Annotated in this window: 50 protein-coding genes and 2 pseudogenes (2 of these 52 running past the window's edge); 10 read left to right on the top strand and 42 right to left on the bottom strand. The window is 28.5% G+C overall.

What is annotated here, in order from left to right:
- The 3 genes and pseudogenes from HF850_RS01755 to yyaC all read right to left on the bottom strand — a co-directional run.
- Positions 1 to 367: the 5' portion of a 3'-5' exonuclease gene (locus HF850_RS01755; protein WP_347564374.1), read on the bottom strand. Its footprint begins 68 nt before the window's first position; the window shows 367 of its 435 coding nt (coding positions 1–367); the start codon lies at positions 365 to 367; its stop codon lies off the left edge, out of view.
- A 211-nt stretch (positions 368 to 578) separates the two neighbouring features.
- Positions 579 to 827 (bottom strand): annotated as a pseudogene (locus HF850_RS01750) (YebC/PmpR family DNA-binding transcriptional regulator); the annotation flags it as partial.
- Between the two features lie 34 nt (positions 828 to 861).
- A complete protein-coding gene (gene yyaC / locus HF850_RS01745; RefSeq protein ID WP_169103764.1) occupies positions 862 to 1,440 on the bottom strand; it encodes a spore protease YyaC in 579 nt (192 codons plus the stop codon).
- A gap of 834 nt (positions 1,441 to 2,274) precedes the next feature.
- On the opposite strand from yyaC, the gene HF850_RS01740 reads away from it, so the two are divergent.
- A complete protein-coding gene (locus HF850_RS01740) occupies positions 2,275 to 3,492 on the top strand; it encodes an IS701 family transposase (protein WP_169103763.1) in 1,218 nt (405 codons plus the stop codon).
- A 63-nt stretch (positions 3,493 to 3,555) separates the two neighbouring features.
- Here the strand turns inward: HF850_RS01740 and HF850_RS01735 are convergent, their stop codons facing one another.
- The 14 genes from HF850_RS01735 to HF850_RS01675 form a co-directional block, all read right to left on the bottom strand.
- On the bottom strand, positions 3,556 to 5,274 hold the full coding sequence (locus HF850_RS01735; RefSeq protein ID WP_169103762.1) for a zinc-ribbon domain-containing protein: 1,719 nt from the start codon (positions 5,272 to 5,274) through the stop codon (positions 3,556 to 3,558).
- 337 nt (positions 5,275 to 5,611) lie between these two features.
- Positions 5,612 to 6,556, bottom strand: a complete 945-nt coding sequence (locus tag HF850_RS01730) for a ribonuclease H family protein (RefSeq protein ID WP_169103761.1) — start codon at positions 6,554 to 6,556, stop codon at positions 5,612 to 5,614.
- A gap of 391 nt (positions 6,557 to 6,947) precedes the next feature.
- On the bottom strand, positions 6,948 to 7,526 hold the full coding sequence (locus HF850_RS01725) for a recombinase family protein (protein WP_169103760.1): 579 nt from the start codon (positions 7,524 to 7,526) through the stop codon (positions 6,948 to 6,950).
- A gap of 202 nt (positions 7,527 to 7,728) precedes the next feature.
- Positions 7,729 to 10,905, bottom strand: coding sequence for a hypothetical protein (locus tag HF850_RS01720; RefSeq protein WP_169103759.1), 3,177 nt, complete (start codon positions 10,903 to 10,905; stop codon positions 7,729 to 7,731).
- 334 nt (positions 10,906 to 11,239) lie between these two features.
- The gene (locus HF850_RS15550; protein WP_243159363.1) at positions 11,240 to 12,727 is read right to left on the bottom strand and encodes a type I restriction enzyme endonuclease domain-containing protein; all 1,488 of its coding nucleotides are present in this window, start codon (positions 12,725 to 12,727) and stop codon (positions 11,240 to 11,242) included.
- A 4-nt stretch (positions 12,728 to 12,731) separates the two neighbouring features.
- A complete protein-coding gene (locus HF850_RS15545) occupies positions 12,732 to 14,246 on the bottom strand; it encodes an HsdR family type I site-specific deoxyribonuclease (RefSeq protein WP_243159362.1) in 1,515 nt (504 codons plus the stop codon).
- A gap of 112 nt (positions 14,247 to 14,358) precedes the next feature.
- Positions 14,359 to 16,377 carry a TIR domain-containing protein gene (locus HF850_RS01710; protein WP_169103758.1) on the bottom strand — a complete coding sequence of 673 codons (2,019 nt, stop codon included), beginning with the start codon at positions 16,375 to 16,377 and terminating at the stop codon, positions 14,359 to 14,361.
- A gap of 98 nt (positions 16,378 to 16,475) precedes the next feature.
- The gene (locus HF850_RS01705) at positions 16,476 to 16,952 is read right to left on the bottom strand and encodes a hypothetical protein (RefSeq protein WP_169103757.1); all 477 of its coding nucleotides are present in this window, start codon (positions 16,950 to 16,952) and stop codon (positions 16,476 to 16,478) included.
- A 6-nt stretch (positions 16,953 to 16,958) separates the two neighbouring features.
- Positions 16,959 to 17,525, bottom strand: coding sequence for a toll/interleukin-1 receptor domain-containing protein (locus HF850_RS01700; protein ID WP_169103756.1), 567 nt, complete (start codon positions 17,523 to 17,525; stop codon positions 16,959 to 16,961).
- A 20-nt stretch (positions 17,526 to 17,545) separates the two neighbouring features.
- Positions 17,546 to 18,028 carry a TIR domain-containing protein gene (locus HF850_RS01695; protein ID WP_169103755.1) on the bottom strand — a complete coding sequence of 161 codons (483 nt, stop codon included), beginning with the start codon at positions 18,026 to 18,028 and terminating at the stop codon, positions 17,546 to 17,548.
- Between the two features lie 104 nt (positions 18,029 to 18,132).
- Positions 18,133 to 19,380 carry a restriction endonuclease subunit S gene (locus HF850_RS01690; protein ID WP_169103754.1) on the bottom strand — a complete coding sequence of 416 codons (1,248 nt, stop codon included), beginning with the start codon at positions 19,378 to 19,380 and terminating at the stop codon, positions 18,133 to 18,135.
- Positions 19,370 to 20,863 carry a class I SAM-dependent DNA methyltransferase gene (locus HF850_RS01685; RefSeq protein ID WP_169103753.1) on the bottom strand — a complete coding sequence of 498 codons (1,494 nt, stop codon included), beginning with the start codon at positions 20,861 to 20,863 and terminating at the stop codon, positions 19,370 to 19,372. Before HF850_RS01685 ends, HF850_RS01690 begins: the two co-directional genes overlap by 11 nt.
- 392 nt (positions 20,864 to 21,255) lie before the next feature.
- Positions 21,256 to 22,221, bottom strand: a complete 966-nt coding sequence (locus HF850_RS01680; protein ID WP_243159361.1) for a site-specific integrase — start codon at positions 22,219 to 22,221, stop codon at positions 21,256 to 21,258.
- Between the two features lie 92 nt (positions 22,222 to 22,313).
- The gene (locus HF850_RS01675; RefSeq protein WP_169103751.1) at positions 22,314 to 24,323 is read right to left on the bottom strand and encodes an ATP-dependent helicase; all 2,010 of its coding nucleotides are present in this window, start codon (positions 24,321 to 24,323) and stop codon (positions 22,314 to 22,316) included.
- 381 nt (positions 24,324 to 24,704) lie between these two features.
- Here HF850_RS01675 and HF850_RS01670 point away from each other — a divergent pair, with 381 nt between their 5' ends.
- Positions 24,705 to 26,183, top strand: coding sequence for a nicotinate phosphoribosyltransferase (locus tag HF850_RS01670; RefSeq protein WP_169103750.1), 1,479 nt, complete (start codon positions 24,705 to 24,707; stop codon positions 26,181 to 26,183).
- Positions 26,184 to 26,316: 133 nt separating this feature from the next.
- Here HF850_RS01670 and HF850_RS01665 read toward each other — a convergent pair whose 3' ends face one another.
- Positions 26,317 to 26,538 carry a hypothetical protein gene (locus HF850_RS01665; protein WP_169103749.1) on the bottom strand — a complete coding sequence of 74 codons (222 nt, stop codon included), beginning with the start codon at positions 26,536 to 26,538 and terminating at the stop codon, positions 26,317 to 26,319.
- 265 nt (positions 26,539 to 26,803) lie between these two features.
- On the bottom strand, positions 26,804 to 27,130 hold the full coding sequence (locus HF850_RS01660; protein ID WP_169103748.1) for a hypothetical protein: 327 nt from the start codon (positions 27,128 to 27,130) through the stop codon (positions 26,804 to 26,806).
- 352 nt (positions 27,131 to 27,482) lie between these two features.
- On the opposite strand from HF850_RS01660, the gene HF850_RS01655 reads away from it, so the two are divergent.
- On the top strand, positions 27,483 to 27,890 hold the full coding sequence (locus tag HF850_RS01655; RefSeq protein ID WP_169103747.1) for a Fur family transcriptional regulator: 408 nt from the start codon (positions 27,483 to 27,485) through the stop codon (positions 27,888 to 27,890).
- Positions 27,891 to 28,163: 273 nt separating this feature from the next.
- Positions 28,164 to 28,967, top strand: a complete 804-nt coding sequence (locus tag HF850_RS01650) for a hypothetical protein (protein WP_243159360.1) — start codon at positions 28,164 to 28,166, stop codon at positions 28,965 to 28,967.
- 311 nt (positions 28,968 to 29,278) lie between these two features.
- Here HF850_RS01650 and HF850_RS01645 read toward each other — a convergent pair whose 3' ends face one another.
- From HF850_RS01645 to HF850_RS01585, 13 genes are all read right to left on the bottom strand, one after another.
- Entirely contained in the window at positions 29,279 to 29,896 is a 618-nt protein-coding gene (locus tag HF850_RS01645) for a hypothetical protein (RefSeq protein ID WP_169103745.1), read from the bottom strand.
- A gap of 115 nt (positions 29,897 to 30,011) precedes the next feature.
- Positions 30,012 to 30,305, bottom strand: a complete 294-nt coding sequence (locus tag HF850_RS01640) for a hypothetical protein (protein WP_169103744.1) — start codon at positions 30,303 to 30,305, stop codon at positions 30,012 to 30,014.
- 29 nt (positions 30,306 to 30,334) lie between these two features.
- Positions 30,335 to 30,892 (bottom strand): hypothetical protein, encoded by a 558-nt coding sequence (locus HF850_RS01635; RefSeq protein ID WP_243159359.1) that lies wholly within the window; start codon positions 30,890 to 30,892, stop codon positions 30,335 to 30,337.
- A gap of 272 nt (positions 30,893 to 31,164) precedes the next feature.
- Positions 31,165 to 31,761 (bottom strand): ribosome biogenesis GTP-binding protein YihA/YsxC, encoded by a 597-nt coding sequence (gene yihA, locus HF850_RS01630; RefSeq protein WP_169103743.1) that lies wholly within the window; start codon positions 31,759 to 31,761, stop codon positions 31,165 to 31,167.
- Complete coding sequence (lon, locus tag HF850_RS01625) at positions 31,751 to 34,081, bottom strand: endopeptidase La (RefSeq protein ID WP_169103742.1); 2,331 nt, start codon at positions 34,079 to 34,081, stop codon at positions 31,751 to 31,753. The genes yihA and lon overlap by 11 nt, the downstream gene beginning before the upstream one ends.
- 254 nt (positions 34,082 to 34,335) lie before the next feature.
- Positions 34,336 to 36,012, bottom strand: a complete 1,677-nt coding sequence (gene lonB / locus HF850_RS01620) for an ATP-dependent protease LonB (protein ID WP_169103741.1) — start codon at positions 36,010 to 36,012, stop codon at positions 34,336 to 34,338.
- A 227-nt stretch (positions 36,013 to 36,239) separates the two neighbouring features.
- A complete protein-coding gene (gene clpX, locus HF850_RS01615) occupies positions 36,240 to 37,529 on the bottom strand; it encodes an ATP-dependent Clp protease ATP-binding subunit ClpX (protein WP_169103740.1) in 1,290 nt (429 codons plus the stop codon).
- A 39-nt stretch (positions 37,530 to 37,568) separates the two neighbouring features.
- A complete protein-coding gene (gene clpP, locus HF850_RS01610) occupies positions 37,569 to 38,168 on the bottom strand; it encodes an ATP-dependent Clp endopeptidase proteolytic subunit ClpP (protein WP_169103739.1) in 600 nt (199 codons plus the stop codon).
- Positions 38,169 to 38,327: 159 nt separating this feature from the next.
- Entirely contained in the window at positions 38,328 to 39,611 is a 1,284-nt protein-coding gene (gene tig, locus HF850_RS01605; RefSeq protein WP_169103738.1) for a trigger factor, read from the bottom strand.
- A 97-nt stretch (positions 39,612 to 39,708) separates the two neighbouring features.
- Complete coding sequence (locus HF850_RS01600; protein WP_169103737.1) at positions 39,709 to 40,524, bottom strand: hypothetical protein; 816 nt, start codon at positions 40,522 to 40,524, stop codon at positions 39,709 to 39,711.
- Between the two features lie 135 nt (positions 40,525 to 40,659).
- Positions 40,660 to 40,869, bottom strand: coding sequence for a hypothetical protein (locus tag HF850_RS01595; RefSeq protein ID WP_169103736.1), 210 nt, complete (start codon positions 40,867 to 40,869; stop codon positions 40,660 to 40,662).
- Between the two features lie 548 nt (positions 40,870 to 41,417).
- On the bottom strand, positions 41,418 to 42,593 hold the full coding sequence (locus HF850_RS01590; protein WP_169103735.1) for a DegT/DnrJ/EryC1/StrS aminotransferase family protein: 1,176 nt from the start codon (positions 42,591 to 42,593) through the stop codon (positions 41,418 to 41,420).
- Between the two features lie 145 nt (positions 42,594 to 42,738).
- Positions 42,739 to 43,926 carry a M20 family metallopeptidase gene (locus HF850_RS01585; protein WP_169103734.1) on the bottom strand — a complete coding sequence of 396 codons (1,188 nt, stop codon included), beginning with the start codon at positions 43,924 to 43,926 and terminating at the stop codon, positions 42,739 to 42,741.
- A gap of 162 nt (positions 43,927 to 44,088) precedes the next feature.
- Between HF850_RS01585 and HF850_RS01580 the strand changes: the two genes are divergently transcribed.
- Positions 44,089 to 44,238 (top strand): hypothetical protein, encoded by a 150-nt coding sequence (locus HF850_RS01580; RefSeq protein WP_169103733.1) that lies wholly within the window; start codon positions 44,089 to 44,091, stop codon positions 44,236 to 44,238.
- A gap of 127 nt (positions 44,239 to 44,365) precedes the next feature.
- On the opposite strand, the gene HF850_RS01575 is transcribed toward HF850_RS01580, so the two are convergent.
- The 5 genes from HF850_RS01575 to HF850_RS01560 all read right to left on the bottom strand — a co-directional run bounded on the left by HF850_RS01575 (position 44,366) and on the right by HF850_RS01560 (position 47,434).
- Positions 44,366 to 45,046, bottom strand: a complete 681-nt coding sequence (locus tag HF850_RS01575; RefSeq protein WP_169103732.1) for a hypothetical protein — start codon at positions 45,044 to 45,046, stop codon at positions 44,366 to 44,368.
- Positions 45,047 to 45,199: 153 nt separating this feature from the next.
- Positions 45,200 to 45,406 (bottom strand): hypothetical protein, encoded by a 207-nt coding sequence (locus HF850_RS01570; RefSeq protein WP_169103731.1) that lies wholly within the window; start codon positions 45,404 to 45,406, stop codon positions 45,200 to 45,202.
- A 204-nt stretch (positions 45,407 to 45,610) separates the two neighbouring features.
- Entirely contained in the window at positions 45,611 to 45,736 is a 126-nt protein-coding gene (locus HF850_RS15950) for a hypothetical protein (protein ID WP_279285820.1), read from the bottom strand.
- A 27-nt stretch (positions 45,737 to 45,763) separates the two neighbouring features.
- Positions 45,764 to 46,372: a hypothetical protein gene (locus HF850_RS01565; protein ID WP_169103730.1), complete on the bottom strand. Its 609-nt coding sequence runs from the start codon at positions 46,370 to 46,372 to the stop codon at positions 45,764 to 45,766.
- Between the two features lie 105 nt (positions 46,373 to 46,477).
- Positions 46,478 to 47,434 (bottom strand): aromatic acid exporter family protein, encoded by a 957-nt coding sequence (locus HF850_RS01560; RefSeq protein ID WP_169103729.1) that lies wholly within the window; start codon positions 47,432 to 47,434, stop codon positions 46,478 to 46,480.
- Between the two features lie 160 nt (positions 47,435 to 47,594).
- Here HF850_RS01560 and HF850_RS01555 point away from each other — a divergent pair, with 160 nt between their 5' ends.
- A complete protein-coding gene (locus tag HF850_RS01555) occupies positions 47,595 to 48,206 on the top strand; it encodes a methyltransferase (RefSeq protein ID WP_169103728.1) in 612 nt (203 codons plus the stop codon).
- A 145-nt stretch (positions 48,207 to 48,351) separates the two neighbouring features.
- Here HF850_RS01555 and HF850_RS01550 read toward each other — a convergent pair whose 3' ends face one another.
- The 4 genes from HF850_RS01550 to HF850_RS01535 form a co-directional block, all read right to left on the bottom strand.
- The gene (locus HF850_RS01550; RefSeq protein WP_169103727.1) at positions 48,352 to 49,557 is read right to left on the bottom strand and encodes an NAD(P)/FAD-dependent oxidoreductase; all 1,206 of its coding nucleotides are present in this window, start codon (positions 49,555 to 49,557) and stop codon (positions 48,352 to 48,354) included.
- A gap of 213 nt (positions 49,558 to 49,770) precedes the next feature.
- Positions 49,771 to 50,856, bottom strand: a complete 1,086-nt coding sequence (gene asd / locus HF850_RS01545) for an aspartate-semialdehyde dehydrogenase (protein WP_169103726.1) — start codon at positions 50,854 to 50,856, stop codon at positions 49,771 to 49,773.
- A gap of 292 nt (positions 50,857 to 51,148) precedes the next feature.
- Positions 51,149 to 51,952 carry a tetratricopeptide repeat protein gene (locus HF850_RS01540; RefSeq protein ID WP_169103725.1) on the bottom strand — a complete coding sequence of 268 codons (804 nt, stop codon included), beginning with the start codon at positions 51,950 to 51,952 and terminating at the stop codon, positions 51,149 to 51,151.
- A 154-nt stretch (positions 51,953 to 52,106) separates the two neighbouring features.
- The gene (locus HF850_RS01535; protein WP_169103724.1) at positions 52,107 to 52,400 is read right to left on the bottom strand and encodes a hypothetical protein; all 294 of its coding nucleotides are present in this window, start codon (positions 52,398 to 52,400) and stop codon (positions 52,107 to 52,109) included.
- Positions 52,401 to 52,638: 238 nt separating this feature from the next.
- On the opposite strand from HF850_RS01535, the gene HF850_RS01530 reads away from it, so the two are divergent.
- Both HF850_RS01530 and HF850_RS01525 read left to right on the top strand, forming a co-directional pair.
- On the top strand, positions 52,639 to 53,154 hold the full coding sequence (locus HF850_RS01530; RefSeq protein ID WP_169103723.1) for a DUF4489 domain-containing protein: 516 nt from the start codon (positions 52,639 to 52,641) through the stop codon (positions 53,152 to 53,154).
- A gap of 137 nt (positions 53,155 to 53,291) precedes the next feature.
- Positions 53,292 to 53,957, top strand: a complete 666-nt coding sequence (locus HF850_RS01525; protein ID WP_169103722.1) for a hypothetical protein — start codon at positions 53,292 to 53,294, stop codon at positions 53,955 to 53,957.
- Positions 53,958 to 54,026: 69 nt separating this feature from the next.
- On the opposite strand, the gene gshAB is transcribed toward HF850_RS01525, so the two are convergent.
- The gene (gshAB, locus tag HF850_RS01520) at positions 54,027 to 56,339 is read right to left on the bottom strand and encodes a bifunctional glutamate--cysteine ligase GshA/glutathione synthetase GshB (protein WP_169103721.1); all 2,313 of its coding nucleotides are present in this window, start codon (positions 56,337 to 56,339) and stop codon (positions 54,027 to 54,029) included.
- Positions 56,340 to 56,790: 451 nt separating this feature from the next.
- Between gshAB and HF850_RS01515 the strand changes: the two are divergent.
- A pseudogene (locus HF850_RS01515) lies at positions 56,791 to 57,227 on the top strand (spore photoproduct lyase family protein).
- Positions 57,228 to 57,349: 122 nt separating this feature from the next.
- Positions 57,350 to 57,671 carry the start of an ATP-binding protein gene (locus HF850_RS01510; protein WP_169103720.1) on the top strand. The gene runs 404 nt beyond the window's last position, so only the first 322 of its 726 coding nucleotides appear in the window; its start codon is at positions 57,350 to 57,352; the stop codon falls past the right edge of the window.

Here is a 57,671-nt window from a genome sequence, read left to right as displayed (position 1 = left end):
TGAACCTAATCTTAACCTTATCCTTATTGAGTTCTTCAATTACTCCAACCCCATAAGTTCTATGACTTACATTATTACCTTCTTCAAATCCATAAGTATCTACAGGAAGGTCATTAAGCTTCCCTTCTACTATAAATCTAGACACATCTTTAAATTGACCTTTTCTACTTCTAGGTGAGAATAAATAAAGTTCATCTATAGCACGTGTCATACCCACATAGAACAGTCTTCTTTCTTCTTCAAGATTAGTATCCTTGCTTGATGAATGTGGTATAGTATCTTCACATATGTTCATTATAAAAACATTTTTAAATTCCATACCTTTTACACCGTGACATTCTCCATATACAGCCATTAAGCTTAGTATTTAAGCCGATTTCAGAATATCCGTCAATATAAAATTCTATTCGTTCCATTCCCATATTCAGTTAAGTATATTATATGTGTATGGAGTCGGCTTTTCAATATATTTAAACATAAAAAATGAGGCATCTCTCCCTCTATCATATTGTCATATTTTTATTATAGTAAACTTCTTAAACATCATCCTCAAGTAAGTCTAACATCTTTTAAGACTACTCAGCATCTTCTTTATTTATTGCGTTGTATGTATCTGGTATCATCTTTACTACCGCTTCTAAAAATTCTACTCCTTGTTCTTCTAATGCTTCACGTACTGTTCCGAAATCTTCTGGAGCTGTAGTTACTACAAATACTTCATCTTCATCTGCATTGAAGTCTTCTGCTCCTGCATTTAAAACCATCATTATCATTTCATATTCATCATTGCCTTCATTTTCTATAATAAGTCCACCTTTTTCTTGGAAAGTGCAATAATTATTATAAAAATAAACTTTACATCTATAAAATTTTATTATTTTCATCAAAAGATTCTTTTAATCCTTTAGCTATAGCATATGCCATTTCACTAATAAAACTTAAATCTGAACCATATTTCATTACATCAATATTCACTGGTGCTACAAAAGCTTTAATAGAAATATCACCAACTTCTAATAAGTCTATTCCTGCTCCCTTTCCTGGTTTTATTGCACCCCTTTTTATATCAATCATTCCTATCTTTGATTTATCTGAGAGTGCTGCATCAATTGCTATTATTGTTTCACTGGGATGTTTATCTTTTATTGTATTCATTTGCGTTTTCAAATTAATTGCATTAATTGGATTAATCATACTACCATAAACAGGTATATTGAAATTTTTATCTTCTCTTAATATAGATCCAACAAATGGTCCAAGACAATCAACAGTATCCGTTCTATTAGTCCCTATGCAAACTATAACAATATCAGTATTTATATGGTTAAATCTAAAAAAATCGATTATCTTAGTATAAGAATCTTTAATTGAATATTTACACTTATAAGACTTTCTTTTTGATATCTTTAAGAATTTACTTTTTATATAATTTGCAAACATAAATCTACTCCTGAATTCAATATAATTAAAATATAAATATTTATAATCAATAATAAACATTAATTAATTTCGTTATTCGCTCTAAATCTGATAATGCTAATTATAATTATATAAAAACTTATAATTATGGACAAATGAATAAATAAAAAGTCTTTTAATCAATAAAATCCAATTATCCTGAAAGTCAGATAAGTATCTATACTATTAGGGTATTATACCATATAAATTTTATCGCAAGTTATTAAGTTTATATACTTTGATGCTTTTATACAAAACTATATTATTATCCTAAAATCTTCACTAGTTTTTGTAGTTCATGTTTTAAAGCAACATTATCTCTTTCTATATTTAAATCTAATTTAGCTAATTTTAATGCATTATTAAATGATCCAAAACGCTCAAAAAAATTTAGGATTAGGAATGGTTGAATCTTATTGGCGATCTATTTTTAGGAGTATATCCTAATTTCAATAATATTTTATTATAATCTATGTATTTGTAATCATTTTTCTATTTATTCTAAGAAATCTACTTGTTGCTATTATAAAGTTTCACATATACTACCGAAATCTTCTGAAGTAATTGTTACTACAAATACTTCATTAGTAAAGGTTTATACAAGAAATCAGATAAGCACCCATACTATTAAAGCATTGAACTCCATTAATTTTATAGAAAGTTATATAAGTTAACTTGACTTGTGCATTAATTTAAGAAAATTTACCAATGGTTTATTATTCATATTTTACCAATATAATTTTTTATATAAAAATAGCATATAAACCTCAAACATGTTAGATTTATATTGCCAAACCAAAATCTAAGGAGATTTATATGCCGACAACAATATTAAACCAAAACGAATTTATTAGCAACTATATTTTAGAGTTAAATCTGCCATATTCTTCTGCGATAAAGAACCATATGATAAATTTAACATCTGGAATAATCGTAACCGAAGGAAATAAAACAATTTCTTCAGCTTATAATAAACTTACATCTAATCGACACAGAAGTACTGGCTCAAGATTTCTAAGCTCATATTCATGGAATCATGAATATGTTACGGAAGAACGCATATTTCATGCAATCTCTGAAATCTCTAATAGTTGTGAAGATAATGATGTTGGATTCCTAATTATTGATGATACTTTGAGTAAGAAAAATACCTCAACTAAAAAAATCGAAGGTTTGGATTTTCACAATTCTCATGCAGATGGCAACAAACCGAAGTGGTCACACTGTTTAGTTACCTCTCACTATAAAATCAAGGATTATTCTATACCTTTAAATTTTAAACAATATCACCGAAAGGAATCTAGTAAAAATCTATCTAAAAAGTTTTTAGATAAAAATGAACTTGCAATGGAACTAATAAATGAATTTACTCCAGCAACTAAAACAAATTATTTGCTGGTTGATTCTTGGTATACTTCAGCAAAAATTTTGCTTCACGGTTTAATAAATGGTTATCATACAATTGGCAGAATAAAATCTAACAGAGTGATTTATCCAGCTGGCATTAAAACAAATGTCAAAAAGCTTTCTTCATATATTAGAACTAATGAAACTAGCTTAGTTACCGCTAGTAACAACAAGTATTATGTTTATAGATATGAAGGAAAACTCAACGACATAGAAAATGCTGTTGTACTTATAAGTTGGACTAAACAGGATTTATCTGATAATCCATCATTTATTATAAGTACTGATGTATCGCTTGATAATAAGGCTATAATTTCATATTACGAAAAGCGATGGGATATTGAAGTAAGTTATAGATATCATAAAACTGCTCTTGGATTTGATGAATTTCAAATTCAATCCTTAGAATCAATACACAGGTATTGGAGTATGATATTTTTAACATATACTTTCCTTGAGCTTTTCAGAATTAAATATGGTAAATTATATAAATTAAAAAATATTGGAGATGTAATATTACACTTCCGAAACAACTATTTGGTAAAAATAGTTACCTTTGCACATGAATGTGCAGATAACGGGATAAGTCTAGAGACTACTATTTCCAAATTAGGACTAGCAGCTTAAATTTTTCCTATTTACTGCACAAGTCTAGTAAGTTAATACTAACTAAGTACTGCTCTATCCTCCCTAAAAATGCGAATACTGATCACAATTAAGACATCTATTTAACTTTCTTGCTTTTTTTCTAACACTCATTTTGCATAAATAATCTGGATTTCTTCTACAAGTCCAATAATACTCTAATGTAGATTTATAATATACTTCTGATGGTGTTTTCCCATTATTAGCTTTCACATTCCACTCTTCAGCCAACGCTGGATAATTTGTATATAATGAATTTTCTTCTGTTACAACAAATGCACTTCCTCTTCCGTTTTCTCTTGGACAACCACTTCCTGCATTCCTTTTAGACACACTTTCTCTCCATTCATATCCACATTTATTACAACACCACCATACAACTTCATTAGAAAAAGGCTTTACATGAATAGGCAATAGTCCATCATTCTTAGTCGGATGCCATTCCTTAGCTAATTCAGGATTCACACTTTGCAGACTACTTTTCTCATCAATATTCGATAAATATATTAAAGCCTTATATCTCATGTTATCAATTTCTACTTTTCTTAATAATTCCGTTCTACTTTTCATTTCATTATTACCATGATAGATAAGTTCTATTAGATTAATCAAATTTTTATAAAATTCATTTAGCTTGGTTAAATGTCTCTTTATTGTAATATGAAAGCTACCATAAGATTTTAATTTTGGTAATCCTTCTTCTCTTATTCTAATAAACGTTATCTCTTTATTATTTATTTTTTGATGTGCCAGTCTTCTATTCTTTTCTTCATCTTGTTCCTTCTTATTTTTGTGATATCTATACCCATCATATTCAATAGCTAAAGCAATCTGTGGAATAAGGATATCACATTCAAGCTTCTTGTCATTTTGAATCTTAAATCTATTATGAACATCACCAAAGACTTCTTTAAAAGCTAAATAAATCATAACTTCACTTATAGATGTATTTCTTCCTCTTGAACATAAACTACATCCATAATTGCATCTATCATTAACGCTTTTTCTCTCTTTATGAGTAGGATTTTTAGAACATCTCCAATACACCTTCTTATTTGAATATGGCGTAACATCCATTGGAGTTAAATTTCCATTCAGTTCATAATCCCAATCTTGTGCTATTATGGGAAATGTATTTGCTAAAGACTTACACCCAATACATTCCTTATGTCCTATAGTTCTTTCATAAGCCATTGATTGCCATTCATATCCACACTTATGGCATTTCCAATATACTATTTTATGTGAACCTTTATTAAGTATATAAGGATCAATACCACTATTTTTTTCTTTATCCCAATCCTTCATTAATTCTGGATAATTATATGCTATTGATGAACATCTTGGACATTTCTTATGACCTTTATTTCTCTCAGTTACAGATGCCTTATATATATAATTACAAATTGAACATTTCCAATAAACTTCTTTTCCACTTCCAGCTTGTACATCTGCCGCTGTCAATCCATCATTAAAGTCTATTGAAAATTCCCTAGCCAATTTCGGATTTACATTTGCCAAGCAATTTTCAGCAGATAATATTTCGTTTGAACAATACGGGCATCCCCTCGAATTATTTTTTCTAGCTCTATTAGATAAATTTGCAAACCATTTATGGTCAGGATTTTTGGAACATATCCAAGCTATCTTTATATGCATTCCTGGTGTAACATCTGCTGGTGTAAGTCCATTATTCCTTTCATAATCCCATTCCTTAACTAGTTCTGGATACTCTTCTAATACAGATTTTTTATATTTTTTCATAAAATCACTTCCTTGTTAGAAGAGTATCTCCATATTTATTTGTTTTAATCATTTTTTTAAATTCTTCATTAACTTTTAGCTTTATTTTATATTGCCGCCAAGCTTTTTACTTGTTTTTCTGATAATTCACCAACCTTTTTTCTTTCCTTTTTAAGATGATTTTATATTTCTAACATAGTTCTTTGCTACTGCTCCTCTTTCCTTTATAACTTCTTTCAATCGATGCAATTGTTAGCTACTTACTTATATTCTTGACAACTTCTATATCATTGAAAGCTTTAGTGAATCTAAGTAATTTCTGATATTAACATTAGTTGTTAATTCTTTATATATGTTATCAATTATATTTACCATATTCTTTAATAGCATTCTTAGCTGCTTCATCTGCAAGGTCATTATAAATACATTCATCACTATGGCCTTTAACTTTAATAAAGTATATATTCATCTCTTTGCTCGCTTCTTCTACAAATCTAACATATTCTTGAGTATACTTATTTTTAGCCTGCCATTCACCAGAAGCCCATAGTGCAATATTCTTTAAATCATGATAAATTGCCACATCTTTTGTTCCTAATTCTTTTGCTTTACTTATAGCTAGTTTTGTTGCTTCTAATTCACCTACAATGTTCCACTGATCCCACTCGTCGTGTCCTGCTTTTGAATATGTATTATATGAACCATTTTTATCTAAAACTACAACTCCGGCTCCATATGTTTTTGTATCTTTATCGTAACTACCATCTACAAATGCAATAAATTCATATTCACAATATAGTTCTTTTGGATCTATAAATGTCTTAGAACATTTAACATCAGCTTTACTTCTTATAGCTTTTACATCATACCCCTTCTTTGTTATTCCATCTTTTTTATGACTTCTTTTCTTTTCGCTTATTTTCTTTTTTATAACTATATTAGGATTTATGTATCTTAATGCGGCAATCTTACCTTGTATTTTTTTATAATCTGCTCCAGAATATCCGTTAATCTGCTGCTTGCACTCTTCCCAAGTAGTAAATAATCCTATCTTCCTTCCATTTTTAACAGCATAATATATTTTATTGTCATCTTCTGATTCATTAATAGATTTTATAAATTCACTATTTTGTTTAGTTTCAATTTTTGTATCATTTAAGTATGCTTCTGCTTCTTCTCTAGTGGAAAAGCCCTTATATTTTGCATTAGGATATGCAGAAACACTTTCTAAACATTCCTCCCATGTTTTTAATATTCCAATTCTTCTACCAACCTTTACTGCATAAAAATTTTTCTTGGCCATATTTTAATCTCTCCTTATTAAATTTAAATATATAAGTTATTTCAAATGGTTTTTCCTCGCTACCCGTTACAAAATGTAATGGGTCCTAGTTATCAATCTATAATATATTCATAATTCTATTAATAGTATCTGTATAAATAAGTTTCCTCTGCAGCTGCACTCCTCTCCCTCGGGCTCACCGTTTTCTGCTTGTACTCCTTATGATTCAAATACAAAAGCTTTAGTAGTATCAATTATATATAATAAAGTTATCTTTCCATCTTCACTCCGTTTCCTGCCCTCTTTTAGCTTTCTATGTGTTCTTGTGATTGTACTTAACTAACCTTATACCTTATGTTATGTTAACCCAATATAATAGACTACTCATTTATAAACTTTTTTTAAATTTATTTCATTTTTTAGAATTATTGCATCGAATTAAAGTGCTCTTAGATATTCCTGTTATCTCAACAACCTCATTATAACTTTTGTCACCACCATTAATAGCTAATAAACTTAATGCATGCTTAATCTGCTTCTCCGTATATTTCTTTGGTCTGCCTTCTGTAAATCCCTCTTTAGTTTTAGCAATTGCTTTACCTTCTTGCGTTCTTTCAACAATCATATCACGTTCAAATTCTGCAAAACTAAAGAATATGTTTCTTATCAATTTACTTGCAGGTGTATTATCCATAATTCCTATATTTAAAATATTGATCCTCACCCCTCTATTAATTAATTCTGTCACAAGCTGGCTTCCTTGAGTCATGCTTCTAGCAAATCGATCCAGCTTTGTGACAATCAAAGTATCTCCTTCTTTTATATAATCAAGTAATCTTTTAAATTCTGGTCTATCAGTTTTTGTTCCAGTAAAATTATCTTCAAATATAACTTCTGCACCATTTTCTTTTAATAGTTTTCTTTGAACCTCTAGACTATTTCCATCTGTAGCCTGTCCTTTAGTTGATACTCTTGCATATCCATAAATCATATTTATAACTCTCCTTGTTTTGACACTAAGTTTTGACACCATTCTATGCATTGATTATACGTTACATTTTTATTGGTTTCAATACTTAAAAGTTATGATACATTTATATAATTTATTATGGCTAAATTTCTAATTGAAAAGTATTATAATTTACGACTGACTAATTTTTAGTCATCTCTCTCTCCATCCACAATTAATATTATTAAGATATTTTTTTGTCATAAAGAACAGCACCTCTTACTGGATAATTTGAAAACACATGAACAGTAGCATCTGTTCTAAGAACCCTAGCTCTTCCAATTGCCTGTATTAATTCTGACTCTATATAATAGAATTGTATTTCTTGAAGTAAGCTGCCTTCTTCATATGTATTAAAATAGAATTCAAATCCATTTCTTCTGGCATTAATATAAGAGATTTTTTCACATGCTTCTGTCTTACCATCAATTATTGTAGCCAATAATCTATATACTCTTTCATCTGCATGAGGAGTTCCAGCTACAATTAAATCTTGACCTTTGTATAAATCTAATCCAGAACAAGCTCCAAAATGAGTTATTGCATCAAAACCTTCCTTCTTAAATTTTTCTTCATATTTTTTAAAAGTAATTAAACTGCTTATTCCAAACGCTTCAGTTTTAATTTGCTCTAATACTCTATCAAAATCCTTATTTAACTTACTTCTTGAGCAGCCAGTATAATGCAATACTATCTGTCCCTCTGTTTCAATATTACCTATATCTACAAAATTGATTTTCCTATCAGGAAACAATCCTTTATAGATTGCTTCATTAGCTGTTGCACTAAGAATAATACATCTTTTATTCGGAAGTTCCCTTACACCCATTCCTAAAGTAGCTCCATTTTGATCTGCTATTATAGCACTCATTTTTAATAATTCTTTTAAATTTATATTTATAGAATTCTTCTTATTTTCAATTAAAGTATTAACTTCTTTTGTATTAATAGTAAACTTAGGAATTACGATTGGAATTCCTGGATTCATTTGTGCCTTAATAACATTAGTTCTTAATATGTTAAGTTGTTCTTTTAAATTAAGTATATCTATTTTTTCACAAGTTACAATTAATTCTTGTAATTCACTTAATGTTATATCCATAGTTGAAATAAGTGTACTTGCAGCTATATCTTCATCTATTATATATGTCTTTATGTTTTTATTATCTATTTCTAAAGCTTTTTTATGTGTACAAAATATTAATTTACTTGTGTTTTTAGATTGCTTAATTCCTAACAAATATTCATTTATTCTATTTAATTCTTTGACTTTCTTAATATCTGCAACTGATTTTCTTGAACATTCTTGAAGCAATAGCTCCCTATATTGCTCTATATATTGTCTTGCTTGTTTATATGCTCCGATTTTCTGTAATCTTCTAAATTCATTTAATATATTCTTATCTTCTAATTCAAGATCTTTCATATATATAGAATCATGTATATTCAATCTTTCTACTATATCTGAGCCTAATTTATGATTAGGATATGCAATCACTGTATTATCATAGCTATTCAAATGCTTTAATATCTCTGTTTTGCCTATACCTGTTGGTCCCTTTATTACATTAATGGTACCTTCTTCAGAATTAAATGCATCTAAAATTGCCTCTTGTAACTTTTCTACTCCATCTTCAATTGAAAGTGCTGCCGTATCTTCTTTTAAATTTCTAATCTGACCTCTTTTATTGTCTATAACATGAAGCATATTAAATCCTTGATTTGAACAACTATCACAATATGGACAGAAGTTCTCACATCTCATTGGTGAATATCCATATTTTGAACTGTTTTTTATGGTATTAATTTTGTTATCTGTTCGATTTATATAATAATTATTGTTTTTGATTACTTTTATCATTCTTGATTCAGCGCCTTTAACCCTCCACATATTAGTTGACATTCCAAATATCTCTTCATGATAGCACCACCTTTTTCCATTTATAAAGTCACTCCATAATTTGCATTTAGAATTAAATAAGTTAAAGTTAAAATGTTGAATAGTTTTTTCGTACTTAACTTTTTTCATGGAAATATTAACTTTTGTACATTTCTTCTTGCCATTATTATCAATAGTTATTCTATATGCACTTTCTTTATCAATGCTAAAACTAAATAAAACCTTTTTTAACGTATTTGCGTTCAGCTCTATATTATATATAATAGAGTTTAACTCATTTTCGTAAATATCATTATCATTAATTATCCTGACATCTGGTATTCCATTGACCATATTTAAACCAGTAGATTTACAATAATCCTTTATTGCATTTAAATCATTCCTATTATCACCATGAACTCTTCTTATATATACCACGAGACTTTGTACCAGCACATATGGATCAATAACATTAATATTGTCACTAAATACTCTACACTTTTTATTGGTACCAAAGAATAATCTGCTTAAATCTTTGCATGCTTTATCACATTCAGGCATTATCTTCATAAGTGCCATTTGAATAACATTTCTAATTCTGACATCAGTAATAGAATTTCTTACAATAAATATTAATCTAAATTTAGGTATTTCTTTTGTGCTACTAAAGCTTTCATAATAAAAAGCTGGTGGTACTCCTAAATCAGCAAACCTTTTGTACGCTTCTTTTGGTGTAAGCAGACCATACTCTTTAAGTTCCTGGCCATTATTATCAATATCTAATGCAAAAACTTGCTGACTTTCCCAATCTATATTTTTACTTCCATTAAGAGCTGCTGCCTTAAATGATTTTCCATTTTCAATTGCTTCTATAAATTCTTTAACATTAACTGTTGTTTTACATGAACCAATTCTATTTTGTATATTAGAAGTTTTTACACATGGCTTTTCTTTATATGATACTGAATCAATATTAAGCGTTAGAAATATATCATCTGCATTTAAACTTGAATCTTCATTTTCTATATCATTACATACTGTATGTACTATTCTTTGATTTAAGTCAACTTTAAAACTATCTTCTGTTAATGTAATATTTGCAGACACTTCAAAGTCTATATCTTCTGAATCACACAGTTCATCAATCAGCTTCTTTTTCTCATTCCATTTATAATTTTCTATATTTTCATATAAGGAATTTCTAGTCGCTTTAATTCCTATTTTACTAAATGTATCTTTCAACCTAGTTAATGGCCCTTCTTCTCTTACAGGTGTTTGTACTATTTTAATATCTAATCCTTCATTATCTTGTATACACACTATTTGTTCATCAAATTCAATATCATCTGCTTCACACATTTTCATAGCATTATCAAATAAAATATCCCACTTTAATTGTTCTCTTTTCTCCTGTTTGTTATTATCTAATGCTTCCATTTTTAATTCTCTTCTTATTTTATTTATAGTTGCTCTTAATTCCATATAATATTTCTCCTTTGTTTTTAAATTAGGTAAAAAAATCTCTCTCACCCCTACACTTATATATTATGGTGAACACTTAAAATAGACTCCTCAAAAAAGAAATTTTTTAAACTTTTTTTATAAAATAAAAAGACAGGATTTCTCCTGCCTTATCTACGCTATTATTTTTGCCTTGCTTATGGAATTTTTACTATATATAAATTTAGATTATAAAATTTTTCTGAACCTACTATATGAAATATATACTTCTTATATATTAAAATTTTCTGCCCCAGGTATCTTGACTTTGCCCTTCGGGTCTAGTATTCGGTACCAATATTTCTATAATCTTTTCTTACATATTAACACATTGAAGCTTTGCCTGCTCCAATACATCTTCTATAGCTTTCTTGCTCTTATTAGGTGGATAGTCATATTTCTTTAGCAATCTCTTTATTACACTTCTCATTTTGGCTTGTGCTTGTGCCTTTTCGTACCAAGCATGAGTCATGTTTTCTCTTACTGTTTTAGTAAGTTCTCTTGCTATCTTTATAAGAATGTCATCTCCCATTTCTTTTATAACTTCTGGATCAGATGTAAGTACATCGAAAAATGCTTTCTCTTCATATGTCAATCCAACTTGATGTCCTTTTTCTATTGCTTCTAAAAGTTCATGTTTAAACTTAACTAACTCTTCAAGAACTTTGAATACATCTTCATCATCGCTTCTGTCATTATATCGTTCTATTATTTTTTCAAGCCTTTCACTAAATGTTTTGCTTATGACTAAGTTTGTCTTCTTTACATCAGCCACTTTTTCTTTCATTACTCTCATTAATATATTTGCTGCCATATTTTTTTGTGGTAATGCTCGTAGCTTGTTTAAGTTCTCATCTGTTAATAACTCAAATGTTTCCTTTGTGCCTGCTTCAGTAAGTGAAAGCACCTTATCACTTAAGATTGCCTGCTCAAGCATATCGGATATTCTCTTATTAACTTCTTTTAAATCTGGCACACCATTTTTACTTGTCTTCATTATAAAGCTTCTTACTGCTATAAAGTATGCAATTTCATTCTTAATTCCCTTACTCAATAAGCTTGTGCATATTTTATATACATCTTTTAATCTCTTAGTCTCTGTAAGGAATATCTTCTTACGAGCTTCTGTTGCTTGTATATACTCTGCTCCATCTCTTATAAGCTCAAATCTTCTTTTATCAGATTCTTTGAAGAAATCGCTATAGTCAAAATAGTGAAATAAATTTCTTAGCACTTCGACAATATCAAGTGCTATCTTTTTGCCTTCTTCGTTTTCCTGAATTTTATCCTGATCTCTTGTAGTATAAGTTTTTAATGCATCAAAAAGCTCTTTCTTTATACCTATATAATCTACTACAAGTCCGCCTGTCTTTCCTGGATAAACTCTATTAACTCTTGCAATTGCCTGCATTAAATTATGAGCTTTCATTGGCTTATCTATATACATTGTGTCAAGACATGGTACATCAAATCCTGTAAGCCACATATCTACGACAATAACTATTTTGAACTCACTATTCTCATCTCTGAATTCTGTTTCAAGATCTTTCTGATGCTTCTTGTTTCCTATAAGCTTAGCCATCTCTTCACTATCTTGATTGTTTGTTGTCATAACCATCTTAACTTTGTTTACCCATTGTGGTCTCTGCTTAATTATCTCCTTGTACATCTTGAAGGCTGATCTTCTTGAATAAGCTACAATCATAGCTTTACCTTTAACAAGATTTTCTCTTTCTTCATAATGAGCTATTAAATCCTTTATAAGTTCTCTTATTCTGTCATCACTAGAAATAATCTGTTCCATTTTGCTAAGCTGCTTCTACAACATAATCTTCTACACCTTCATTAATCTGCATATCCCAGTATTCTTGGTCTATCCTTTCAAGCATAGAATCATTAATCTTTACTTTCGCTAGTCTTGATTCATAATAAATCTTAACTGTAGCTCCATCATGTACAGCCTGAGTCATGTCATATACATCTATCAAATCACCAAATACTCCATATGTTGATTTATCAGTTGTTTCAATAGGTGTTCCTGTAAATGCAATATAAGTAGCATTAGGCATAGCTTCTCTTAAATATTTAGCATATCCATATTTAACTTCACCAGATTCTAAATCAACCTTTCCATCAAGACCATATTGCGTTCTATGAGCTTCATCAACCATAACAATAATGTTTTTTCTTTCAGATAAAAGACCAGTTTCTTCTTCAAACTTCTGAATAGTAGAAAATATAACTCCGCCTGTTTTTCGATTATCCAATAAATTTTTAACATTTTGTCTGCTTTCTGCTTGAACTGGTTTCTGCCTTAGAAATTCATGAGCTTCTCCAAAAGTTCCAAATAGCTGTCCATCTAAATCATTTCTATCTGTGATGACTAATATAGTAGGATTATTTAAATCTTCATCTTTAATCAAGTTTCCTGCTAAGAATGTCATAGAAAAACTCTTTCCACTTCCCTGAGTATGCCATACAACTCCTGCTCTTCCATCTGTAGCAACTGCTCTTTTTACCGCTTTAATTGCTTTATTCATACCAAAATATTGATGATACGCAGCCATAATCTTTCCTTTAGATGTGAAAAGAATAAAGTTCTTTATTATATCAAGAATTCTGTCCTTGCCAAACATTCCATATAATAATGTATCAAAATTAAGCTTATCAATAACTTCATCACTATCATCAACCTTCTTCCAAGCCATAAATCTGTCAAAAGGTGCAGTTAATGTTCCAGCTTTAGTGTTAACTCCATCACTAATAATAAGGAATGCATTATAATAAAATAAAGTAGGAATATGTACATTCTTATAGTTCATGATCTGCTTATATGCATCCTCAATAGTAACTTCTTCCCTTGAAGTACTCTTAAGTTCCATTAAAACAAGTGGAATACCATTAATATAAACAATAACGTCTGGAATCTTCTTAATATCATCATCTTCATTTACTTCAACCTGATTTACAACTAAATACTCATTCTTTTCAACATCAGAGTAATCTATTAATTTAACAGTATTATATTCTGTTTTGCCATCAATGAAATCAGTAACTTCAACACCTTCAGTCAAATACTTATGAAAAATTTTATTATTAGTAAACACATCATTAGTTTCAAAAGTTCTGATCTTACGAATAGCTTCTTTTATAGAACTCTCTGGAATGCCTTTGTTGATTTCAATAAGCCTGCTTTCAAGCCTGTCTAAAAGCAGAACTTCCTTGTTGTCCTTGTTTAAGTTACTGCCATGTATATATTCATAATCTAATTCTTTTAAATATTCAATTACTACATTTTCTAAACTTGCCTCTTTAAAATTCATAATCAATATTCCTTTTTAGTAAATTCTTTATATTGAGTATAGCCTAAAATTATGTATTTTAAAAGGTGCTTCTATTTTCTTATAGATGCACCTTTATATACTTTTCCGCTTACTAATTCTCTTTAATGTTCTTCAAGCCCTTTAATATTAGATATACAGCCTCTTCTACAAATGGAGTCGTAAACAATTTATAATTTTCTTCTAAACTAAGTCCATTCCTAGTGATATCTACTTTCTTAATTTTCTCTATAATTTCTTCATAATCTACTGATGTTCTACGTTCCCTATTAGTAGCATAACTCAACAATTCTTTATATCCAGAATTATTATTAATTTGCCAATTTAATGTTAAATCTTCTGATACAATACCATTCTGTATTAAATCACATACACTTGAAGTTATTCCACCAAATCCACCTAAAAGATACAGTGGACGTTTATTTTCTATAGCAATTATAATTTCTTCAAGAACCCCTGGCATTATTCCTTTATATCCTCTCTTTCGTCCTCCTGCACAAATACGTACATCACATTCTTCAATCATTTCTTTACGCATTTTTGTCAAACATCTACTCCATACATAAAGATTTTGAGCTGTTTTGGGAGGCAAAAAAGTATCCTCATTAATAATTAAATCAGCAACAGCTGAATCATATTTAACCTCTCTCATTTCTGCCACATCGCAATATTCAGCTTTCCATAATTTCAATTCTTCATTGTCATTTGTATATATAGGCCATGCAATATAATTAGTTAACTTATATGTTTCATCATTTAATCTATTCTTTAATATTTTAGCTTCATTAAAGAGAAATTCTGTAAATCCATTTGGTCTTAAATCTCCTCCATAAATTAAATGTGCTCTACGAGCTATTAAATAACGAGCAATATCCTGTGATAATATTGAAAGATGAGACTTATTTTGCCCAATCTTTATCATGTCTTCCTCAGATGGTTCGGATATTGATATTCCTATTTTCATTCCAGTTAATTCATTTAAATCACTTGTAAGTGGAGTATATGTCTTAATTCCTAAATTGTTCAAAAAGGTCACTTCCTCTAAATATACTGGTGGTTCAGGGTATAGAATAGACTTATGTACAATATTAATCTTACCATTGTCAAAACTTAATACTTTTTCAATATCAGATACTTCTGGTGGTCTACAAATAATTCTAATTTCATCTTCACTATTGTCACAATAATTATTTAATAATTTCTTTGAATAAAAGAATCTTATTGTTTCCACTATGGCACTACTTAAGATTCTTAATAAATCTTCTTCTACTATACCTCCATTATATTTTACTCTTAATTCAGGTATATTAGAAGCAAATGGGAAATTACGATCTTCAAAATTTTCAACTACATTAACAGCTATAATTGGTCTTTCTTCTGACTTTGCTGTTAGTATTTCTTTTTGGCACCAATACCTAGATGAATAAGTATCAGAATGAATTATTATAATAGATGATTCTTTAATATTATCACTTATTTCTTCATCAAACCTATATCCTGTCCCTATATCAGTAGCATCAAAAAAATTTCTCATTTGAGAATCATCTATGAATTCTTTTAACTTTTTAGCCAATTCTACTCCACGGTTCCCATCTTTCGTATGACTTAAGAATAATTTTAACGAGTTCTCTTTTCCCTTTGCTATTTCTTGAAAACTTTCATTTAATGCATATCTATAAATTTCATGTGTAATTGATATAAATATTTTTTCTATTGGATTAGAAGTAAACTCATAAAAGCGAATAAAGTTTTTCAGATTAGTTGGAGCTCCAATTTTAAATGCATATTTATCTAATGCAATTGGAATCACTATGCTATTATTAATTTTACTCAAGTTATGAATATATTTTTTCCATTCTTCATCTATTATTACATTCTTACTTACAAACGAAAAAATTATTGACTTCTCTGAATCTAAATAATCAAATGATTCAGGAACACCTTTTTTTAGAGTTGTATAATAAAAAATAGGTAAATTAATAGCACGTGAAAAAGGGTTCTTTATATCACGAGATAATAATTTACTACAATATTCTAATATTGGTTTAACTATTTCATTATCAGCTGGATTCCAAACAAACACTATTGATAATGGTTGTATTTTCTTACTCATCCGTGTACTCCTTATTAAATGTAACACATTATAATTAATTTCATTTTAATATATAATAGCTCCTCTTATTTAGGCGAGCTATTACTTTATTCTATAGCTTACTGTTCTAACAAGGTTAAATCATCTATTTCTTCTACACCTGCCATATCACCAAGCATTTGTGTATATACAATTAATTCTCTTTGTAATATTTTTAATTCTTCTCTAAAATGCTTTTTATCATTCTGACTAAAATCATGCTTAACTTTCTTAGACCATTTTGCAGTAAATGGTCTTATAACTTGATTTAAGATTACTATTGCAATCTTAGTAAATTCCATACATTCGAGTTTATATTTTTTAATAATTTCACGTGTCAATCCAAATATTTTATAAATACTTTCTAATGCTTCCTGTTCATCTCCATCGTTATCCTTTAAATCTTGTGTTGTTATTCTTGTTATCAATTCAATATATAGTTCCCACGCCGCATCTTTATCTGCTCTTTGAGGTTTCCAATCCATTTCGAGAAATGAAGTTTTTATCTTTAAATCTGTCATATTCCATTTCTTTAACCAGTCTTTCCACTTATTCATTTACTTCTACCTCACTCTTAAATATTTAGCTAATTTATTATTATATGATGCCTTTGTAATAAATTCGCCACTATTTTGTGGTACAGTTGATGTAGATTCAAATAATACCATATTATGTTTTCTTGTTATTTCTTTAATGTAATTATTCATATCTTCTATACTTAAAATTACATCTTCTATTTTTAAATAATCTGGAACTTTAGTTATATCATTTTTTATTACAGATGCAATTGGTTTTTCAGATTTTTTGCCATAACCAATTTCAAACGGAACCCACCATGAAGACACTGTCTTTTGAGAAACAATGCATAAAATATAATCGCTTCTTAATATTCCTTCTTCTATACATTCAGTAACTTTCTGAGCATCTCCTTCACGATCAGCTCTTTGTAATACTGGATCATTTTTATCTAAATAGATATCAATTCCAGCATTTCTCAAATAATTTCCTAACTCCTCAACATACTCCTTATCTTCACTTTTATGAGATAAAAAAACTACTGGTTTTGAATTATTAGAATAATTTAAAGATCTATAACGATAGTTTTCTGCTATATTAATACCTCTTGACATATTAATCATTCCTTTCAATTTTAAATATATGAATTTCTACTTCTTAATGGGTCACTCAAATCTGGAATATTTGTTCTTTTCTGATATGCTAATTCTATTGCTTGTTCCAATTCTTTAGCTGTTTTAGGCATGTCTATTATTAGTCCCATATTAAGGTTTTTCTCTAATCTTTTTGGCACAAAATGCTTCTTATATGGAATTCTTATTCCTAACAGCCCATTTCTTCCGTTATTCTTAGTATTAATTAAACTATAGTAAATTTCCCAGTCTACCCACCAGCGTCCGCCAGTTTCTTCTCCTATTAATACTATTGTTACTGATGAATTTCTTATCTTAGGCCTTATATAGTTATTTTTTATGGTATCACTACTCAAATTACCTATGTCCATATTTTCTAATGACCTATCTGAAAATACCATTTTATCATTTCCAAATTTCTTTCTAAATTCATCAACAGCATCTTGATCTAGTCTGTGTGCATAACTTACAAAAACATTTCTCATTGTATATATTCACCTCTCTAATTTGAAATTATATTATTATTATACATTATTTTGACTATTTTAGAATATACTTCTATAAAAGATATAAAATAAAAGCTAACCTATTACAGACTAGCTTTTATATCTTCTACACTTATCTCTCCACTCATTAGTTTAGATAACAGTGAATCTCTATGTTCTTTTAATATTTCACTTTCTTTATCATCCTCTATAATTTTATTAATTAATACTTTAGCTATTTTGTTGAATTTATCAATAATGGTTTCAGAAAAACATAACTTTAAATCTGTAATATCAGCTTTTTTCAAATTCAAAAACACACTACCACTAGCATTAGCAATTAATTTATTCATTGAATTATCCAAACTAAAATAAATAAATTCTCTAAACATGTCACTTTTAGGACTTACTGAGGCAACTCCTCTACCTAAAGCATACTCTTTATCAGCAAATACTGTATTTCCTATAGTGGCTCTTACTCCAAAAACCATATCTCCAACTTTGCATACTTTCTTTGGCTCTGATGAATATTTGCTAGGCTTAATTAACTTTCCTTCAAAATCTGCAGCTCCATTTAATAATGGTAATCCAATTTTATCCTGATTATAACTATTACTACTTGGTGATACTCCCATTGTAACAATAGATATGTCTTGTAGTTTTTCAACTTTCCATCCCTTAGGTATCATCCCCATCTCACTTTCAACCATTTCGCCACCACTACTCTTATAAGACTTACCTTCTTCATTAGGAAATTCAAAATCAACAAACCATCTTTTAAATAAAGCTTGAGCCATTTCTTCTAATGTTTTATTCATTTCATTATTTAATTCTATTTTTTCATCTAATGAAGATAAAATATTTACTATTTTTTTTTGTTCTTCTAGACTAAAATCAGCAATTTCATATTGAAGCATATGATCGATTTTCATATTAGGTTGTGTTGATGTACCTGCAGAAATTCCATATATAAAATTTTTAAATCTATCAGAAATAATATTATAATAAATATATCTTGGTAAGTAATTATTTTTTACCTTAAGCCGTATTAATCCATTATTATAAACTGAGTTAATATCTTTATCTATATATTTTACAACTCCTATAGTATTTCCTGTTCTAGCTACTAATATATCATTCTTTTTTAATAAAAATTTATTAATTACATCTTCTGATGCACTAGTGTAACCCCATTCTTCAAATGGTTTATTATTTGAAACATCCCCAATTCTCAAACACTTCATTCCAGTATCTTCTTCTACTATAGGTGCTCTTTTAATTGCATCAGCTCCAGTATTGGCTTTTTCTATCACCTCTGAAAGTGCAATACTTTTATTCAAATTATAGCTCATATCCAATTCCTCCAAGCTGCTTTCTTATCTCCTCTTCAAGCTCTCTACTCTTTGCAAATTGTTCTGACAATGTAGCTGTTAATCTTGACATCTTTTCTTCAAATGGCTCTCCATCATCTTCCTCTTCTTCAATTCCAACATATCTTCCTGGAGTTAATATATATTCATTATTTCTTATTTCATCTATTGTTGCCTTTTTACAGAATCCTAATTTATCTTCATATTCTCCATTACCATTATAAGCATGATATATATCTGCAACTTGTTTTATATCTTCTTCTGTAAGCTCCCTTAACTTTCTGCTTACCATTGTTCCCATTTTACGAGCATCTATAAACAGTGTTTCGCCTTTATTTTTCTTATTTCTATTAAAGAACCATATACATACTGGTATTCCTGTTGTATAAAATAGTTTATCTGGAAGTGCAACTATTGCATCTACAAGATCTGCTTCTAGTATGTTCTTTCTTATTTCACCTTCATTTGAAGTATTAGAACTAAGTGAACCATTTGCAAGAACTACTGCAGCTTTACCATTCTGACTTAGCTTATCTATCATATGTTCTATCCATCCATAGTTTGCATTACCTGCTGGTGGTGTACCAAATTTCCATCTTGGATCATTTACAAGTAAAGGCTGCCCCCAGTCACTTTGATTAAATGGTGGATTGGCTAATATATAGTCTGCCTTAAGTGATGCATGCAAATCCTCATGAAATGTATCTGCATTTTTACTTCCAAGATTATTTTCTATTCCTCTTATTGCAAGATTCATCCTAGCAAGCTTCCATGTTGTAGGATTTGACTCCTGACCATATACTGATATATCAAAAGCATTTCCGCTATGCTCTTCAAGGAATTTTAATGATTGAACAAACATACCACCTGAACCACATGCAGGATCATATACATATCCTTTATATGGCTCAATCATATCTACCATTAATTTAACTATTGATCTTGGTGTATAGAATTCGCCTCCACTTTTACCTTCATTAGCTGCAAACTTTCCAAGAAAATATTCATATACTCTTCCAAGTACATCTTTTTCCTTTTCAATAGTTCCACCTATATTTATATTAGTAAATAAATCAACTATTTCTCCAAGTATTCTCTTATCTAATTCAGGTCTTGAATAATTCTTAGGAAGTACTCCTCTTAATGTTTCATTTTCTTTTTCTATGTTATCTAATGCTTCATCTATAATAGCTCCTATTTCAGGCTGTTTAGATCTTTCAGCTATATAGTTCCATCTCGCATTTTCAGGAACCCAGAATATACCCTCAGCAGTATATTCATCTCTATCCTCTGCAAAGTCTAGATCATCCTTCATTAATTCCTCATGCTTTTCCATGAAAGTATCTGATACATATTTTAAAAATATAAGTCCTAATACTACATGTTTATATTCAGAGGCATCCATATTGTTTCTAAGCTTATCTGCTGATGCCCATAACTGATCTTCAAATCCTATTGCTGCCATATATTTTGCTCCTTTTTAATACAATTTCTATTAAACATTTTACTATATTTCCTTAATAAATGCACATTCTACAGCCTTTATTCTTTAACTTATTAACTAAGCATTTATACGTATGTTACTCTATTCATAAATGATATTTACACATGCTCTTATATCAAAATCCAAAATTTTTATAAATTATTTATGCAATCCCTCTATCCATCATATTCGCATTTTGTCCCTTTATATTTTTTCTACATTCTGTCCGTTTCAAAGAAAGACATACTTATTTTATTATTCTAGCTGAACTCATCTAATAAGATACCAGCAATATAATTATTAAGATTACAAAAAAGCAGAGGTAGATAACAAGCATACTGTTTCTCCCTCTTTATCATACTTTTTAAATTCAATTATTTATTCCTTAAACTAATCTTATTATTTTTCTTATTCTCATTCAACAAATCTAATGGATTATATTGTAATAAATCATCCTTAAAATCTATTGGTAGTAAATTCACATATCTTTCAGTAGTTTTGATATTGCTGTGATTTAAAAGTAATTTAAGTCTATAAATATCTCCACCATTTTTAATAAACATAGTAGCAAATGTATTCCTAAAAGTGTTTATACCTCTCATTTTTACCTTGCAATGTTTGAAATAATTAACTAAATTCTGATGCAAAGTATCATAACTCATCTGAGTACCATCCAACTTAGGAAACAATATGTCTTCCTTATCTAAATTAAGATTCTCTATATACTCTTTTAAAACTACCTTTAATGATTTGGATAATGGTACATTTGCTTGTCTTTTAGTTTTCATATGTGCAAATAATATCATATCTTCTTCAAAATCAATGTCTTTAACTCTAATATTTAATAATGTCGTACTCCTGCATCCAGTACCAATTAAGAAAGATACAGTAGCAAAAGATCTATAATCTCCTACAAGACAAGTTCTCAAATCAGGTTTCTGTAATAATTTCTTTAACTCTGCTTCTGTATATACTTCTTTCTTTTCTAAAACTATGCTTGGTATTTTAACTTCAAACTCTTTTAAATACTCCCTAGTGAAGCAATATGTTAGAAATGCTTTTAATTTTATTACAAATGTCTGATATGTATTTCCCTTATATCCATTATCAATCATTGAATTAATCCATTCCTCTACATTCTGTTGATTGATAATATTAATTTCGTCTGTAGGCGATACTCGTTTAATAAGCTCATACTTATAAAATCTTTGCTTGCTTATCAAAGTAGCCTTACGAAGCCCAATAGACTTGCAATAATCCATATATTCTTTGTAACATTCTTCAATTGTTTTTGTGCAATTATTGTTAATTTTTAGTGTTCTTAATCGTAGTTTTGCCATGCTAATCATTCCATTCCCTATACTAAAATTTAACCATTTACGGGAATGGAACGAACATATATTCTTTATGTACTATTTACTACAAAAAAGCGTTACTCGATCTTTTGTATAAGATTATTATCAACCAATACCTTAAGGCTGAAACTCCTAATAGTATCATCATTAAACTTAATCTTGACCTTATCCTTTTCAAGCTCTTCTATAACGCCTAAACCATAAGTCCTATGGCTTACATTATCTCCTTCTTCATATCCATAAGTATCTACTGGAAGGTCATTAAGTTTTCCTTCTATAATAAATCTTGAAACATCCTTAAACTGACCTTTTCTGCTTCTAGGTGAAAATAGATAAAGTTCATCTATTGCTCTTGTCATACCCACATAGAACAGTCTTCTTTCCTCTTCAAGATTAGTATCCTTGCTTGATGAATGTGGTATAGTATCTTCACATATGTTCATTATATATACATTTTTAAACTCCATCCCCTTTACGCCATGTATGGTACTTAATATTACTCCTTCACGGTCTTTTTTCTTTTTACTTTCTTCTATACTTTCCTTAACCTCATTTACATGTTTTAAAAATTCAAATATTGTCTTATAACCTTCTGCTGCAAGCTTAAATTCTTCTATTACATCTTCTAAATCATCAAAACTCTGATTAAACTTCTTTGCATAATTTTTTAGGTGTTCTATATATCCAAGATCCATAACTATATATGCTATTGCCGATGATAATGAAATTTTATTTAAATATTGGATATCTTTTTTTAAATCATCAAGTTTTTTCTTTTGAAATGGTTGTGTGTCATCTTTTCCTATTAATATATCAAAGGGATTTTCATCTTTTATATAATTTTTAACATAAAGTAAACTTGTTTTACTTACATATCTAAATGGTCTGTTTATTATTTGAAAAAAACTTTCTCTATCATATTCATTTACAGCAAGTCTTAAATATGATAGAAGATCCTTACATATGAAATGTTCAAAAAAATTATATTCTCTATCTATAAGCGTAAATGGGATTTTTCTCTTTGTAAGTACATCTATAATAGTATTTGACTCCATATTAGTTCTATAAAGTACTGCATTATCTTCATATGGAATTCCTAATTTCTTTTCTTCATAAATTGTATCAGCAATTATATCTGCCTGAGCTTTTTCATTGTAAGGATTAAACCACTTTATTATTCCATCACTATCTTTATTCCAATGTATATCCTTGTTGTTTCTAGCCTTGTTAAATTTTATAACATCTTTTGATTTCTCTACTATATTTTTTTTACTTCTATAATTTGTAGATAAATAATATTTTTTACCATCCTCAAACAATTTATCAAAGCTTACCATATACTCTGGTTTTGAGCCTCTAAATGAGTAAATACATTGATCTTCATCTCCTACAGCAAATAAAGAATTATTACCACCATCATTTATCATCTTCAAGAAGTCTATTTGAATTTCATCACAATCTTGAAATTCATCTACTAGAATAAACTTAAATAATTTTCTGTATCCATTAAGCATTCTCTCATCATTTTGAAGCATCTTTAAAACTTCAAGGGCAAGGTCGTCAAAATCCCATTTATTATACTGCTTTTTATATTCTTCATAAGTTTCAAGAGCATCTTTGAATATATCTTTAGTAAGAGTAGGTTTAAATTCCTCTATTGAGCATCTAGATGTTTTAAATAAAGATATATTATTAATTGCTTCCTTTACTTTATCATCGTTTACTTCATCAAAATATTTACTCATCACATTACTTATTATTTTATGTGCTACTCCACCTTCAATTATATCTATATCTCTTCCTGCATTTAAAAGCATTTTATAAAATAGTCCATGAAATGTTCCGAAGAAAGGAGATGAATTTCTGTTAAATGTCTCTATGTATCGTTTCTTCATATTTACAGCAGCTGCTTTTGTGAAAGTAATAATAATTATATTTTTATTTGCTATTTTTCTTTCCGAAACAAGATGATTTACCTTATTAATTATTACTGTTGTTTTACCTGATCCTGGAGCCGCAACAATAAGTGCATTTCTATCTATGCATTCTACTGCATTTTTTTGATATTTATCAAGATTGTACCCCACTTATCCTGCCTTCTTTCTATTATTTATTTATCATGAAATATATCTATCGTATTAAATTATTTCCATAATTTATTTCTTTATAATTATAATTTTATATGGGCAAACTAAATAATAAATTATAATAAGCTATTATGATATATTATAATTTAAATTTCAATAATCAAAAAATTCATTCCAACATAATATTAGTTATTTTTAGTAAAAATCCAAAAATATACAATAACTTTTATAAATATCTATACCTCAACACTTTTGTAAGCATATTGTAATGAATGTATTATAGTTGTACAATATATCTATATGTATTTTTATTTTATGACAATTACTCGCACAAATGTTATAATTTAATAATATTTACGTATCTATAAAAGGAGATTATAAATGAATATAAAATCTAAATTTAATGTAAAAGATGAAAGAAATCTTACCATGCTTGTTGACTTCTATGAACTTACAATGGGAAGTGGTTATTTTGAACAACATTTAAAGGATAAAATAGCTTATTTTGATATGTTCTTTAGAAGAGTTCCTGATGGTGGTGGATATTGTATAATGGCTGGTGTTGAACAACTTATTTCATACCTAAGCAACCTAAAATTCTCAGAAAACGATATACAATATTTAAGAGAAAAAAATCTATTCTCTGAAGAATTTCTAGAATACTTAAGTAATTTTGAGTTCAGCTGTGATGTATGGGCTGTTCCAGAAGGTAATCCTGTATTTCCTGGCGAACCATTAGTTACTGTACGTGGTCCAGTTATTCAAGCTCAATTTATTGAAACAATGATACTTCTTACAGTAAACCATCAAACTCTTATAGCTACTAAGGCAAATAGAATCTGTAGGGCTGCTGACGGACGTCCTGTAATGGAATTCGGTTCAAGAAGAGCTCAAGGATATGACGGAGCTATTTATGGTGCAAGAGCAGCAATAATTGGAGGATGTAGTTCAACAGCATGTACTCTTTCAGATAGAATGTTCAATATTCCTGCTGTAGGAACAATGGCTCATAGCTGGGTACAATTATATGATTCTGAATATGAAGCATTTAAAGCCTGGGCAGAAGTATACCCTGAAGATTGTGTATTGTTAATAGATACATACAATGTAATAAAATCAGGTATACCAAATGCAATAAAAGTATTTGATGAAGTGCTTAAACCAATGGGTATAAGACCAAAAGGAGTAAGAATTGATTCAGGCGATATAACATACTTAACTAAACAATGTCGTAAAATGCTTGATGATGCTGGATATGAAGACTGCGGAATAGTTATTTCAAATTCACTTGATGAACATATTATAAGAGATGTCTTAGATCAAGGTGCCTGTGTAAATTCATTTGGTGTAGGTGAAAGATTAATAACAGCAAAATCAGAACCTGTATTTGGCGGAGTATACAAACTTGTTGCTCTTGAAAAAGATGGTGAAATAATTCCAAAAATAAAAATAAGTGAAAATGATGAAAAGATAACTAACCCTGGCTTCAAGAAAATAATAAGATTATTCGATAAAGATTCTCACAAAGCTTTAGCTGATTTAATCACATTAAGAGATGAAGAAATTAATGAAGATGAGCCTTTAACTTTATTTGATCCTATTCATACTTGGAAAAGAAAAAAATTCAAAAACTTCTATACAAAAGATTTACAAGTACCTATATTTGAACAAGGTCAATGCGTATATAAATCTCCAACTGTATTAGAAATTAAGGAATTTGCTAAAACAGAAACAGATAAGTTGTGGCCTGAAATATTAAGATTTGAAAATCCTCATACTTATTATGTAGATTTATCACAAAACTTATGGTCATTAAAGCAATCACTACTTCATAAATATACTGATTCATTTGAAAAGTAGAAATAATTTATATTTTATAAAAATATTCAAGAGATATGATCATTTAAGATTGTATCTCTTTTCTTTATATATTTCATACAAAAAAGACACTAGAAATACAACACTAAAAACTTCTAATATCTTTTAAATATGTTTAAAAACTAATTTTAATTCCATTTTCATCATCACAAGATTTTAAATAACTGTAATCATGCTTGATTATATCTTTTATATTAAATTCATTATCTGATGAAGAACACTCATTAAATATACATTGTTCTTCACTTTGATACTCCCCTTTTTCATTTATATGCATTGGGCATTCTCCATAACACTCTACTTTTATTCTCTTGCTTGACCAAAATGGACACTTCATAACATTCCCACCTTTTTATATAATAGCAATTATTTATTTTTTACTAAATTTAAATAAAAAATAAATTTAATCTCTCAATTCTAACTATTTTTATTTTAAATTTTTAGAATTTTATACACTTAATGCAAATATTTTCCTAATTATTATATTACATTTTTTAGTAAAAGTAAAGTTTTTATCAAACATTATTCCATATATTAGAAAAAAGCAGTCAAAAACTGCTTTTATCTTTATTATTGATTTTAACTTTATCTTTTCTATTCTACTATGCTTGCCCACTATTTTTTTCAACAGATATATTAATAATTTCATTTTGGAATGCTTTTAGTAATGCTTTTTCCAATACTTTTTCTTTATCAAAATTATCTATATCTTTACAAACAGCAAATACTTTACACTTGTGTCCAGAAACATTCTTATAAGTTAATGTAACATTTGGCTTATCATACTCAACATCAACAATTTTAATTCCCCATGCTATCTGAGCAAAATCTCCATCAATTGTTAAATGAGTTAACTCTTTTAACTTTTCACTTTCTTTGCTTGGATCATTAATTATTATTAGTTCATCTCCTACCTTGTATTTAGCCATAAAATACGCCTCCCTAGTTTATAAGAAAAAACATGCATTTAGCATGTTAATCTTAAAATCATTAATATCTCATTACAACTTCAGTTTGTTAATTAATTAACATTATCTTTATTTATATATTATCAAACTTTTCTAAATTGTGCAATAATTTTATTTTGTTTTTTGGATAAATAATCCAGGAGAAACACATTTATTCCCTAATTTTGTTTAATTTATTTAATTTACTTAACACTGCATATGTCACTATATGAATAATAATTATTTGTTGATAATATCACTCCTATCTGTTGACTGTTTCTGTACATTTATGTTATAATCTGTATACAAAAAAATTAAAGAGAGGGAATTATATATGGATCAGATAGCTTCAATATTTAAAGAAAAAAAGCTAAAACTTACTCCACAGAGACTTGCAGTTTATAATTATCTAATTAATACAACTGCACATCCTTCTGCTGATAAAATTTATACAGATATACATGTCCAATATCCTACTATGAGTCTAGCGACTGTGTATAAATCATTAAAGACATTAGTTGAGGTAGACTTAGTTCAAGAACTTAATGTTGGTGAAGGAAATTTTAGATATGATGCAAATTCAACTCCTCATCCACATATACAATGTTTAAAATGCGGTAAGGTTGATGATTTAACAGATCTTAAATTTGATGACATTAATAGTTCAGCTGAGATGCATACCGATTATAAAATTGTATCTAGTCAAATTTACTTTTATGGATATTGTAAGGATTGTCAGTAGTATCCTGACTATAGCTTCTTATAAAAATTAGCAACATACACATTGATGTACATTTGCTGTTTTTTATTTAAAGCTGTAGTCTTTTTTATTTTCCAAACATGTACCCTTAACAATCAACATATAATTTATTGAGGTGATACATACATGAAAATATTAATCATTAAAAAAAAATTTCTAATAAATCTCATAACTTTTACAATTGTGACTCTTATAATAATTGTAGCTCTATTTCTATTATGTAACAAATTTAATTTCCAAGAAACATTATCTCCTTTGAATTTATCACAAAATTATTCTTATGACTTAAACGGAGACGGCCTTCAAGATAATATACAGCTAGTTGAAGAGCAAAATAAGGTAGACATATGCATTAAATGTGCAAATGAAGAATATTATCTCTCAAAGGAATGCACTGATAAAGTATTATTTACAAGCTGCAGTTATTTAAAACCAAAAATATTTATTCACGACTTATCAAGAAATTCAGTTCCTGAAATTATACTTACTGGACTTAAGGGTGAAAAAAACTCCGCCTATGTCTTTCAATGGAATAAAAATAAATTCACGTTATTATATAGTGATAACAATAATATATTTGGAATACTTAACTGTAAAAATTCTTGCACTCCACAATGCTATTCATTAAATTCTATAAAAGGACTAAGTTCATTAAATAGTTTTATGGTAATAAATAATTCAATTCTTGATACTACTGCTGACTCAAAATCTCTACCTTCATTAGATTCAGTTACTAGTTTTATTAATATAATTGAACTTTCTTACCCATTAGACGAACTTCCTAGTATATTTAGCTCCAATATTAATAGTGATGAATTATCACTTCTCTGGAATTTAGATAAAGATAATAATTCCTATTTGTTTCAAAATGGTTTTTTTTATGATTATGAATGGGACAATTTAAACTCTCCTCTATATATAAAATGGAGACTTTCCTTTGAAAAGAAAAGTTTAAAAGACAATAATTCGGATAAGAAACAACTTGTACTATTAATTGATCTTCGTAAAGAAAGTAATTCTTCATCCTATAATATTACATCTATTCAAGTATCAAATTAGTTATATATTATTTACTATATACTATTTTAACAATTTAATTTAACCAAATTTATATAACTTTTATTAAAATATCTTAAACATGTATATAAAGAAGTATATTATCTAAAATAATTCTTTTTATTACAATAATAAAGGCCGCAATCAAGCGGCCTAAAAGGGGGATGGGGGGTTGCTTAATAAAATATAATTTTACTAAGCTTGTAGGAGAATGCCTTCTCCATTACATTAATATTATTGACAGTTTTTCTTTTTATATACACAAACTTTAAAATTAATAAATTTATAAGTATTGAACATTAATATTTAGCACTTTATTTATCCTTAAATGCTCCACTCTTATAAAGTTCTATCATTTTATTTATTAATGGAACCTTTTCCTGATTAACAATACCTTTTAACGATACAAGAAATTCAAGATCATTATTTTGTTTAATTTTTACTTTAGCATTTGCATTGGCTGAGTTACTAGAAATTTTTGATTCTTTACCCACCTTTTCTTGTTCACTTTTTTTTATATTAGAAGTCGTATCACTACTATTCTCTTTACTATTTTCTAAATTAACATTATTCATATTAGGCATAACATTTTTATTATTTATATTGCCCGTATTAATATTAGCGCCATGATTGATATTATTATTCATATCATTAGGATTTGAAAATCCATTTCCGTACATCATATTATTATCTAAATTTAATCCTGCCATTTGTGCCAATGGACCTAAATTACCCAGATTAAAACCATTTGTATTCATCGATGCAAGCATATTTGTCATATTTGTCATATCAAAATTTCCACCTAATAAATTCATTAACTGCACAGGATCAATACCAAATGGATTATTGTTATTCATACTATTCATATTATTTATATTTTTATTTTTATTATTAGCACTGGATTCCTGTTCCTTATGTCTATGCTTAGCCATTAAAACTCCTCCACATTATAGTTCCCTAATCACATTATATGTATAATTTACAAAAATGGTATATGTTTTTGTGCATTTTTTTGGAGGGTCCTAGAACCCTCCATCTACTATTTTATTAGCAGCAACTGCTTCCATATCCACTATTGTTAGATCCACATAAGCATCCACCAAATAGTATAAATAGTAAGATAATTAAATATGATGAACTACAATTTAGCAAACCTGATCCACAAGCAATTAATAAGAAGATTATTGGAGCTAATCCGGCACATCCTCCTAATACTCCTGAACCAGAATAGTTGTTCATATAACTGTTACAACAGCTTGGCATACAGCAGCAATCATCATGACATTTCCTTTCGCAGCAGCATTTCTTTTGGCAGCAACATTTATTCTTCTTTTTAGACATATTTATCTCTCCTTCCTAAAAATTCGAATTTAACAACCACAATTGTTTAAATTACCAGCAAAATTGTTATATCCTCCGAAACCATAGTTTCCACCTATTATAGGATTTACACCAATTCCACATCCACCACAGTTTCCACCGAAACCGCCTATACCATTAAATCTTCCATTGCATAAGAATAGAATTACTAATAAGAATAGATATGCAGTACAGCTATTTCCACAGAATAAGCCTCCACCTATACTATTATTGTTATATCTGAAGTGGTTATTACATCCACATCCGCAGTCACAGTCATCACAGCATCCACATCCACAATTATTACCACCAAATCCACGACCGCCTAGTAATCCGTTACCGCCACAGCCGCATCCACAATAGAATAATATTAATAAAATCCAAATCCAACTACCAAATCCACATCCAATTCCATTACCTATACCACCATAACCTAAACCTGCAGTACCTGGGAACCCATAACCATTAACAGGTGGCATTTGACCTCCACAATAGTCATTATCTGGTCCAGAATCACAACAATTGTCATCACATGGATTTAAACCATTTAGGATATCATTCATCTCCATATTTATTCCTCCTTGGAAATATTTTTTCTTTGTTATACTATATACTATTCCTCCTCAGAATTTTTGACACTAATTTCATATGAGAATTTATTATATATATTATTAAATTTATATCTTCTTTTATTTATCTAAAACTCTAAATTATTTCACTTTATACGAAAATTTTGAAAGAAAAAAAGCTCATGTAAGATTATATTCCCTTACATAAGCTTTTGTTAATATTCACCTGTCTATTTTTAGCTTAAACTTAGTGTTAATCTTTCATGAAAAAACTAATCTAAATCTGTAGCAAATTCTAAAAACAAGTTATCTATAAGATTTTCTATTCCCTTTTTATTTAATGATGAGAAGAAATATAATTTATCATCATCAGCTAGTTTTAATGTTTCTCTGATTACTTTTTCATTCTTTTTAAATTCAGAGTTCTTAAGCTTATCACTCTTAGTTGCAACTACAACTACATCATATCCAAAATGCTTAGCCCATTCATACATCATAACATCATCACCTGTTGGCTTATGTCTTGAATCAACTAATAATACTATTCTCTTAAGCTGATCTCGCCCAGTAAGGTACATATCTATAGTCTTTCCCCAGCTATCCTTCTCAGCCTTTGATACTTTTGCATATCCATATCCAGGAAGGTCAACTAAATAGAAATCATTATTTATAAGAAAGAAGTTTACAAGTCTTGTTTTACCTGGTGTACTACTTACCTTTGCTAATTTTTTTCTATTAGTTATTGAATTTATAATTGAACTTTTACCAACATTAGATCTTCCTACAAAAGCAATCTCTGCTCTATTATCTACTGGATATTGATTTCTTTTAACTGCTGATATAATAAATTCTGATTGTTTAATTCTCATTAGTATCCTCTCCAATTAATGCATTCTTAAGAACCTCATTCACTTCTCTTGCAGGAATTATATTTAAATTCCTTCTTATTGAATTAGGTATCTTTTCTATATCTTTCTCATTTTCTTTAGGAATTATTATAGTATCTACTCCAGCTCTAAATGCTGCAAGTGATTTTTCCTTTAAGCCACCTATAGGAAGAACTCTTCCTGTAAGAGTAACTTCACCTGTCATAGCTACGTTATGTCTTACTTTTTTTCCTGATAATGCTGACACTAAAGCTGTAACCATAGTAATTCCTGCAGATGGACCATCCTTAGGTACTGCACCTTCTGGTGCATGAATATGAATATCCTTTTCCTTGTAGAAGTTCTCAGTTATTCCAAATTTAGATGCATTTGCCCTAACATAGCTATATGCAGTCTTTGCAGATTCCTGCATTACTTCACCAAGTTTTCCTGTAAGCTGAAGCTTTCCATTACCTTTCATAGCTGTAGCTTCAATTGGAAGTGTATCTCCACCATAAGCAGTCCATGCCATTCCATTAACTACACCAATCTTATCAAGCTTATCTATTTCATCTATTGTGAAAAGTTTCTTTCCTAAAAGTTCTTCTATAATTTCATCATTAACATAAAGCTTATCTAAATCTTCATTTATAATCTTAGCTAATGATTTTCTTATAAGTGAGCTTAATTTTCTTTCAAGCCCACGTACTCCTGATTCTCTAGTATAACCTTCAATAACACTTCTTATAGCCTCATCTTCAATTATTACCTTATCAGAAGGTATATCTAAATCTTTTATAATCTTAGGTAATAAATGTTCCTTAGCTATATGGAACTTTTCTTCATAAGTATATCCTGATACTTCAATTATTTCCATTCTGTCAAGAAGTGGTCTTGGAATAGTATCTAATGAATTTGCTGTAGCTACAAACATTACCTTAGATAAATTTAAAGGAAGCTCAAGATATGCATCTCTAAAGTCCTTATTTTGCTCATTATCTAATACTTCAAGAAGTGCATCTGATGGATCACCCTTATAGTTTGAACTGATTTTATCAATCTCATCAAACAGAATTAATGGATTTATAGATTTTGCATCTTTAAGTGCATATGCTATTCTTCCTGGTATTGCTCCTACATAAGTCTTTCTATGACCTCTTATTTCAGATTCATCCTTCATACCACCTAGAGATATTCTAGTATACTTTCTATTCATTGCATTTGCTATTGACCTAGCAATAGATGTTTTACCTACTCCTGGAGGCCCTACAAGACAAAGTATAGGTCCTTTTTGTGATTTACTAAATTGTTTAACTGCTAAATATTCAATAATTCTATCTTTAACATCTTCTAATCCATAATGTTCATCATCAAGAATTTTTTTAGCTTTTTTAACATCTATAGATTCTTTTGTATATTTTCCCCATGGAATATCAAATACCCAATCTATATAAGTTTTAGTAACACTTGCCTCAGATGAATTAGGTGACATTTTCTTAAGTCTTGAAATCTCATGAGCTACCTTTTCTTTAGATTCCTTACTCATTTTAAGCTTTCCAAGCTTTTCTTCATATGATGAAATTTCTTTTTTATCTTCATCATATTCTCCTAGTTCCTCTTGAATTGCTTTCATTTGCTCTCTTAAGTAATACTCTTTTTGTTCTTTACTAACAGTATTTTTTACTTTAGCTGCAATCTTTCTTTGAATTTTTGCTATTCCAACCTCAGTCTTAAGCCTATCAAGTACCAGTTTTGCTCTCTCTGTAAGATTTATACTTTCAAGAACTTCTTGCTTCATTCTTTCATCTGTAATTGAATAAGATGCTACCATATCTAGGAATTCTGAAGTATTCTCTAATGGATCTACGTTTTTTGCCACATCATCATAATCATCTTCTGTAAGTTTTATTAGTTTTAAAAACTCCTTATTAATAACATTAACATAAGCTTCTAATTCATCAGATTTAACTTTTTTAGTACGTATTTTTTCTACAGAAGCCTTTATACAATTTTCATCATCTTCTATATATTCAACTATTTTTGCTCTTTCTAAACCTTCAACAAGAACTCTGATTATATTATCAGACATTTTTAATACTTGCTTTATCTTACATATAGTTCCAACTGTATATATATCATCTTGATTAGGTTCTTCAATCGCTGAATCTCTCTGACTTACAAGAAATACTTCTTGTTCTTCACGCATTGCTTCTTCTATAGCTGCTGCTGATTTAGCTCTTCCAACATCAAAATGAACTACGACTTTAGGAAAAACAGTCAATCCTCTTAAAGGAATTAGTGGAATTGCATATAACTTTTTCATAATACTATTTCCCCCCATAATACAATAAAATAATTATTTTAACTTAATTAGTATACACATATTAAGCTATTTTTTCAATTCTTCCATCAATACATATATTGTAAATTTTTAATTTACTATAATTACAATAATGCAATACATAAGCATTAAATAGAAAAGGTGCGAAATGTAAGAGTTTATCTTATTCCACACCCTTTATATTATATTAAACTAAATATTGTATTTTTACAAACTAAATTTTAAATTTTATTTAATTAATTAGTATATTGGTTTCTTTTTGCAGATAGTATTTCTGTGTCGCCAGTATTTTCTCTATCACTAAATACTTCTAAAGATTCTTTAATTACTTCTGTAAAATTTGATACAGGAATTATATCTATATTTCCTATCCCACTTAACTCTTCTTCATAATTATCTTTAGGAATTATAACCTTCCTTGCTCCAGCCTTAATTGCAGCAGATATTTTAGCCTTTACTCCTCCAATAGGCTTTACTGAACCAAGTATACTTATTTCTCCTGTCATAGCAACAAATCTATCTAGCTTTTGATTCGTTATGGCACTATATATAGCAGCAGCTATCGTAATACCCGCCGAAGGTCCATCTACAGGCATCCCCCCTGGTATATTTACATGTATATCATACTTATCTGTATTTAAAGAAAATAAATTATCTAATACTGTAAGTACATTCTGCACTGATGAATATGCTGTACTCTTCATTTTTATCTTCTTATTATTATTTGTTATTTCTTCTTCTTCAACTATACCAGTAACCTTTATATCTCCTCTTCTATGATTAACTTTCTTGCAGCTTACCTCAAGAGGCATAAGCATCCCTATATTAGCTCCATATACTGCAAGACCATTAGCAAGCCCTACTTTTGATACTCTAGGTATTTTATTTGTTACTACTTTTGTATACTGACCATTTTCAAGAACCCATTTTATATCTTCTAATGTTATTTCCATTCTTTTTTCATTTACTGCTATTCCAGATGCAAGCTGAATAAGATTAATTACCTCTCTTCCATTAGTACAATATCTGCTTACTTCATCAACACCATCATCAGTTATCTTAAGTCCTACTTTTTTTACTGAATTTACAGCTATTTTCTTTATTTCTTCTGGTAAAAGTGCTCTAAAAAATATCTCTACACATCTTGATCTTATTGCAGGTATAATCTCCTGCGGAGACCGCGTAGTCGCACCTATAAGCCTAAAATCTGCTGGCAATCCTTTTTCGAATACTTCTTTTATATATACAGGCATATTAGGATCTTCTGAACTATAATATGAGCTATCAAAAAACACTTTTCTATCTTCAAGAACTTTTAATAATTTATTTAACTCTATAGGATGAAGTTCACCTATTTCATCTAAAAATAATATTCCACCATGAGCTTTTGTTACTGCTCCTGCTTTAGGCTGTGGTATACCTGCAATTCCAAAAGATCCTGCTCCTTGATAAATAGGATCATGTACAGAACCTATAAGAGGATCAGCTATACCTCTTTCATCAAAACGGAGTGTTGTAGCATCAAGTTCAACAAACTTAGCATTCTTATTAAAAGGTGATACAGGTGATTTCTTGGCTTCCTCTAACACAAGCCTTGCTGCTGCAGTTTTTCCTACTCCTGGAGGTCCATATATAATAACATGCTGTGGATTTGGACCACATAATGCTGCTTTCAATGCCTTTATCCCTTTTTCTTGTCCTATTACCTCATCGAAACTTTCAGGTCTACTTTTTTCTGTTAGTGGTACTGTAAGTGATATCTGCCTTAATTTATTTAAATTATTCATTTCTTTTGTACTTTCCCTATCTATAACTACCGTTTTACTTTTTTGTGTCCTTGCCACTGTATTACTCATAATATAAACCATTAAAATTAGTAGTATTATCTGCAAAACCATAAGTATACTAGTCATAATTTCTTAATATATCAATTGCTGTATATACTAATAGCAATTAATTATATTTTTCCTCCTTTCAGAAATAATTTTTATTATTACTAGTATTTACTTATTATTACAAAATATACGCAAAATTATATTTCAGATCTATTTGGCTTGTATAATTAATAAATCATAAAAATTTATACGTAATATATAAAAAAACTCTGTTTTGATAATTTTATCAAAACAGAGTTTTTATGTTAAGCAGTTTCTATATCTTTCTTAGTTCTAGTTTTTACTAAAGTAGGTCTTACTTTTCCTTCTTCTAATCTTTCGATTTTTGGTTCCTTCTTATCTTTAATAGTCTCCTCAGTTATTATAACCTTAGTTATTCTATCATCTGAAGGAATTTCATACATTATTTCATTCATTATATCTTCAATGATTGCTCTAAGACCTCTTGCACCAGTTTCTCTTTCAATAGCCTCATTTGCAATTGCTTCTAGAGCTTTTTCATCAAATTCAAGCTTAACATCATCTAATTCAAATAACTTCTTATATTGTTTTACAAGAGCATTCTTTGGTTTAGTTAAAATTTCAACTAATGCTTTCTTATCTAATGATTCTAATGTTACTAGAATTGGAAGTCTTCCGATAAATTCAGGAATTAAACCAAACTTTAATAAGTCAGCTGGCATTATTTCTTTTAGTAAGCTTCCTACATCTTTTTCATGCTTAGATTGTATGTCTGCACCGAATCCCATAGAACTCTTTCTAGTTCTATTTTCGATTATCTTATCAACACCATCAAAGGCACCACCACAAATAAATAATATATTTGATGTATTTATTTGAATAAACTCTTGATGTGGATGTTTTCTTCCACCTTGAGGTGGAACTGAAGCAACAGTTCCTTCTAAAATTTTAAGTAATGCCTGTTGTACACCTTCACCTGATACATCTCTTGTTATTGAAGGATTTTCAGATTTTCTTGCAATCTTATCAATTTCGTCGATGTATATAATTCCTCTTTCAGCCTTTTCTACATCATAGTCAGCATTTTGTATTAATTTAAGAAGTATATTTTCAACATCTTCACCAACATATCCAGCTTCAGTTAATGTTGTAGCATCAGCTATAGCAAATGGTACATTTAAAAACTTAGCTAAAGTTTGAGCTAATAATGTTTTACCTGACCCAGTAGGTCCAAGTAACAAAATATTACTCTTTGAAAGTTCAACATCCATTTCGCTCTTATTGCTATTTATTCTCTTATAATGATTATAAACTGCAACTGCTAATGATTTTTTAGCTCTATCTTGACCGATTACATAAGAATCAAGATATTCTTTAATTTCTGATGGCTTTGGAATACTCTTTGGATCAAAATCCACTGTTTCTTGGAATTCATCTGCAATAATTTCAGAACATAAATCTATACATTCATCGCATATATATACTCCTGGGCCTGCAATTAATCTTTTCACTTGTTCTTGAGTCTTACCGCAAAAAGAACATTTTAATTGTTTTTTATCATCATATTTAGCCATAAATTCACCTCGCTTAAAAAGTCTACGATAAATCACTGATTAATTTTCTTTTTTTTCAGATTTCTTAGTAAGTACAGCATCTACTAATCCATATTCTTTTGCTTCTTCTGCACTCATAAAATTATCTCTTTCTGTATCTGCACAGATTGTTTCATATGGTTTACCAGTGTTTTTACTTAATGTTTCATTAAGCATTTTTTTGATTTTTAACATCCAGTTTGCATGAATTTCAATATCTGTTGCCTGACCTTTATAACCACCTAGTGGTTGATGTATCATTACTTCTGAATGAGGAAGTGCATATCTCTTACCCTTTGCTCCACAAGAAAGTAAGAATGCTCCCATTGATGCAGCCATACCTACACATATAGTTGATACATCAGCATTTATAAGTTCCATTGTATCATATATAGCCATACCTGCTGTTACAGATCCACCTGGACTGTTTATATATATTGAAATATCCTTATCTGGGTCTTCACTATCTAAGAACAATAACTGTGCAACTACTAATTGAGCAGTTTCATCTGTTATTTCTCCACTTAGCATTATTATTCTTTCTTTTAATAATCTTGAAAATATATCGTAAGAACGTTCTCCTCTGCTAGTTTGTTCTACTACCATTGGCACTAAACTCATTTAAATCCTCCCTCTCTCTTTGATGAAATTTTTAATGCTACTTATCATTATATAATTATTTATTATATTTGTTAATTAGTAGTTTGAAACAAATGCCAGAAAAAATTTTTTTTCTGGCAATTTATTTTAGACTGTAATTTAATTATATATCAAATAAAATTATTTGCAATTTTCTTTAATAAATTTAAGAGTTTTTTCAATAACTATATCGTTAGCAATCATTGCTCTTTGAGATTTAGCTAATATTTCAGCCATCTTTTCTGGATCTTTTGGTGTATACATTTTTGCAAGTTCTAAAGCTCTAGCACTTACTTCTTCATCTGTAGCTTCAATATTTTCTGCTTTAGCAACTGCTTCAAGAACTAAGTCAGCTTTAACTTTTCTTTCAGCATTTTCTTTCATGAATTCTCTCATTTTTTCAACAGTATTTCCTGTGAATTCCATATATTGATCTAAGTTTAAACCTTGATATTGTAATCTTCCTTCAAGATCCTTCATCATAGCATCGATTTCTTTTTCTATCATAACTCCTGGAACGTCCATTTTAGCATTTTCAATTACAGCAGTTATTACAGCTTCTTCGAATTCTCTTTCAGCTTTATCAGCATTATTCTTTTCTAAAGTTTTCTTTAAGTTTTCTTTTAATTCAGCTAATGATTCAACAGCAGCAACTTCTTTAGCGAATTCATCATCTAATTCTGGTAATTCTTTAACTTTAATTGATTTAACTTCAACTTCAAACATTGCAGGTTTTCCGTTTAATTCATCTTTACCATAGTTTTCTGGGAAAGTAACATTAACTTCCTTCTTATCTCCAACTGCTAATCCTATTAATTGATCTTCGAAGTTATCTATGAATGAACCTGATCCGATTTCTAATGGATAGTCATGACCTTCTCCACCTTCGAATGCAGTTCCATCTATGTATCCTTTAAAGTCGATAACAGCTATATCACCTTTTTCAACTTTTCCGTCTTCTTTAACTTCCATTCTAGCGTTCTTTTCTTGCATATCCTTGATTTGCTTTTCTACTTCAGCATCTTCAACTTCATATACAGGTTTCTTTACGTCTAATCCTTTATATTCACCTAATTCAACTTCTGGATAAGTTGTTACTGTAGCAGTATAAACAAAATCTTTTCCTTCTCCAAGTTCAGTTACATCAACCTTTGGAAAATCAACTGGTCTGATGTTTTCAGCAGCTAATGCTTCACCATAAGATGCATCTATAGCAAAGTTTATAGCATCATCATAGAATACTTCTACTCCATAGAACTTCTTAACCATGTTCATTGGAACTTTACCTTTTCTGAATCCTGGTATGTTATATCTACCTTTATTCTTGTTATATGCTTTAACAAGAGCTTCATTGAATTTTTCAGCATCAACTCTTATTTCTAATTTCACAACATTATTTTCTATTTTTTCCACTTTAGCTTTCATTTTATTCTTTCCTCCTAAAATAGTCTGCTTCTAATTTAACCAAGTTATTATACCATAAATAGTTAAATGTTATCAAATAAAATATTTATAATAATCTCTATTGAGTTATTACCCCATCTGGACCGATGTAGTAATTAGTTCCATCTACCGTAACTTCTACACCTTTTTCACTTATATTGCCTATATCGGCTTGCTTCCCTTGAATCTGCCATAATATAGTGTCAGTTCCATTATTATAATTAGAAATCCAAACATATTGTTTTACAGCAGCAGTTCCAAAGTAAGGTCTGTTTGTAACAAAAATAATACTGTCTTCACTTAAAAATTTAGGATTTTTATTCCACAAATAATTAGGCTGAGATGCAAGTGTTGCTTCTTTAGTGAATACACCTCCACTTTTTGAAACATATTTATCCTTTGATATTATTTTACTACTTCCATCAACATTATATAAAGTAATTTGTGCATTTGTATCACAAACAAGCATCTGATTTTTTGCAGGACTTATATCATAAGTCACTCCAGCATCAGCTCCTTGAAGCTCTTTGAATACTTTCTGACCATTTTCTTCTATATAAACTGCTTTTGCACTATTTCCACTTACTAGACTAATATCCATGTACTGTTCTTCTGGTTGTTTTACTTCTTCTACTACTTCTGGTTCACTATCTACTTCTTCAGCTGAAGTTTGTTCTGTATTTTCAGCAGTTTCTTGTGGAATAGTTGAAGTATCACTATCTATCCACGCTTGAATATTTTGTCTTATTTTACTGAAATCTATAGGTGCATAAGTAAATTTAAGAGCAACTGCAGATATTACTACAATTACCAAAACTAGAATAGCTATAGTATTTCTTTTTCGCCTTTTCATCTTTCTTTCGTATTCTCTACTAAAAATACTTGGCTTACTCAAGGACTACCCCTCCAAATCTTGCGTTTTTCATTCAAACACATTTATTATATATTATTATTGTTCGTAAATCCATAACATTATAACATATTTTTTATTATTGCCAATCTATTGAGTAATTATTGATTGAAATTTTACTTATTTTTTACTTTTACATCCTTCACATTTACCCCTAGAGCCACATGAATTACATTTACTTCCTCCCCCCTTACTGCAACATCCTCCACATTTAAGAAGACCTTCTGCTCTCATTTCTTCTATAGTAAGTGTACATATATTTTCTGAATAGTCTTCGTAATCCACACTTTCTTTAAGAAGATTATCAGTTAATTCTTTTATTTTAATCATAAAAATTTAATCCTCCGTTAATCATAATTTAAACAATATTTATACTTTTAACACTATTATTATATCAGACTTAATTATATTTATCAGTTTAAATAAGACATATTAATTCAATTATCTAACACAAAACACTTTTTTCCATTTTCAATTGTCGTATTATAAAATAATTATTGTTTTTTGTGTATTTATTGTATAATATATGTATAAGTATTGTAAGCCCATACATCTTATGGTGTAACTTGCACCATAGATTTTATAACCCCCACTATATGCTTGTTTATTCCCTTTCTTAAACAAGCATTAAAATAAAAACTCAGCACATAGTGATGCTGAGTTTTTGTTTTTCTTCATTTTCTTGTAGAATAAAATCAAGTTTTTACATTTAAATTTATATATTTATATAATAAAATTAAATTTTCTTGTTCATCATGAATGTCACTTCCTTGTATAGATATTATAAATTTAATATCTATACACTAATTCTAATGTAAATAATTTATATTTTTTATTTTCATATATATTAAAATAAATAAAAAGGGCCTAAGCCCTTTTTATAACATTTCTTTTATAACTTTAACAACTTCTTCTGCTACATACTTAGCATCTTCTAACGCAAGTGTGCTGTATACTGGAAGTGTTATTTCATTTTCATATTGTGCATATGCATTTGGATAATCCTTAATATCATATCCTAAGTTCTTATATAGTGTAAGCATTGGAAGTGGTTTATAGTGAACATTTGTAGCTATTCCTCTTTCAGCTAACATTTGAATTGCTTTATTTCTCTTAGCTTCATCAAATCCCTTAACTCTATATAAGTATAAATGATATGAAGTTTCTGTACCATTATTATCTTTAGTAAATGGTATTATAGAGAAATCTTCTTTACTTAAAACATCATTATAAACTTTGAATATTTCTCTTCTTCTTTCAAGCATTTTTTCATATCTAGTAAGCTGTACATTACCTATTGCAGCACCTATATCTGTAAGGTTACATTTTAATCCATCATTGATAATATCATATTCCCATGCTCCAGCCTTCATTTTGCTTAATGCATCCTTAGACTGACCGTGCATTGCTGTAAATCTCATATATTGAAGAAGATTTTCATATCCCCCAAAATGATTATCATTAAATGTAAGTGCTCCACCTTCTCCTGTAGTTAAATTCTTAACTGCATGGAATGAGAACGAGTGAAAATCACATTGTGATCCAACTGGTTGACCTTTGTATTTTGCACCAAATGAGTGAGCAGAGTCACAAAGAATTATAATATCTTCTCTTCCTAAATCTTTTAATAACTTCTTTAATGCATCATAATCAAAAGGCACCCCTGCTATATCTACAGGCATTATTGCTCTTGTTTTTGGAGTTATTTTTTCAGTAACCTTATCTATATCCATTTCAAAAGTATCTTTTTTAACATCGACATAAATAGGTTTAATTCCTCTATGAACAGCTACACTTGATGTTGCAGTATAAGTATAAGGAGTAGATATTATTTCATCGCCTTCCTTAAAATCAAATACTTTAAGTACTAATTCCATAGCTGCTGTTGCACTATTTAATGCTAATGCTTCATTTACTTTACAGTATTTTCTTATTCCGTCTTCAAACTTAGTAAGTTGAGGACCAGATGTAACCCATCCGCTTCTTAATACTTCGCATACTGCTTGAACTTCTTCTTCACTTATATCTGGTGGCGAAAATGGTATTTTCTTCATAGTAATCAACTTCTTTCATTAATATATATCTTTTCCTATTTGTAATTATTTTTCTACTTTGCTAAAACTGAATATACTTTTTACACGTATATATTAATGTCTAACCTTAGGTAAGAGTCAACTATTATTTTTAAATTTATAATTATTAAGCTTCCAAATAATCCATAGCTGTTTTAATAAATGCCGCTGCTCCTCTATATAAAACAGAATCATCCATCATATACTTTGAATTATGAGCTGGATATATTATTCCATCTTCATATGGTTTAGGATTATATAAACGAAAATAACATCCAGGAATTTTTTCAAAATAAAATCCTGCATCTTCTGCTTCCATACTATAGTCACTAACCACATGGATTTCATCTTCATTAAATATAGATTTTGAAGATTTTAAAAACTGTTCTACCATATTATAATCATTAATAACAGCTGGACATCCACCTTTAAAATCAACTGTACATTTAGCTTTCATAAGACTACTCATTCCAATAGCTAATTCTTCAATTCTTTGTAATACATATTTTCTTATATCATTATCTAAATTTCTTGCTGTCCCTTTAATTTCAACTGAATCAGGTATTATATTATTAGATGCTATACTTGTGTTAATTCCACAAAAACTAATAAGTGAAGGAATGGTTGGCTTTATCTCTCTGCTTAAAATATATTGTATATTATTCATAACCAAATTACCTATTGCAACAGGATCTATACATTCATTAGGTGTAGATGCATGCCCTCCTTTCCCCTTTATTTTTATATTAATAGGATCATCAGAAGCAAACATACTCTTATAACTCACTATAAAATCCCCATTATTGTAATCTCTATTCTTATTATCAACATGAAGAGCTAATATTGAATCAACATTTGGATCTTCTAATACTCCATCATCAATCATAATCTCAGCTCCACCTGGTGCACACTCTTCACAGGGCTGAAATATCAATTTGATTTTCCCATTTATCTTATCTTCATGTTTTTTTAATATCTGTGCAACTGCAAGAAGTATTGCCATATGACCATCATGACCACATGCATGCATATTTTCCGTAGTGGATTTATAATTAATATTACATTCTTCCTTTATTGGGAGTCCATCCATATCTGCTCTTAACGCTATTGTTTTACCTTCTTTTTTTCCTAGTACAGCAGTTATTCCTGAATGTTTTTCATATGTCTTAAACTCAATATTCATTGCACGCAATTTTTCTTGTATATATTGAGCTGTCTTTGGTAAGTTTAATCCTATTTCAGGAATCATATGAAGCTCTCTTCTCCACTTTATAATAATTTCATTTATACTTTTCAATTCATTAACTATTTCCATCTTCAATTCCCCTTAAAATATTATTCATAATTGCTTTGTATAATTATACAATTAAATAGCATGTTTATGCAAGTAATAGAGTATAATTATTTATAGCGTATATTAATTAATTATCTTCATAAAATAAAAGAGAAGATTTTTTTACTACAAGGAGGTTATATTATGAATAAACAAAAGAGTAAATTATCACATGATTTAGCTAAAAAAATGCTAATTGAGGGTGAATCATTTGAAACTATAATGGAAACTACACATCTTAGATTAAAAGACTTAAAGCGAATTCAAAGAAATGAAATAGACCCTCATTTCTAAATTAAAGTACATACTAAATTTTTATAAAAAAATATACCTTTAGGTTAACTTAAACCTAAAGGTATATTTTTTTATATTTATGGGAAGACTAAACTGTTACAGTTTCTCCTTTATCTTCATTATTTTTTTATTCTTTAATTAATAAACCTGCTAATTTTTGTCCAAATGGTAAAAGTAATTGAATAAATGTTCCTATAGCAACCATAGCTATTACTGTTCCTACACCAACAACTCCACCTAAGAAAAATCCGCCTATTAATAATACTGCATCCATTGTTATTCTTACTGTTCTATATTGTGCCTTTGTTAAATCTTGAATAACAAATGGTACTATATCATTTGGAGCTACTCCTATATTACTTGCTGATAATATTGAAAATCCAAGTGCAATTATGAAACATCCAAAAAGCACCAACAACATTTTAACAAAAAAATTATAATTCTCTACTGGGAAATATGAAATAACTTTTACTCCTAAATCAATAATAGGTCCTACTCCAACCATACATATTAATGTTCCTATATTAATACGTTTTCTATCAACAATTAAAATAATTACAGTTAATATAACTAAAATTATCATATTTGCAACACCAGTAGTTACTGTATTACTTCCTGCAATCATCTTAACAAATCCTAAATCCTTTATAGGTGTCTTATTTAAAGCATCTGCAAGTCCTTGAGTGAATACAGTCATAGGATCTGACCCTATTTGTGTCTTTAAAAAAAGTGCTACTCCAAACTGAATTATTGTCATCCCAATAAAAAATAAAACTAACTTCTTTACTAAATTTATCGCTTTGTTCATTTTTTCTTCCCTTCAATTCTAGCTAAACAATCAATGAATATTCATTTCCAATCAAAAACTTTCATTTGTGATTGTTTTCATTCACTGTAGAAACTATAATACACCAAACATTGTATTTTGTCAAAAGGAAATTTCAGTTATTCTCATTTTCATTCAAATTCGTTCACCATCATCATTAAATGCTATCTGTATAATCTGGACTTCTTCTTCTGTCATTTCTGCAAATGCACTTATAAGTTTTGGATCAATTCCTAGCTTTAATGCATTCCTTACAATTTGAATAGCTTTTCTTTGTTCCCCTCTTTTAACTGCTTTCCTATAATCTAATGCTCCCATTATCCTATCCTGATACTTCTCCATACTTATTCTCCCCTTTCTCATCAAAAATATTATATGTTATCAATTAACATTTTTTATAATATATAAATTAAAATGAATTTATTTAACATATAATATTCATTTACATGAGTAAATATTACTTATTAATAGTAAATATTTAAATAGATTTTATTTATTTTTATATTTTCTAAATAAAAACAAGTAAAATTATACATACATATAATTTTACTTGTTTTTCATTTCTTTTTTTATTGATTTTATAATTTTAAAAACTATTCCTAAAACGTATATTACAAGTAATACTAAGAATATTTCTTTATTATCTGCAATAAGCTGCTTTAAAGCTTCCACAAAAAAACTCCCCATCCAAATTAAAATCTAATCATTTGTTATAAATTCTTCAATATCCCTATACTCTTGTGGTATATTTAGAAGACTATAAAGATCATCAAAGAATTTAGTACTTCTATCACTTTTTATATCTTCTTTTACAGGAGCCTCTAAATAGGGTATATCTATTCCATTTTCCTTTAGCATTTCATCTAAGACTTGAGTCATTACTCCTGGTAATGTATCAGTACCTTTATCATTTAAATCTGGCTCCATTGATTCTGTCTTATATTTATTCATCTTATGCTTTCCCCAATAAATACTACAATTAGGGCTTCCCTGAACACCAATGTAACATAAAGGAGTATTTCTATTATTTCTAAGTTCGCATATCATGTCAACATAATTTTCAAGTTCTTTTCTACAGTGCTTTCTAAAAAAAACATTATCATACTGCATTCTCCCCTGAGGATTTCTCATATATCCCATAGCAGTAAATTCTGGACATGGAAGCTGTATTATACTAATATTTTTACTTAGGAAAAAGTCTACAACTTTTCTTATAAGCTTAAATCTTTTTCCTAGTAAATGTACTCTTGTTGATGGATTTAATAGACAATGTGATACTATAATAAAGTATCTAGGTTTTCCAGACATAAAAATCCCTTCTTTTGTATAATTTATTCAAATTATTTTTTCTCCTATGTCTTAAAAACACATAAATCTTATACAAATTCATAGTTAGCACATTTCTATTATTTACTAATACTTATCTTTAAATTCCTTTTTTATTATTAGAAAATCTTCAAGGTCATTTAAAAATTGAAATAATAAAGCTCTATTTTCAAATTCTCTCCTATCTCTAGGAAGCTCCATTTTTTTATATCCTTCTCTTAACAAATTTATCTTTTCTATAAGCTCACGACAGTCATTATCAGCATATATATTTAATGCTACACCATGAGTAAATTCTGATAACATTCTAGTTTGATTATACGTCATGTAAAACCTTGAAAAATGCTTTTTCATCCTTTTTAATGTATCAAATTGAGCAATTCTCATATCTACATAATCCAAATAAAACTTATGGCTTTTAAACAAATAATTCATTGAAATTTTTTGAGCCATTTCTTTTGTCTCTATAAGAATTTTTTCAGTATTCTCAAACACTTCCTTTTCTTCTGTCGGTAATTCCTGTGTAACCAAACTTAGTGAAAAATCTGTCAATATTAATTTATATTGTTCTTCAATTTTAATCCTATTATTCTCGTAATCTTCATCTAGTGATGCACTATATAAATTGAATAACATTGCAACTCCAACTCCAACTACTGTAAGTAATATTTCATTTAATATCCACAAAGCATTAATATTACTACTGGTTAATAAGTGAGTAGATAACACTGTTGCAGGCACCATTCCTTCTACAATATTAAATTTAATTGTAAGTGGAATGAATATCAAAAGAAATAAACCAAATACTACAGGATTGTTTCCTAAGACAATATATAAAACATAAGATAATAATATTGCAATAATAGCTGCAGCTATTCTTTTTATGCTTATAAATACAGCTTCCCTTTTAGTGTCTTGAATACTCAAAATTGCAATTATACCAGATGTAACTCCAAACTTTATTCCAAGATAATTACAGATAAATACTGATATAGTAGCAGATAAAGCCATTTTAAAACTCTTTGACTGTAAATATTTAATCATTTGTTTCTCCTGTTAATTAACAAGTATACTTCTATACTATTATATTATTTTTCTTTGCATAAATACATATGTTAATGTAGAATTTATTTATATTAATAATGCTTCACTTAATACATTTAAATTCATACAAATACACTTTAATATATTGAAAGGATATATAATGACTGAACAAGATTATGAAAAACTTCTTAATATAAAAACTATGGGCGATCAAAAAGTATTCTATGACTCTCTTCATTATCACAGATATGAGCCAACTTCATATAAATGGCTTAATGTATTATGCGAAAACTATGATTTTAACTCTAAGGATACCGTTGTAGATTTTGGTTGTGGAAAAGGCAGGCTTAACTTTTATCTTAATTACTTTTTTGATTGTGCTGTGACAGGAATTGAAATGAATAATTATTTTATTGAATTGTGTAATGACAACAAAACCTCTTACTTAAAAAAGACTAAAAAATCTTCAAAAAATATTAATTTTGTTAACTGCCTTGCTCAAGAATATAAAGTAGACAAAAAAGATAATAAATTTTATTTCTTTAATCCATTTTCTTCACAAATTTTCATAAGTGTTATAGAAAATATTCTTGATTCTGTATATGAAAATCCTAGAACAGTAGATTTAATATTGTACTATTCTGAAGATGACTATATCTATTACTTAGAAAATTACACATGCTTTGAACTTCGAAAAGAAATACCTATGCCTATATTATATGAAAAAGATCATAGACATAAGTATGTTATATACAGAATGGAATTCAGTTAAAATCTCATGTTTTAAGACATGAATTACTCTATTAAATTAATGATAGTTGAAAGTTAAACTATAAATTTATCTAGAAAATTTATACAAAGACATTTTTTTATATTTAGTTTAACCATTCAGCTATCATTTATAGATTTTAGCCCCCTTAAAAATCACTACCAGCTAAATACCCAGTAGAAAATGCCATTTGAAGATTATATCCCCCTGTTTCAGCATCTATATCTATTACTTCTCCCGCAAAGAATAAATTATTGATTATCTTTGATTCCATATTTGAAGAATTTATTTCTTTCACACTTACGCCTCCACTTGTTACCTGAGCTGCTTTAATAGATAAAGTCTCCCTTGCTGTAAGTTTCATTGATTTTATATAATCTATAATCTTATTTTCATCTTCTTTCTTTAAATCACTTGCCTTAACTTCTGCTAAATCAAGAAGATTAAAGATTTCTTTTAAAAAATTCTGTGGAAGAGTTCCTTTTAAATTATTAAGTACAGTTTTTGTCGGATTACTTCTTATGATATTTGATAATTCTTCTCTCGACTTATCTTGTAAAAAGTCTAAATTCACTTCTACTTCACCATCAACCAATGCTTTATTTATATATGATGATAATTTTAATACAGCTGGCCCTGAAATTCCAAAATGGGTAAATATCATATCTCCTATTTTCTCATATTTCTTCTTTTTTACTTTTGCAGATATAACAACATCTTTCATTGATATACCTTGAAGACCTTTTATAAAATCTTCTTTTATAACCAATGGTATTAATGCTGGATAGATAGGAGTAATTGTGTGTCCATATTTTTTTAATACCTCATACATAGAACCATCTGACCCAGTGTTAGGAAAGCTTTTTCCTCCCGTAGTCACTATTACCTTATCTCCAAAAATTTTATTTCCACTTTCAGTTACTACACCCTTAACAATAGTATCTTCAACTATAATATCAGTTACTTTAGTATTATACTTAATTTGAACATTGCTGTTTTTCAAATCATTTTTAAACATTTCTATTAATTCATAAGCTTTATCACTCTTTGTATAAATTTTTTGATCAAGTTCTTCTTTGTATTCAAGTCCATGTTCATTTAAATACTCAAGCATTGAATAATTTGAGAATGTATATAATGCACTATATAAAAACTTCTTATTGTTAACTATTTTATCAAAAAACTCTTCAATATCTCTATTATTTGTGATATTACATCTTCCCCCACCAGTAAGCTTAAGTTTTGCGCCAATTTCATTATTTCTCTCTATTAAAATAACATCATTATTTTTTGCACTAATTAGTGATGCCATTATTCCAGCTGGCCCTCCACCGACAACTATAACCTTTGCCATAAAAACACCTTCCTAAGTTTCATTTGTTTCTTATGATTATAACATAAAGTTATTTTTGTTTATAGTTATCACCTGTATACATAATCTTATCTGAATCTTTATTTTTAGTTTTCTTACTTATGTTTATATTAAATCAAGTCTAAAAATAAATAAAAAAATACCTTAGGAATAAAATGTTTCTACTCTTTCCTAAGGTATTAATTAAATATTACTCTACTTTGCAGTTATATATCCACATGCAGTTAAATATTCAGCTGATAAAACTCCGCCACCTGCTGCTCCTCTTAATGTATTATGTGAAAGACCTACAAATTTATAATCAAAAATTGTATCTTCTCTAAGTCTTCCTACTGAAATTCCCATTCCATTTTCATAATCTCTATCAAGCTTTGTTTGTGGTCTATTATCTTCTTCCATATATCTTATAAACTGCTTTGGTGCACTTGGAAGATTTAATACTATATCAGAAGCTTTATAATTATTCCAAGCTTCTATCATCTGTTCTTTAGCAGGCTTATTTTTAAACTTAACATATGTTGCAGCCAAATGACCATCAGCAACTGGCACTCTTATACATTGTGCTGATATAACTGGTTCTTTAGCATCAACTATAACTCCATTTTCAACTGTCCCCCATATTTTTAGTGGTTCTAATTCACTCTTTTGTTCTTCTCCACCTATATATGGAATTATATTATCAATAATTTCTGGCATTTCATTAAATGTTTTTCCTGCTCCTGAAATTGCTTGATAAGTACATACAGCAACACTTTCTATTCCAAACTCTTTTAATGCTGTTAATGGTGGAACATAACTTTGAATTGAGCAGTTAGGTTTTACTGCTATAAATCCTCTTTGTGTTCCAAGTCTCTTCCTTTGAGTTTCTATTACTTTAACATGGTCACCATTTATTTCTGGTATAATCATTGGAACATCTTCAACATGTCTATTTGCTGAGTTATTTGAAACAACTGGTGTTTCACACTTAGCATATCTTTCTTCTAACTTTTTAGTTTCTTCTTTATTTAATGATACTGCACAGAACACAAAGTCAACTTTATTACAGACTTCTTCTACATTGTCAGCATCCATAACTATCATTTTCTTATATTTTTCAGCCATTGGTACAGCCATTTTCCATCTATCGCCTACTGCATCTTCGTATGTTTTTCCACTTGATCTATTACTAGCTGCAAGTGCAGTTACCTCAAACCATGGATGATTGTCTAATAGGCATAAAAATCTTTGCCCAACCATTCCAGTTGCCCCTATAATACCAACTCTTAATTTTTTTTCCATTTCAAAAACCACCTTTATTCAATTATGTTTGTCTATAATTTAAGCATTCTATTCTATAGATATGCTGTAAACAAATACCCCAAATATTAAATTATAAAAAGTTTCTTCTTTATAATAGTATAATTCATTTGTTTGTTTAATTGTGCTATTTTATTTTAGAATTGTCAACCTCCAAAACAACATTTTATAGTTTTTTTGTCAGAAATATCATAGCACATCTAATTATTTTAGTAAAATAATTAATATATTAAAAAGTTTCTTACCAAACTTAGTTTAGTAGGAAACTTAAAATCTAATTTTCAAATTTTTGCTCTATTATACTTCTTGCTTTTTCTAATCCATGCTGAGCAGCTCTTTTATACCATTCATATGATATTCTCAAATCTTTTTCTGTACCTCTTCCATTGTAATACATAGAACCCAAATTATATTCTGCATAAGCATATTCCATTTTAGCTGCTTCTTCATACCATTTTAATGCAGCTTTATAATCTTTTTCAGTCCCAAGTCCTTCTTCATACATATACCCAATAGTATTCTGTGCTTTCATATATCCTATCTTTGCACTTTTCATATGATATTTAAACGCATTTGTATAGTCTCTTTCTACACCTTTTGCATACATATACATGTTACCTAAATTATACTGTGCAAAATAATCATCCATATCAGCTGCTTTTTTATACCACTTAAACGCCCTGATATAATCTACAGGTGTACCTTCACCATTTTCATACATACATCCTAAATTACACATTGCATTTACATTTCCCTGTACAGCAGATTTTTCATATAAATTTATAGCACTTTCATAATTCTTAGGTGTTCCCAAGCCACAATAATACATGTCTGCTAAATTATATTGTGCAACATCATATCCAGATTTAGCTGCTTTCTTATACCATCTTATAGCTTCTTCATAGTTCATTTCTACATTTTCGCCATTATAATATCTATCACCTAGCACATTCTGTGCTTTTGCATTTCCTCTTTCTGCATACTTTTTAAGAGTACTAAAATCCATAAATTCAAACTCTGCTTCTGCATTTTGATAGTAATCTCGCTTTTCATTTAAAGATAATACTATTCCTGTCAAATCAACCTTCTCCCATCACCTTTTAATTCTCATTACCCATTTAACTAATTATTTTATGTTATAATAATATTTACTATACAAAAATAATCAGTATGTTCTCTTTATATCATAAATTATTCTTTTTGACTACAAAAAAATCATATTTTTTATTTTTCTATTTTATAAAATCATTTATATATTTTGAAAAAATAACCCACTTTACAAAGTCAGAAGAGCTCTTTTTCTGACATCTAGCAAGTTTCTTTATTATCTCTTTCTGCTCATCAGTCATCTTGACATAAATACCTTCATTTCTTATCAATTCAAACTCAATTTTTTTCATTATGTTAAGTACATATGGATATATTATACAAAAAATTCTGTTTATCGTTAAGCCTAATTTTCTAAATATATATATAATTTTATTTTTTATAAGCTCTATTATGTCTAATAAAACATTCTTTTTCATAACCATACATCCTCCATTAATATTATTATTAATTTATTATATTATGTCTCCCATATATTTATTACACATTAATAAATCAATACATTATATTTTATACATATAATATTTTAAAAGCCTCCAATTATACTTTTCATATTTTAAAGACACAATTTTTCAACAAATTCATATATATATACTATAAAGCAGAACCAAAAGAAAAACTTTAATTAATAAACTTATGATATATGGAGGTAAACTTATGAAAATGGTAAATGAAGATAGCAGATATGAATCAGACAGAAGAAGCTGTAGAAGAGATGAAAGATGCTGTGGCCAACAACCTGGAAAAGCAATATTAAAATGTGGATCTGGTGGAGTAGGACCATTACCAGTAATCTCTACACCTCTAAGCAATCCTATTCCTGTTGCTAGTGTTTCTATTGATACTCGTGCAATGGAATGCCCTAAAGTTTTATTACACTTTACTTGTCAAATAAACTTACCAGCTGATGCAGGTGTAAACTTAAACTTTATGATTAGCAGAACAACTAATTGCGGATGCCCACAATATATTGGTGGAACATTCACATTCTCTGATTTAGTAGCAGTATTAGAAGCTGAATCATTCTCATTCCAACAATGCGACTGTAACACATGCCAAGATTGTGTAACTTATACAGTTGAAATAGATCCTAGTAGCTTAATAGCAGTTACAGCTGGTGTAACTATAACTAATGCAACTCTTACAGCTCTTGCAGTTGAAGATCTTTGCTAATTTTAAAAGAGAGTTTATTATAAGGAGCCCTTTCACAAGGGCTTCTTTATTATTAAAATATATTTTCCAATGTTCCCATTAAGCCTTTCAATGAATATCATAATATTGTATTTAAAAATCTAAAAAGGATGTACTCAATGAATAGAAAAAAAAATAATTGTAATAATACTCAAGCTGAGTTTTATGTTCCAATGGGAAGAGTAGGCTCATTAGTAATACAAGCCCCCGTTGTTCTATCAATAGTAAAAGTATCTATACCTATTTCTTCAAACATAGACATTTCTGATTCATGTAATGATGTTAGTACTCTTTCAAATAAAGTATTTCTTTCAAAGCCAGTCTTAAGCAATAATTCAAATTTATCTATAGAAGGATATGTTGAAAAGGAAATTGAATATATGACAAATTGCAACCTAAATACAAATATACCTTTTACAGCTACAGTTCCTATTAATTTTTCTATTCTTCCTGAAACTAAAAATTCTACTAATACAAGTAATAATTATTACAAAAAGCCTTACCCAAAAATATCCTTCTCAATAGACTCAATAGATATAGAATCTGATTCATATAAAATGATAAATTGCGCCTATGAAAATTCTATGGTTATATCTATAAAATTAACTTTAGCTCAAAATCAATATGTATTCATTCCTGAACCTGAAGGAGATGTATTATTACAAAACTCAAATGCTATACAATCCAATGATTCACAAGAGAATTTCTATTATACTGTAGGATATGACAGAAATTCTGGATTAATTGCTAATAGAATTACTGTTAAAAATAACAATAATAATTAATACTTTTTATATGTTTAAAAAATAAGATATAGAAAACAAAAATTATAGTTGTTTTCTATATCTTATTTATTATTTAATAAATCCTAAAACTTTTAATACTTCTTCACCTATTTTTCTTTCTTTTCCTTTATATGGATAACAATGAATATGAATTGCTGGATTAAAGTTAAGTTCTATTATTCCATATTTACTGTTTTTATCTTTATAATCCTCAAGCATCATATCAACACCACATATTCTGGCACCAACTGCTTTAGATGCATTTACTGCAATATTTTTAAATTTTTGTGGAATATCATCAGTATAATCTATACTATCGCCACCTGTACTTATATTGGAATTTTCTCTCAAATACACAATTTCATCTTTTTGTGGGATGTATTCAAAATCTTTTCCTTGATTCTTTAAGAATAATGCTGCATTTTCATCTAAATTTATCTTTTCTAAAGGAGTTACATAATGATATCCTCTTAATGGATCTTCATTTTTTATGGCAACAAGCTCTCTGATAGTCTTAATACCATCACCTTTAACATTGGCAGGTACTCTATGAAGTATTCCAGCTACTTTATTATCTATTACTAAAAATCTATATTCTTTTCCTTTAATAAATTCTTCTAAAAGTACTGTATTATCATGCTTAAATGCAATTTCAAATGCTTTTATTATATTTTCAACACTTGTGCCTTCACTAAAAATACTTATTCCTGTTCCAAAATTAGTTGATTTTGGTTTTATTACTATAGGCTTAAATTCATAATCTTTAGCTCTTGCATAAGCTTCATCCATAGAAAATACTTCTATTCCATCCGGAACCCTTATATTATGTTCTCTTAATACCTGTTTAGTAACACTCTTATTTTCCATAATTAATACAGTTACATAATTATCTTTAGATGTCTTTGTTGCCTGTTTTACATATTCAATATGCTCTCCTTTTTGAAGCCTTATAAAGTTTTCACTTTTATCTAGAACAGTTACCTTTATTCCTCTTTTTATTGCTTCTTTCATAAGTATCTGCGTAGAAAGTTCCAAATATTCAAATCCTTCAAGCTTAAATCTATTCTTATATGCTTCTTCCTTATACTTTCTTCCAAGTTCTAAATTAGCTTCTATATATCCCTTATCCTTAACAAGCTTTTCTAATCTATATGCATAAGTTAGTTTTGAATCCTTAACTTTTTCTATCATGTTAAGTATTACATCACTTAATTTCAAATCAAGTTCATCATTAATATGTAAAATTTCGTTTAATATTTCTAATGACCATTCTTCTCTTGATATATTCATTCCATTCTTTTTTAGCATTACATTTTTTTGACCAAATGTAGCTATCTTATCTTGATTAATAACGCCCTCTTCCTGCCATTTACTATAATCATATTCTTCTTTAATAAGCAAGTACAAATTAAATATTTGAAGGAATTTTAAATCTTCTAAGCTTATTCCGCCTTTTTCAAACGGATTAATATCAATACTTCTATATTCTAAATACATTATTCCATCTTCATCAAGAGATTTCATAAAATCTTTGACATTTTTAGGCTTAAGTCTTATTGAACTGTATAATTCCTTATGGCTGTCAATAATACCATCATCAATGAATTTTTTTACGCTTTCAATATATGCATTAGTACTTGAATAATCAGGATATAAATCTATATTATTCTTATATCCACATTCACTATTCCTATAAGAGATTGCTCCTTCATTTGTAAAACTATTTGATGAAATTTCATCACTTAAAGCTTCATATCCACCACATTTATAGCTTTCATCTACAATTCCACTAGCACCCAAAAGATATATTTCAAGCCATCTATAACGCAAATAATTTCTTGCTATTTTTAAGTAAATATTATTTTTAAATTCTTTGAATGAAATTTCATGTACACTATGTTTATATAATTTCTTTAAGAAAGAATCTTCAAATGAAAAGTTATAATGTATTCCACATATAAGTTGCTTTTTTCCACCATACTTTTTAATAAGTTTCTCTCTATATTTCCTTGCATTTTTTCCAGCTTCACTATCATCATACTGTGCTATTATAATTTGATCATCAGATGGGACTATACTTGGCATTGATTGAGGCCATAAATACTCATCTCTGTCAAGTTCCATTGCTGTTATATCATATAATGCATTGCTGAAACTATACACTTCTTGAGGACTTTTAAGAGGTGGTGTTATCATTTCTACCTGGCTTTCAGAAAAATCAGTAGTAATGTATTGATTACTTATTTTATCACCAAATATACTAGGGTGAGGTTTCTTAGATACTCTCCCCTCATTATCTACTCTCAATGATTCTCTTTCTATTCCATAATTTCCTTGAAGAAGTTCATAGGACGTAAAAATCTTCTTAATTTTTTCTAACATTTCACCAATACTCCTTAATTAACTAAATTTGATTCAAAAAATCATATATATTATTTGTAAAAATACACAAATCAATATTTTACTCTATTAATAACTTATATTCTTGACTTTTTCACATTATTGCGTTTTTAGTAGCTAAATCAAGAAGAAACAATATAATTTTATTTGCCTTAACTAAGTTCAGCATCCACATTTTATATTTCTTATTCATTATTATGATATTACAAAAATTTTTTTCGACATATACATCAAATATAATATAACAAAGTTTAATTTTATTCAATATAATTCTATACTGGTAAAACAAATATCATTTTACATGTAGTTTGCCACATTTATATATGCATTAACATTAGATTTTATGATATATTTTTTCATTATATATAAACATGTATATTATTTCTTAATTACACAAAAAATATATCTATAATTTTTAAATGAAGTGAAGCCAATGTTTGTCCCTAACAGAATACTTTTTGAAAAAAATTCTTTAGATTATGAAATAGGGAATAATATTTTTAATACCTTTAAAGACAATCCTAAAGTAGAAATAATTAATATGTCGTCAAATAAAATAAAAAGTCATATACCTGGAATGAAAGATTACCTCAACTTACAATTTTTGAAGGTTCAGCAACATTTGATCCTGTTCCTATTACATTTGAAGTAATTTCGCACAGATATACGACTAGAGCAAAAAATGTAATTAACGAAGTTTTTCCTGATAATACACTTCCTATGAATGATGATGAAAGAAAATATAAGTATGGACAATTTGGATATGGAAAATACGTCTATACAAAAGAACAGCTTGCTGAAATGAAAACATTTTTCACTGATAATATAAATTCCATTTTTGAAAATAAAATTATTAAATATATAATTTAATAATCTAAAATAATATCCTCATTAAATAATTTTAATTTATGTATAATATCATTTAATCTAATAAAATATAAATTTTACTCTTTATATGTTATAATAAATAAAAAAATGGAGGATATTAACTAATGCAGAAACTTCTTAGTAAAATGCGTCAAGCAATTAATGATTTTAATCTTATAGAAGATGGAGATAAAATTGCAGTAGGTCTATCTGGAGGTAAAGATAGTCTAACACTTTTACATCTTTTAAATTTATATAAAAAATTCTCACCACAAAAATTTGAACTTATAGCTATAACTCTAAATCCAGGTGATGTAGATAACAGTCCTCTTCATAAATTATGTAAGGAAATTCAGGTGCCTTTTTATGAAATTCAAACAGACATTCAAAAAGTAGTTTTTGATATAAAAAAAGAAAAAAATCCATGTTCATTATGTGCAAAACTTA

Source organism: Clostridium sp. SM-530-WT-3G (assembly GCF_012843905.1).
Lineage (GTDB): Bacteria > Bacillota > Clostridia > Clostridiales > Clostridiaceae > Clostridium.
The sequence above is the reverse complement of the archived record's forward strand: the minus strand, read 5'-3'. Positions and strand labels throughout refer to the sequence as shown.

Bases quoted from the DNA above. Each gene is read 5' to 3' on its own strand.
- yyaC (WP_169103764.1), bottom strand. From the start codon at position 1,440: ATGTTTGCAAATTATATAAAAAGTAAATTCTTAAAGATATCAAAAAGA.
- HF850_RS01740 (WP_169103763.1), top strand. From the start codon at position 2,275: ATGCCGACAACAATATTAAACCAAAACGAATTTATTAGCAACTATATT.
- HF850_RS01735 (WP_169103762.1), bottom strand. From the start codon at position 5,274: ATGAAAAAATATAAAAAATCTGTATTAGAAGAGTATCCAGAACTAGTT.
- HF850_RS01730 (WP_169103761.1), bottom strand. From the start codon at position 6,556: ATGGCCAAGAAAAATTTTTATGCAGTAAAGGTTGGTAGAAGAATTGGA.
- HF850_RS01725 (WP_169103760.1), bottom strand. From the start codon at position 7,526: ATGATTTATGGATATGCAAGAGTATCAACTAAAGGACAGGCTACAGAT.
- HF850_RS01720 (WP_169103759.1), bottom strand. From the start codon at position 10,905: ATGGAATTAAGAGCAACTATAAATAAAATAAGAAGAGAATTAAAAATG.
- HF850_RS15550 (WP_243159363.1), bottom strand. From the start codon at position 12,727: ATGGAACAGATTATTTCTAGTGATGACAGAATAAGAGAACTTATAAAG.
- HF850_RS15545 (WP_243159362.1), bottom strand. From the start codon at position 14,246: ATGAATTTTAAAGAGGCAAGTTTAGAAAATGTAGTAATTGAATATTTA.
- HF850_RS01710 (WP_169103758.1), bottom strand. From the start codon at position 16,377: ATGAGTAAGAAAATACAACCATTATCAATAGTGTTTGTTTGGAATCCA.
- HF850_RS01705 (WP_169103757.1), bottom strand. From the start codon at position 16,952: ATGAATAAGTGGAAAGACTGGTTAAAGAAATGGAATATGACAGATTTA.
- HF850_RS01700 (WP_169103756.1), bottom strand. From the start codon at position 17,525: ATGTCAAGAGGTATTAATATAGCAGAAAACTATCGTTATAGATCTTTA.
- HF850_RS01695 (WP_169103755.1), bottom strand. From the start codon at position 18,028: ATGAGAAATGTTTTTGTAAGTTATGCACACAGACTAGATCAAGATGCT.
- HF850_RS01690 (WP_169103754.1), bottom strand. From the start codon at position 19,380: ATGAGCTATAATTTGAATAAAAGTATTGCACTTTCAGAGGTGATAGAA.
- HF850_RS01685 (WP_169103753.1), bottom strand. From the start codon at position 20,863: ATGGCAGCAATAGGATTTGAAGATCAGTTATGGGCATCAGCAGATAAG.
- HF850_RS01680 (WP_243159361.1), bottom strand. From the start codon at position 22,221: ATGGCAAAACTACGATTAAGAACACTAAAAATTAACAATAATTGCACA.
- HF850_RS01670 (WP_169103750.1), top strand. From the start codon at position 24,705: ATGAATATAAAATCTAAATTTAATGTAAAAGATGAAAGAAATCTTACC.
- HF850_RS01665 (WP_169103749.1), bottom strand. From the start codon at position 26,538: ATGAAGTGTCCATTTTGGTCAAGCAAGAGAATAAAAGTAGAGTGTTAT.
- HF850_RS01660 (WP_169103748.1), bottom strand. From the start codon at position 27,130: ATGGCTAAATACAAGGTAGGAGATGAACTAATAATAATTAATGATCCA.
- HF850_RS01655 (WP_169103747.1), top strand. From the start codon at position 27,483: ATGGATCAGATAGCTTCAATATTTAAAGAAAAAAAGCTAAAACTTACT.
- HF850_RS01645 (WP_169103745.1), bottom strand. From the start codon at position 29,896: ATGGCTAAGCATAGACATAAGGAACAGGAATCCAGTGCTAATAATAAA.
- HF850_RS01640 (WP_169103744.1), bottom strand. From the start codon at position 30,305: ATGTCTAAAAAGAAGAATAAATGTTGCTGCCAAAAGAAATGCTGCTGC.
- HF850_RS01635 (WP_243159359.1), bottom strand. From the start codon at position 30,892: ATGGAGATGAATGATATCCTAAATGGTTTAAATCCATGTGATGACAAT.
- yihA (WP_169103743.1), bottom strand. From the start codon at position 31,761: ATGAGAATTAAACAATCAGAATTTATTATATCAGCAGTTAAAAGAAAT.
- lon (WP_169103742.1), bottom strand. From the start codon at position 34,081: ATGAAAAAGTTATATGCAATTCCACTAATTCCTTTAAGAGGATTGACT.
- lonB (WP_169103741.1), bottom strand. From the start codon at position 36,012: ATGACTAGTATACTTATGGTTTTGCAGATAATACTACTAATTTTAATG.
- clpX (WP_169103740.1), bottom strand. From the start codon at position 37,529: ATGGCTAAATATGATGATAAAAAACAATTAAAATGTTCTTTTTGCGGT.
- clpP (WP_169103739.1), bottom strand. From the start codon at position 38,168: ATGAGTTTAGTGCCAATGGTAGTAGAACAAACTAGCAGAGGAGAACGT.
- tig (WP_169103738.1), bottom strand. From the start codon at position 39,611: ATGAAAGCTAAAGTGGAAAAAATAGAAAATAATGTTGTGAAATTAGAA.
- HF850_RS01595 (WP_169103736.1), bottom strand. From the start codon at position 40,869: ATGATTAAAATAAAAGAATTAACTGATAATCTTCTTAAAGAAAGTGTG.
- HF850_RS01590 (WP_169103735.1), bottom strand. From the start codon at position 42,593: ATGAAGAAAATACCATTTTCGCCACCAGATATAAGTGAAGAAGAAGTT.
- HF850_RS01585 (WP_169103734.1), bottom strand. From the start codon at position 43,926: ATGGAAATAGTTAATGAATTGAAAAGTATAAATGAAATTATTATAAAG.
- HF850_RS01580 (WP_169103733.1), top strand. From the start codon at position 44,089: ATGAATAAACAAAAGAGTAAATTATCACATGATTTAGCTAAAAAAATG.
- HF850_RS01575 (WP_169103732.1), bottom strand. From the start codon at position 45,046: ATGAACAAAGCGATAAATTTAGTAAAGAAGTTAGTTTTATTTTTTATT.
- HF850_RS01570 (WP_169103731.1), bottom strand. From the start codon at position 45,406: ATGGAGAAGTATCAGGATAGGATAATGGGAGCATTAGATTATAGGAAA.
- HF850_RS01565 (WP_169103730.1), bottom strand. From the start codon at position 46,372: ATGTCTGGAAAACCTAGATACTTTATTATAGTATCACATTGTCTATTA.
- HF850_RS01560 (WP_169103729.1), bottom strand. From the start codon at position 47,434: ATGATTAAATATTTACAGTCAAAGAGTTTTAAAATGGCTTTATCTGCT.
- HF850_RS01555 (WP_169103728.1), top strand. From the start codon at position 47,595: ATGACTGAACAAGATTATGAAAAACTTCTTAATATAAAAACTATGGGC.
- HF850_RS01550 (WP_169103727.1), bottom strand. From the start codon at position 49,557: ATGGCAAAGGTTATAGTTGTCGGTGGAGGGCCAGCTGGAATAATGGCA.
- asd (WP_169103726.1), bottom strand. From the start codon at position 50,856: ATGGAAAAAAAATTAAGAGTTGGTATTATAGGGGCAACTGGAATGGTT.
- HF850_RS01535 (WP_169103724.1), bottom strand. From the start codon at position 52,400: ATGAAAAAGAATGTTTTATTAGACATAATAGAGCTTATAAAAAATAAA.
- HF850_RS01530 (WP_169103723.1), top strand. From the start codon at position 52,639: ATGAAAATGGTAAATGAAGATAGCAGATATGAATCAGACAGAAGAAGC.
- HF850_RS01525 (WP_169103722.1), top strand. From the start codon at position 53,292: ATGAATAGAAAAAAAAATAATTGTAATAATACTCAAGCTGAGTTTTAT.
- gshAB (WP_169103721.1), bottom strand. From the start codon at position 56,339: ATGTTAGAAAAAATTAAGAAGATTTTTACGTCCTATGAACTTCTTCAA.